Annotated in this window: 47 protein-coding genes and 1 pseudogene; 20 read left to right on the plus strand and 28 right to left on the minus strand. The window is 62.4% G+C overall.

Annotation, left to right across the window (positions count from 1 at the left end):
• Positions 1–259: pseudogene (locus PZE19_RS32125) on the plus strand (SAM-dependent DNA methyltransferase); the annotation flags it as partial.
• Positions 256–1,728 carry a restriction endonuclease subunit S gene (locus PZE19_RS32130; protein WP_277864757.1) on the plus strand — a complete coding sequence of 491 codons (1,473 nt, stop codon included), beginning with the start codon at positions 256–258 and terminating at the stop codon, positions 1,726–1,728. The pseudogene PZE19_RS32125 and the gene PZE19_RS32130, both read left to right, overlap by 4 nt.
• A gap of 73 nt (positions 1,729–1,801) precedes the next feature.
• On the opposite strand, the gene PZE19_RS32135 is transcribed toward PZE19_RS32130, so the two are convergent.
• The 7 genes from PZE19_RS32135 to PZE19_RS32165 all read right to left on the minus strand — a co-directional run bounded on the left by PZE19_RS32135 (position 1,802) and on the right by PZE19_RS32165 (position 7,110).
• Positions 1,802–2,401 carry a hypothetical protein gene (locus PZE19_RS32135; RefSeq protein WP_277864758.1) on the minus strand — a complete coding sequence of 200 codons (600 nt, stop codon included), beginning with the start codon at positions 2,399–2,401 and terminating at the stop codon, positions 1,802–1,804.
• The gene (locus PZE19_RS32140; protein WP_277864759.1) at positions 2,394–2,651 is read right to left on the minus strand and encodes a hypothetical protein; all 258 of its coding nucleotides are present in this window, start codon (positions 2,649–2,651) and stop codon (positions 2,394–2,396) included. Before PZE19_RS32140 ends, PZE19_RS32135 begins: the two co-directional genes overlap by 8 nt.
• Before the next feature lie 209 nt (positions 2,652–2,860).
• Complete coding sequence (locus PZE19_RS32145; protein ID WP_277864760.1) at positions 2,861–3,679, minus strand: TIGR04255 family protein; 819 nt, start codon at positions 3,677–3,679, stop codon at positions 2,861–2,863.
• 294 nt (positions 3,680–3,973) lie between these two features.
• The gene (locus PZE19_RS32150; RefSeq protein ID WP_277864761.1) at positions 3,974–4,954 is read right to left on the minus strand and encodes a tyrosine-type recombinase/integrase; all 981 of its coding nucleotides are present in this window, start codon (positions 4,952–4,954) and stop codon (positions 3,974–3,976) included.
• Entirely contained in the window at positions 4,954–5,580 is a 627-nt protein-coding gene (locus tag PZE19_RS32155) for a PIN domain-containing protein (protein WP_277864762.1), read from the minus strand. The genes PZE19_RS32150 and PZE19_RS32155 overlap by 1 nt, the downstream gene beginning before the upstream one ends.
• On the minus strand, positions 5,577–5,840 hold the full coding sequence (locus PZE19_RS32160) for a UPF0175 family protein (protein ID WP_277864763.1): 264 nt from the start codon (positions 5,838–5,840) through the stop codon (positions 5,577–5,579). The genes PZE19_RS32155 and PZE19_RS32160 overlap by 4 nt, the downstream gene beginning before the upstream one ends.
• Before the next feature lie 103 nt (positions 5,841–5,943).
• Entirely contained in the window at positions 5,944–7,110 is a 1,167-nt protein-coding gene (locus tag PZE19_RS32165; protein WP_277862715.1) for an ISAs1 family transposase, read from the minus strand.
• 502 nt (positions 7,111–7,612) lie between these two features.
• On the opposite strand from PZE19_RS32165, the gene PZE19_RS32170 reads away from it, so the two are divergent.
• The 5 genes from PZE19_RS32170 to PZE19_RS32190 all read left to right on the plus strand — a co-directional run bounded on the left by PZE19_RS32170 (position 7,613) and on the right by PZE19_RS32190 (position 10,395).
• A complete protein-coding gene (locus PZE19_RS32170; protein ID WP_277864764.1) occupies positions 7,613–8,113 on the plus strand; it encodes a twin-arginine translocation signal domain-containing protein in 501 nt (166 codons plus the stop codon).
• 68 nt (positions 8,114–8,181) lie between these two features.
• Complete coding sequence (locus PZE19_RS32175) at positions 8,182–8,538, plus strand: hypothetical protein (RefSeq protein WP_277864765.1); 357 nt, start codon at positions 8,182–8,184, stop codon at positions 8,536–8,538.
• A gap of 265 nt (positions 8,539–8,803) precedes the next feature.
• Positions 8,804–9,160, plus strand: coding sequence for a hypothetical protein (locus PZE19_RS32180; RefSeq protein WP_277864766.1), 357 nt, complete (start codon positions 8,804–8,806; stop codon positions 9,158–9,160).
• 102 nt (positions 9,161–9,262) lie between these two features.
• On the plus strand, positions 9,263–9,814 hold the full coding sequence (locus PZE19_RS32185; protein WP_277864767.1) for a C39 family peptidase: 552 nt from the start codon (positions 9,263–9,265) through the stop codon (positions 9,812–9,814).
• A complete protein-coding gene (locus PZE19_RS32190) occupies positions 9,781–10,395 on the plus strand; it encodes a hypothetical protein (RefSeq protein ID WP_277864768.1) in 615 nt (204 codons plus the stop codon). Before PZE19_RS32185 ends, PZE19_RS32190 begins: the two co-directional genes overlap by 34 nt.
• 276 nt (positions 10,396–10,671) lie before the next feature.
• Here the strand turns inward: PZE19_RS32190 and PZE19_RS32195 are convergent, their stop codons facing one another.
• The 6 genes from PZE19_RS32195 to PZE19_RS32220 all read right to left on the minus strand — a co-directional run bounded on the left by PZE19_RS32195 (position 10,672) and on the right by PZE19_RS32220 (position 13,509).
• Positions 10,672–11,631, minus strand: a complete 960-nt coding sequence (locus PZE19_RS32195; protein ID WP_277864769.1) for a tyrosine-type recombinase/integrase — start codon at positions 11,629–11,631, stop codon at positions 10,672–10,674.
• Entirely contained in the window at positions 11,628–11,957 is a 330-nt protein-coding gene (locus PZE19_RS32200; protein ID WP_277864770.1) for a hypothetical protein, read from the minus strand. Before PZE19_RS32200 ends, PZE19_RS32195 begins: the two co-directional genes overlap by 4 nt.
• 55 nt (positions 11,958–12,012) lie before the next feature.
• Positions 12,013–12,303 (minus strand): type II toxin-antitoxin system Phd/YefM family antitoxin, encoded by a 291-nt coding sequence (locus PZE19_RS32205; RefSeq protein ID WP_277864771.1) that lies wholly within the window; start codon positions 12,301–12,303, stop codon positions 12,013–12,015.
• A complete protein-coding gene (locus PZE19_RS32210; RefSeq protein ID WP_277864772.1) occupies positions 12,294–12,581 on the minus strand; it encodes a hypothetical protein in 288 nt (95 codons plus the stop codon). The genes PZE19_RS32205 and PZE19_RS32210 overlap by 10 nt, the downstream gene beginning before the upstream one ends.
• 47 nt (positions 12,582–12,628) lie before the next feature.
• Positions 12,629–12,964, minus strand: a complete 336-nt coding sequence (locus tag PZE19_RS32215) for a hypothetical protein (RefSeq protein ID WP_277864773.1) — start codon at positions 12,962–12,964, stop codon at positions 12,629–12,631.
• A gap of 62 nt (positions 12,965–13,026) precedes the next feature.
• Positions 13,027–13,509, minus strand: coding sequence for a hypothetical protein (locus tag PZE19_RS32220; RefSeq protein ID WP_277864774.1), 483 nt, complete (start codon positions 13,507–13,509; stop codon positions 13,027–13,029).
• Between the two features lie 64 nt (positions 13,510–13,573).
• On the opposite strand from PZE19_RS32220, the gene PZE19_RS32225 reads away from it, so the two are divergent.
• The 3 genes from PZE19_RS32225 to PZE19_RS32230 all read left to right on the plus strand — a co-directional run bounded on the left by PZE19_RS32225 (position 13,574) and on the right by PZE19_RS32230 (position 16,053).
• The gene (locus tag PZE19_RS32225) at positions 13,574–13,861 is read left to right on the plus strand and encodes a GNAT family N-acetyltransferase (RefSeq protein WP_277864775.1); all 288 of its coding nucleotides are present in this window, start codon (positions 13,574–13,576) and stop codon (positions 13,859–13,861) included.
• Positions 13,862–14,340: 479 nt separating this feature from the next.
• Complete coding sequence (locus PZE19_RS33335) at positions 14,341–14,904, plus strand: RNA polymerase sigma factor (protein ID WP_368411436.1); 564 nt, start codon at positions 14,341–14,343, stop codon at positions 14,902–14,904.
• A 33-nt stretch (positions 14,905–14,937) separates the two neighbouring features.
• Positions 14,938–16,053, plus strand: a complete 1,116-nt coding sequence (locus PZE19_RS32230; protein WP_277864776.1) for a hypothetical protein — start codon at positions 14,938–14,940, stop codon at positions 16,051–16,053.
• Here PZE19_RS32230 and PZE19_RS32235 read toward each other — a convergent pair.
• The 12 genes from PZE19_RS32235 to PZE19_RS32290 all read right to left on the minus strand — a co-directional run bounded on the left by PZE19_RS32235 (position 16,043) and on the right by PZE19_RS32290 (position 29,518).
• Complete coding sequence (locus tag PZE19_RS32235) at positions 16,043–17,062, minus strand: metallophosphoesterase family protein (RefSeq protein WP_277864777.1); 1,020 nt, start codon at positions 17,060–17,062, stop codon at positions 16,043–16,045. The genes PZE19_RS32230 and PZE19_RS32235 overlap by 11 nt on opposite strands.
• 206 nt (positions 17,063–17,268) lie before the next feature.
• Positions 17,269–18,171: a DNA N-6-adenine-methyltransferase gene (locus PZE19_RS32240; RefSeq protein WP_368411434.1), complete on the minus strand. Its 903-nt coding sequence runs from the start codon at positions 18,169–18,171 to the stop codon at positions 17,269–17,271.
• Positions 18,172–18,276: 105 nt separating this feature from the next.
• Positions 18,277–20,715, minus strand: a complete 2,439-nt coding sequence (locus tag PZE19_RS32245) for a hypothetical protein (RefSeq protein WP_277864778.1) — start codon at positions 20,713–20,715, stop codon at positions 18,277–18,279.
• A gap of 13 nt (positions 20,716–20,728) precedes the next feature.
• Positions 20,729–21,370 carry a hypothetical protein gene (locus PZE19_RS32250; RefSeq protein ID WP_277864779.1) on the minus strand — a complete coding sequence of 214 codons (642 nt, stop codon included), beginning with the start codon at positions 21,368–21,370 and terminating at the stop codon, positions 20,729–20,731.
• A gap of 32 nt (positions 21,371–21,402) precedes the next feature.
• The gene (locus PZE19_RS32255; RefSeq protein WP_277864780.1) at positions 21,403–22,884 is read right to left on the minus strand and encodes a type IV secretion system DNA-binding domain-containing protein; all 1,482 of its coding nucleotides are present in this window, start codon (positions 22,882–22,884) and stop codon (positions 21,403–21,405) included.
• Between the two features lie 363 nt (positions 22,885–23,247).
• Positions 23,248–23,757 (minus strand): hypothetical protein, encoded by a 510-nt coding sequence (locus tag PZE19_RS32260; protein WP_277864781.1) that lies wholly within the window; start codon positions 23,755–23,757, stop codon positions 23,248–23,250.
• 24 nt (positions 23,758–23,781) lie between these two features.
• The gene (locus tag PZE19_RS32265) at positions 23,782–24,759 is read right to left on the minus strand and encodes a hypothetical protein (RefSeq protein ID WP_277864782.1); all 978 of its coding nucleotides are present in this window, start codon (positions 24,757–24,759) and stop codon (positions 23,782–23,784) included.
• Between the two features lie 3 nt (positions 24,760–24,762).
• Positions 24,763–25,254 carry a hypothetical protein gene (locus PZE19_RS32270; protein WP_277864783.1) on the minus strand — a complete coding sequence of 164 codons (492 nt, stop codon included), beginning with the start codon at positions 25,252–25,254 and terminating at the stop codon, positions 24,763–24,765.
• A gap of 23 nt (positions 25,255–25,277) precedes the next feature.
• Positions 25,278–25,778, minus strand: a complete 501-nt coding sequence (locus PZE19_RS32275) for a hypothetical protein (protein ID WP_277864784.1) — start codon at positions 25,776–25,778, stop codon at positions 25,278–25,280.
• 10 nt (positions 25,779–25,788) lie between these two features.
• Complete coding sequence (locus tag PZE19_RS32280; RefSeq protein WP_277864785.1) at positions 25,789–26,589, minus strand: hypothetical protein; 801 nt, start codon at positions 26,587–26,589, stop codon at positions 25,789–25,791.
• Positions 26,590–27,195: 606 nt separating this feature from the next.
• Complete coding sequence (locus PZE19_RS32285) at positions 27,196–28,518, minus strand: hypothetical protein (RefSeq protein ID WP_277864786.1); 1,323 nt, start codon at positions 28,516–28,518, stop codon at positions 27,196–27,198.
• 1 nt (position 28,519) lies between these two features.
• Entirely contained in the window at positions 28,520–29,518 is a 999-nt protein-coding gene (locus PZE19_RS32290; RefSeq protein WP_277864787.1) for a hypothetical protein, read from the minus strand.
• Positions 29,519–29,762: 244 nt separating this feature from the next.
• On the opposite strand from PZE19_RS32290, the gene PZE19_RS32295 reads away from it, so the two are divergent.
• From PZE19_RS32295 to PZE19_RS32305, 3 genes are all read left to right on the plus strand, one after another.
• Positions 29,763–30,359: a ParA family protein gene (locus PZE19_RS32295; RefSeq protein WP_277864788.1), complete on the plus strand. Its 597-nt coding sequence runs from the start codon at positions 29,763–29,765 to the stop codon at positions 30,357–30,359.
• Positions 30,356–30,691 (plus strand): hypothetical protein, encoded by a 336-nt coding sequence (locus tag PZE19_RS32300; protein ID WP_277864789.1) that lies wholly within the window; start codon positions 30,356–30,358, stop codon positions 30,689–30,691. Before PZE19_RS32295 ends, PZE19_RS32300 begins: the two co-directional genes overlap by 4 nt.
• A gap of 264 nt (positions 30,692–30,955) precedes the next feature.
• The gene (locus tag PZE19_RS32305; protein WP_277864790.1) at positions 30,956–31,210 is read left to right on the plus strand and encodes a hypothetical protein; all 255 of its coding nucleotides are present in this window, start codon (positions 30,956–30,958) and stop codon (positions 31,208–31,210) included.
• Positions 31,211–31,501: 291 nt separating this feature from the next.
• Here the strand turns inward: PZE19_RS32305 and PZE19_RS32310 are convergent, their stop codons facing one another.
• Both PZE19_RS32310 and mobF read right to left on the minus strand, forming a co-directional pair.
• Positions 31,502–32,965, minus strand: coding sequence for a replication initiator protein A (locus PZE19_RS32310; protein WP_277864791.1), 1,464 nt, complete (start codon positions 32,963–32,965; stop codon positions 31,502–31,504).
• A gap of 1,696 nt (positions 32,966–34,661) precedes the next feature.
• Positions 34,662–37,235, minus strand: coding sequence for a MobF family relaxase (gene mobF / locus PZE19_RS32315; protein ID WP_277864792.1), 2,574 nt, complete (start codon positions 37,233–37,235; stop codon positions 34,662–34,664).
• A gap of 131 nt (positions 37,236–37,366) precedes the next feature.
• Between mobF and PZE19_RS32320 the strand changes: the two genes are divergently transcribed.
• From PZE19_RS32320 to PZE19_RS32340, 5 genes are all read left to right on the plus strand, one after another.
• Positions 37,367–37,828, plus strand: coding sequence for a hypothetical protein (locus tag PZE19_RS32320; RefSeq protein WP_277864793.1), 462 nt, complete (start codon positions 37,367–37,369; stop codon positions 37,826–37,828).
• A 61-nt stretch (positions 37,829–37,889) separates the two neighbouring features.
• Entirely contained in the window at positions 37,890–38,135 is a 246-nt protein-coding gene (locus tag PZE19_RS32325; protein ID WP_277864794.1) for a hypothetical protein, read from the plus strand.
• Positions 38,135–38,638 carry a CRISPR-associated protein Cas4 gene (locus tag PZE19_RS32330; RefSeq protein ID WP_277864795.1) on the plus strand — a complete coding sequence of 168 codons (504 nt, stop codon included), beginning with the start codon at positions 38,135–38,137 and terminating at the stop codon, positions 38,636–38,638. The genes PZE19_RS32325 and PZE19_RS32330 overlap by 1 nt, the downstream gene beginning before the upstream one ends.
• A 195-nt stretch (positions 38,639–38,833) precedes the next feature.
• Positions 38,834–39,286, plus strand: coding sequence for an excisionase family DNA-binding protein (locus tag PZE19_RS32335; RefSeq protein WP_277864796.1), 453 nt, complete (start codon positions 38,834–38,836; stop codon positions 39,284–39,286).
• Between the two features lie 4 nt (positions 39,287–39,290).
• Positions 39,291–39,857 (plus strand): PIN domain-containing protein, encoded by a 567-nt coding sequence (locus tag PZE19_RS32340; RefSeq protein WP_277864797.1) that lies wholly within the window; start codon positions 39,291–39,293, stop codon positions 39,855–39,857.
• 31 nt (positions 39,858–39,888) lie between these two features.
• Here PZE19_RS32340 and PZE19_RS32345 read toward each other — a convergent pair whose 3' ends face one another.
• A complete protein-coding gene (locus PZE19_RS32345; RefSeq protein ID WP_277864798.1) occupies positions 39,889–45,153 on the minus strand; it encodes a helicase-like domain-containing protein in 5,265 nt (1,754 codons plus the stop codon).
• A 300-nt stretch (positions 45,154–45,453) separates the two neighbouring features.
• Between PZE19_RS32345 and PZE19_RS32350 the strand changes: the two genes are divergently transcribed.
• Both PZE19_RS32350 and PZE19_RS32355 read left to right on the plus strand, forming a co-directional pair.
• Positions 45,454–48,153, plus strand: coding sequence for a type I restriction endonuclease subunit R (locus tag PZE19_RS32350; RefSeq protein ID WP_277864799.1), 2,700 nt, complete (start codon positions 45,454–45,456; stop codon positions 48,151–48,153).
• A partial coding sequence (locus tag PZE19_RS32355) for a type I restriction-modification system subunit M (RefSeq protein ID WP_277864800.1) occupies positions 48,150–49,309 on the plus strand: 1,160 nt, incomplete at its 3' end. The genes PZE19_RS32350 and PZE19_RS32355, both read left to right, overlap by 4 nt.

The following is a 49,309-nucleotide window of genomic DNA, read 5'->3' on the forward strand; positions in this document are numbered from 1 at the left end:
CAAGGACCCGAATGGCCGGGCTAACCGGAAACCATCCGATTCAAAGGAGGACCGTTGGCGAAGCTTTTCGATTCAGGAAGTTCGTGAGCGAGACTTCAAGCTCGACGGGTTCAAGTGGCTCAAGGAGGAGTCGTCGGACGATTTAGATGAGCTTCCGGAGCCGGAGGAACTTACCACTGACGCGATGGCGGAAATGCAGGCGGCTCTTATCGACCTTGAGCAAGTTCTCAAATTGCTAGAACAGGAGGCGAAAGCGTGATTTCGCCCAACTACGAAGAGCTGCCGGAAGGATGGGCGTCCGCGAGTCTGCAGGCCATCACCACCAATTTCGACGGGCGAAGGGTCCCACTTAGAGCGGCTGATAGAAAACTCCGTCAGGGTGCATATCCATACTATGGTGCGTCGGGAATTATCGACTATATAGACAAACCCCTTTTCAACGGGGACTTTCTACTTGTCGCGGAAGATGGGGCCAATCTGCTCTCTAGGAGCACTCCAATCGCATTTCAGGCCCAAGGAGAGTTTTGGGTCAACAATCACGCTCATGTCCTCCAGACTCGAGGCGACCTACTTCTTAGTTACCTAGAACAATTTTTGAATCATCTCGACCTTCAAAATTTCGTCACTGGTACTGCTCAACCAAAGCTCACTCAAGCAGCTCTTAACCGCATCCAAGTTATGGTTCCTCCGTTAGAGGAACAGCATCGCATCCTGGCTATGCTTGAGAGGATTCTTGAAAAGGCCGATTCGGCCCGCAACAAGCTCGAGCGGGTGCCAAGAACGATGAAGCGATTTCGGCAAGCGGTGCTCGCTGCGGCCTGCACGGGACGATTAACAGCCGACTGGCGAGCGAAGAATCCGAGTGCGGAGAATGTCGATGCCGTTCTTCGCTCACTCGGGGTCGAGCCACTTTCCGGTGGTGGACCTGATGAGGAGATTCCCGAGGGTTGGCGATGGGTGCGGTTCGGAGATGTCCTTGCCGAGTTGAAAAACGGCCTTTCGACGAAGCCGAACCAGACGCCACCCGGAACGCCGATTCTTCGCATTAACGCGGTTCGACCTTGCGAGGTGTTTTTCAGCGACCTTCGATATCTTGAGTGTTCCGAGGCACAACGGACCGAATTCGCTCTTCGGGACGGGGACCTTCTGTTCACGCGATATAATGGCAGTATCGACCTTCTTGGCGTCTGTGGGATAGTGCGTGGCATTGGTGGACGTGCATTGGTCTACCCTGACAAGCTGATGAGGGTTCGGTTCCCTTCGTCGGTGGTTCTTCCCGATTACTGCGAGCAATACTTTAGTAGTCCGGCCGCACGCGACCGGATGATTGCAAAATCGAAGTCATCGGCGGGGCAGAATGGGGTATCAGGGTCTGACGTCAAGGCTCAGCCCCTCGCACTCCCACCCGTTGAAGAACAACGCGAAATCGTAAGCCGTGTATCGGCGTTCCTCACCCTAGCCGACTCCATCGAGCAACGGGCGAAATCGGCTCTGCAACGTGTCGAGACGCTCACTCAGTCTGTCCTCGCCAAGGCATTCCGCGGGGAGCTGGTTCCCACGGAGGCCGAACTCGCTCGGAGGGAAGGCCGGGGCTACGAACACGCGAGTGAACTCCTTGCTCGGCTCAAATCCTTGGCGAAGGGCGAAACGAAGCGAGCCCGCGGGCGGAGGTCGAGCCCGCGTGCATCGACGCCAGAGGGCGACATGCTCGACTTCATGGAAGGCTAGGAGGCAGCCTCCGGCGAAGTGCCGCGTGTGCGGCCAGCGTGGGAATTGCGGGCAGGCATGCTAAGCGGCAAGCCTACCAAACCGGTTTGATGTTCTGAGGCAAGCCCACACGCATGAAGTAACGAGCAAACGATTGTGAAAGGTGCTCGCGGTACGGTGGGAGGAGCGAAAGCCTCTTCGCACCTCGCTCAACGAGAAGGGTTTCGATGAACGTCCTCGGAACCGTAAAAATGGCGTGAAAATCGACGATTCGATGCTCGGTGGTTATCTCGCTCTCGGGGAGAGAATCCATCATAAATAGGTTCCACATGTAGCCATCTTTAATGTCGTCGCACAGCCGCTTCCAAGCCTTCGGCGAAGGAACCTGATTCCGTGATTTCTCGCTGTCTTCCCAGCGAACTTTGAATTTCGAGAGCGGTAGGCACGGACAAAGGACGACGTTCGAGACCTTGCTTTGTGCTAGGTCGCACGCCTGAGTCATCACGACGACGTCGGCCTTCCTGGCCTCCGCCATTCTCGACAACCGGTCGACCGAATCCACGGGAGTCGGTCCCAAAGCTTCGCCTGCGTCGGCCTTCGGAGTTTCCCAAGTCAGAAGCGGGCACTCGGTGATGATGTCACCCTGCGTCAGCTTCGCTTGCGGTTCTCGGATTGAATACCACGTATCAGTCATCGTCTTCGTCGAATCGTCGCTCGATGATTGGGTCGGGCTCCCACTCCCGAAGCGTACTGGCCGTGATGTCGATTCGCTTCGTGAAAAGAACCTTGTCACCATGCTCGATAGCGTAGACACCACGCCACGGCCGCTCTTCCGCATCGGTGATGGTCTCCCGAACCGCCTCGGAAGGCTTCGGCAAAGGTCGGGGCAAGGCACTCGTGATTGACTCGGCAGAGGCGAGGGCCTCATCGGACGGTTGGAGCATGACTAAGCCCGCAGACAGGAGAACGCTCCTGGTGATTGGGCCGCTGGTAATCCTCTCCGACCGAGGTCGTGGGACCGGCTTCCGAGGTCGGTAAGCGGCAGACGTCGTGAATCCAGTCTCTGCCCAAGCTGCCAAATCCTCATCAACGTGGACGTTCGTAGCAGTCGCGTAGGGCGTCATTCGGGGGCGGTGGGTCGCGTGCATCGTGCTCATTTCTTCTGCCTCCACACCGCTTCTTGCATGTCCCGAGTCGTGAGTTCGACAAAGGCCCTGACAATCGAGTCGTGGGCGTCGCGAAACCAAGTGTCGATGCCTTTCTGGGTTCGGTCGTCGCCGATACCTCTCGCCGTCAGGTCGAACAGGATAATCGGTTTGCTGTCAGAAATCCTCATGGCACTCCTGACGTTCACATGAAGCCTGCCCTGCCCATTCGGGAAGCGGAATGCCAACCGCCAGTTTGCGGATTCCGGCTCTAGCCTGCCCTCGTGTCTTTTCCAAGAGAAGTCCGAGAAGACCTTGCCCATATCGATGACCGAATCCAGACCTAATGAAAAATCGATGTGGTTTACATATGTAAGTTCAAGCTGCTTCGGAGTCAGTTCCTCCGGCCGTAACTCTCTGAGAAAGTCGCGAAACGCATCTAGCTTCTCTTTGAAGAGGGCAAAAACGCTCTCAAAATGCGGGTATTCGTCGTCGTCGGACTTTCGACGCCAGTTGTAGTGGAAGCGTTCTCTCTGGACTTGAATGAGCCCGTTGCCTTCTGTCTCCTCGAACCAAATTCGGGGCAGGGGTGGTAGGTCGAGAATCTGAAACTCCGGCTCGCCACCCGTTCCGGTGGCTGTCTCAAACACGGTCGGAAGCGGTGGCAGCTCCTGGCAGGTCGAGAAGGCTGGTTTGTATCTCTCCCACAAGAGCCCAAGATACGGAGCCAAGAGTTCTTTGACCGGGTCAAACGAGAGGCCGCATACCACCTCGTTGATGGGTGGTGCCTCGAAGTGCAAATCCTCGAAAGCTGCGGCGGTCGTCATCTGGTAGTCCTCTTAGCTCCTATTATCCGGGGTTGATGTTGCATTCAATCACGAAAACGCGACACAAACCCTTTCAGACAATGGCTTTGATGCCGTTGTCAGACAACCCGCCTCTGAGTGAGGGGCGAGACTAGCCCTCAATTCTACCACTCGGACCATCCTGAACGCCCGGCAGGTTCCCTAAAATCACCAGACAACCTATCTTACGATGCCATAGTGGCTTCTGTTGAGGAATTTCGGACCGGGAGCCCGCCGTATTTCCACGAGTCTCGAGCCTGGTTAGGTCTTGGTGCTCTACGAATAGAGCTTGTCCATCGCCTCTTCGTAGTCCGAATCGGCGGGCTGGACGTACCGCTCGATGTGCTGCATCCCGACGTTCCCGCTCTTCCGCTGGGCGAACGCCCGGCCGAACTTCTGCTCGGCCTGCTTGAGAGCGGTGTGCCGCATGAGATGGGCGTGTAGGTTGACCTTCTCGTCCTCGGGCACGTTCGCGTTCGCCATCCCCTGAATCTGCTTCAGGAAGCGGTCGGCGTCCTTCCTGAGCATCGGCGTCCCTTCTCGGCTCTGGAAGACGGTGCCTTTCCCTCTGCCTCGCTCGTGCTCGAAGTAGTCGGCCAGGGCTTCTCTCGCCTCGGGGGAGAGGTAGACGTCGTCTCGACGTTTCCCCTTCCGCTTCACGTTGCGGAAGTTCTTCCCGTCGAACTGCTCCATCTCGACGCCGAGCGTCTCCGAGATTCGCATCCCGGTCTCGAGGAGGACGACGAGCAAGGCCCGCTTCCGTCTCGGCTGCTGATTGGCCTGCGTTTGGAGGGCACAGAGCTTGTCGGCCGCTGCGAGGACTCGACTCCTCTGGAGCTTCGAGAGCCCCTTGGCCGGGGGGACGGTGGTGACCAAATCCGTGACTCTCTCGAAGGGATTCCCCGCGAGGAACGGCCGCTTCGCTTCCATCCATCGGACGGCACGCCTGAGCGTGGCCGTCGTCCGATTGACCGAGGTGGGGGCGTAGCCGCGGCCGTCGTTCGCGTCGTTCTCAAGCCACCGGACGAATCCGAGGGAGACGCTCCGGGTCCAGTCGTCGATGGAATCGGAGCCCATCGTCCTCGTGAAGTAGCCGAGGAAGAGTTCGAAGTCCCGCTTCTTCGCCTGGAGCGTCGTCTTCGGGGCTCCGGCCACCTCGGCGTGGCAGTAGGCGACGAGCCATTTCACCAGGCTCCGACCGGCCTCGGCCGTCGCAACCTGCGAGGGTCGTTCGGAGAGGGCCAACTCGAATTCCATCACCTCTCCCTCCCGAATCCACGCCGAATCTTCTGCTCGGGCGGCGACGGGGAAGGAATCTCCGGCGTCCCGGTCGAGCGGTCCTGCTCGTGTTTCCGCTTTCGAGCGAGGTCTTTCCGGAGCATCTCCTCGATGACCTTCCTCGCCTTTTCCCCGACATAGAAAGGGGTCTGACGCTCCAAGGCCGCAAGCCGTTCGGCAAGGTCTTGGATGAGACCTCGGTCCGCCGCCTCGTCGAGGACCTCCAGAGTCCAGAGCGGGTCAATCTCCCGTGCGTGGGCCCTGCTCTTCAGAACGAGTTGCTTTCTCGCCTTGACGTCGTCCATGAGCACGAAATCCGCATGCTCCTCGACGGCCAGCGATATGACGGCCCTGTCTCCGTCTCCTCGCTCTCCCGCCCTCCCGAGCGACGGGATGTCCATCAGGTGTTTCGGGTCGCGGACTTCGAGCCAAGGAGGGGGGGCGGCGGCCCAGCGTCGAACGGCTTCGGGAGTCTCCTGGTCGTTCATCTCCTTGTCGACGACGACTCTCGCGGTGAGCACGCGGTCGAACAGGGCCGGGAGCACATGGTCGCAGCCGATGAGGACGAGGTAGTGGAGGGGCCCCATGTCGCAGACGACCATCATTGGGGCCGGGCCTTCCTCAGCCGGTCTCGCCCCGTCGAACTCCCGGCCAGGTCGACGTCCTGGCCCAACCCCCGTCGTTTGAGGATTTCCTCGGTCTCCTGGAAGCTCAACCCGAGGGCGTCCTGGAGCTGGCGATGCGAGAGCTTGGCCCGGCGGAACTGCTCCATCAAGTAGACCTCCTTCGCGTCGCGGTTGAGGTCTCCCGCCCCGGAGCGGAGCTCCCGCTCGATGTCCTGGGGGATTTCAAAGCTGATGGTCATCGGTCGTCTCCTCGTCGTCTAAAATCTTATGTCCCCAAAGGTTCTCACGTTTCGGGGCCCGAATCAAGCCTCCAAAGGCCTCCCGAGGCAGGGCCAGCGCTCACTAACATGTCGATCCTCTAACGACTTCCATCAAGTAGTCGTCGCTCCATCCGCATCCGCGTCGCTTCATGGCGACGCTGTCCCGCCCGGGGTGCCGCTTGAGCAGGGACAGGCAGAAGCGATTCAGCCAGGCCATGTTCTGGCGCAGGTGCTCCTCTCGGATTCGCGACTCGTCCTCGCGGAAGGTCACGTCGAGGGTCCAGTGGCAGCCGTTCTCGATCCCCCAGCGCGAGCGGACCGCGTGGGCGAACGCCTTAGCGTCGGGCTCGACCGGCAGGCTGCTGATGTAGTAGCGGACGTCCTCCGCCGTCTTTCCCTCGCGGACGACCTCGGAGATCGCCACGCCGATCGACCTCAGCCCCCGCCACGCCTCGAAGCCGGGGAGGTCCTTCGGGGCCTCGAGCTGGATGTACGTCCGCGACTCGCGACGGCCGTGGGCCGCCTCATCGACCTGGAGGCGGCCGACCGGCTCCCCCGCGAACCCTTCGTCCCAACGCCCCAGGACGTGGGCGACGGCCGCCCGATGCAGCGTCCCCTGGTTCCCCTTCAGCGCCAGCACGTAGTCGCCGCCGGCGGCGACGACCGCCCCGGCGACCTCCCTCTGGCAGCCCATCGCGTCGATCGTCACGACGCCGCCGGAGACGTCGATCAGCTTCAGCAACTCGGGGATCGCAGCGATCTCGTTCGACTTCTCATCGCAAGCGACCTGGCCCAGCGACAGGCCGTACTCGCTCGCCCAGGCGGTCACCGAGTGCAACGCCCCCAGGCCGTTCTTGCGGTCGTGGCTGCGACGCAGGGTCTTGCCGTCGATCGCCAGCGTGGGCCGCTCGACGCCCGTCTCGGCCGCGGCCTCGTCGCGCAGCGACCGCAGCCAGGCGGCGAAGCACGGCTGGAACGCCTCGGGCCGCAGGGCCATCAACACGCGCCGGAAGACGTCCTTGCACGGCACCCCGTTCGGCAGCGGCAGGATCGACTCGAGCAGACCCCGCTTGAACGCCGCCCACCGCGCGATCGCCGTCGGCCCGGAGGCCCCCGCCAGGACCGCGACCAGGGCGATCACCACCACCGAGGCCAGCGGATGCTTGCGATTGATCTCCGACCGCGGGTCATCCAGGTCCTGGAAGAACGCCGCCACCTCGTCCATACCGAACCGGCTCGCATCCGCCATCGACCGACCCCCGTCCCCCGCGCCGTGACGCCGCCTGGAGATGGTCTAACCGATGACTCGATCCGGCGCAAGCCGCCAGACTCCGCCGAATCTACCTATAAGTGCGCGCTGGCCCTGCCTCCCGAGGCCGACCTTCGGGGTCATAAGGTACATTATGTCCCCATAGCACGTAATCATGGTCGCGTGCAACTAAGTCTGACAGTATAAAGGGAGGCTTTCTCCAACAAAAACGTTCCTTGGGGGTCGATTTTGAGTAGGTTCAGGCAACATCATCCCTAGTGTGGGCCCCGGGTTAGACTTGTCGGTCTAACGGAGCTGTTCCGGTCCAGCAACACATCGTGGGAATTATTAATGGTTGGTCACCTAGAACAAAGAAACGATTTTCCTTTAGGTCAAAAGTTTTTCTTTGATTTACGTTCTCGGTTCTAGTTGAATTAAAAATTATCGGAGCCTAGCCGAGTTCAGGTGGCTTTGACTCACATTTCCTAAGGAGGTTCTGGAGATGGAAGATATCACCAGACGAGATGCTGTGAAGCTGGTAGCGGCCGGGACGGCTGCAGCTGGAGGATTTACCTTCGCTGGCGTTTCCAATGCCGAAGCTCAAGAGTACAAAAAGGATGGTCAGAAGAAAGCTGAGGGACTTGGTGGTGGCTCCGCGAACACGGTGCCCGGCATCAAGCTTCCGGACAATCTCGGTGCGGCCCTGGGTGGGAGCCCCGAGGACGCTGCGAAGACGTTCATGAGGTTGGCCACGCAGGGGATGGCCCAGGTGATGGCTGACGCGGTCGCCGGGGCCATCACCCAGGCGGTCGGCGGGAACCTCGGTGCGGGCACCCCCGACTGGGTCAAGCTCGTCAAAGGACTCATCGTCAACCTGAACTGGGAGACTCCCGGCAACACCACCATCAGCACCGTCGCGGCCTTCGCCAAACCTGGTTCAACGGGTGGCGGGCCGGCCCTCGGTGGTGGCGGGTTCGATATCGCTATTCATGGCACGTTTTAAGACGTGTTTCGCCGGATGGCAGACCTCACTGACCAAGTGCCACGCATGACGACAAAAGGGGATCTTTAATGCCCGAACAGAACACGGTGCCCGGCATCAAGCTTCCGGACAATCTCGGTGCGGCCCTGGGTGGGAGCCCCGAGGACGCTGCGAAGGCGTTCATGAGGTTGGCCACGCAGGGGATGGCCCAGGTGATGGCTGACGCGGTCGCCGGGGCCATCACCCAGGCGGTCGGCGGGAACCTCGGTGCGGGCACCCCCGACTGGGTCAAGCTCGTCAAAGGACTCATCGTCAACCTGAACTGGGAGACTCCCGGCAACACCACCATCAGCACCGTCGCGGCCTTCGCCGAGCCTGGCTCAACGGGTGGCGGGCCGGCCCTCGGCGGTGTTGGTTTTAGCATCGGTATTCATGGCTCGTTCTGAAACGAGAGTTCGCCGGACGGCAGGCCTCACTGTCCATTCTTGGGATGGAACCCTTGCCGTCCAGGCGACTACTCCCAGTACGTCGAATCCGTAGAGATTCGAAGCCGGGTAGTGCGAGCGAGCTTTAAGGCGAGAGCGGGCGTCGGACGGTCCTAATTCCGATATTCACTCGGTCGGGCTCTTAGCCAACTACCAAACCCACCGGCTCCCAACCGGTGGTCGTTCAGTCACCAAGAGACACGCATATCGACGGAAAGGATTCTTGATGGTCGAACAGAACACGGTGCCCGGCATCAAGCTTGCGGACAATCTCGGTGCGGCCCTGGGTGGGAGCCCCGAGGACGCTGCGAAGACGTTCATGAGGTTGGTCACGCAGGGGATGGCCCAGGTGATGGCTGACGCGGTCGCCGGGGCCATCACCCAGGCGGTCGGCGGGAACCTCGGTGCGAGCACCCCCGACTGGGTCAAGCTCGTCAAAGGGCCTACTTTTGAGTTTTTCTGGGAAACCCCAGGGGACACCCCTCTTCGCAAGACTGTAGCTATCGCTAGGAGCGGTGAAGGAGTTGGTGGTCCGGCCCTCGGCGGAATTGATATTAGAACGGGTGGTTGCGGCGGGTTCTAAGAAGCTAGTCGATTTCAAGCACCCGCAGGCGAAACTCAGGTTTTCACTTCCCATACTGCTCCAGTTGAGGCGAAATCATCCTTCTGTAGTTCGAGGGAACAGATGGCTTTGCAAATCGTTGAAGGAATATCAATTACTCTGGAGTCTACCACACTGGGTGGTAAAGACTTGAGTATTGAACCTAAGCTACAAGAGCAATCAGAATGGTGCTGGGCGGCGTGTCTAGACATGGTACTTGAAGCAAACGCAGACTTTAGCAAAAATCAATGCGATTTTGCGAATGCCGCGTATGAATTGACTGGTTGCTGCCTTGCTCCGTCTAGCTCGCTTTGCAATCAACCTATTCCTGTCATCCAATTCCGACAAGAGTATGAGCGATATGGGTTTGCAGCTCAATTTTATAACGGCTCCATCTCATTCAACGCCGTCAAGCTAGAGGTCGATGCCGACCGGCCCGTTCAAGTTGGAGTTTCTTGGACAGGTGGCGGTGGCCACGCGATGCTCATCACGGGTTGGGACCAAGAGGGCACTGAACAATTTGTGTTCGTGACAAACTCGTTGGACAGAACAAAAACTCGCGTGCGATATAGTGACTTTTTGACTGTTTCGAATCAGGGGACGTGGAACTGGTCCTGGACTGGTATCAAGAGGTAAATCCCATGGCAGACGCAGAGACTCTCCCTCCTAATGTCTTGAACGCCATTGCCTCTAAGCTTGGAGGTGAAATCCCCAAAGCCTTAGGAGCCAATCTTGGGCTCCTCGGCGGTGGGCCAGCGTCGTTAAAAGAAACCTTCCCAGTCTGGATGCTAGAAGCAGCAAGCATTCTTGAGCCGACCGACAACCTTTCGCTTCTGGCCAAGAATACGGGACATTGGCACCATCAGTTAGCATCGGCAGCAGGCCCACTCGCTTACGCACGGTCAATGCCTCTGGGGGCCGACCCACAAAGTTGGTCTATTAGACAGGTTTCTACTTCAGACCTTACAACCAAGGTAAACGATTGCATTATCTGGGTTGATGCCAACATCCCGGGCAACTGGACCACACGACTTTTGACTATCCCTGCCTATCACGTTCACGCATTCTGGTTCATCGACCCCCTCAATCCGGCGAACCAGGAGGTCGTGGTCATCTCGTCTCCTCAAAACCACGCCCTGGTCACCAATAAAATTTATACGCCAACAGAATTGTTAAATGAATTGAGACGAAGTTCGCATATTAAAGGTCTGGCCTAAATAGCAATTTGTCACAATATTTATTAGTGGTGGCTTATACGAAGTTTGTTCTAGTGAACGCTTCTACAAACAAGCCGTACAACCGATGCAATCTTTACCAGTAGAACATTAAGGGCCGGTCATTCGATGATGCCCTTGACCGTCTCAGTGGAACCACCCAATGGAAGGCGAAACAATATGATTTATATTAATATGTATACATGAGCGAACGATGTTGCCATTATCGGACGTGAGATTTGAGTCCTTCTTGACCTCGTCTTTTCCCCGACTCAGCTGTCAAATCGCTATCCGCTCAATTTCATCGAGCGTGATTTCGTCATCGGTCCGGTCGTAGAGTTGGGTCGTCTTCGTTGAGGCGTGCCCAGCGATTTTCCGGGCCTTGTCGATGTTGCCTCCAGCCGCCATGAACGCGGTGATTCCCGTCGCCCGGAACGAGTGGTTGCAGAGCTTGTGCGTGAGCCCGGCCTCGGCCGCCCTCCGCTTCACCATCGCCCAGGCGTCGCCCCGCCGAAGCGGCGTCGCTTTCAACTCGCCGCTCCTGCGGTTGCTCGCACGGAAGAGCGGCCCTCGCTTGTCGCCCTCGATTCTCGCGGATTGGATGTAGGCGTCGAGGTACTCCTCGGCCTTGTGGTGCACCGGCACCTCCAGACGTTTCCCGCCCTTCTCGTGAAGCCTGAGCCGCCATTTCTTCCCGTTCGCGTAGTAGTCGTCCACAGTCATCGAGAGCACCGCCGTGATTCGTGCGAACGAGTAGGTCATCACGGCGATGAGGGCCCTGTCCCTGAGTCCCAAGAGCGTTGAAGGCTCGATGCTGGTGAGAAGCGTTCGAGCGTCCTCGGCCGAGAGGTACGGCGTGAGCCCCTTCGAGACGACGTGCTTCGGGCCTCGCACGGAAGCTGCGGGGTTCACCGGGATGATTTGCCCGGTCACCATCCAGTCGAGGAGCATCTTGATGGCGGCCAGGTGCTGCTTGACGGTGGACTTCGACCTGGTGACGCCCAGCTCCTCGACGTAGGCGGCGACGGCGATGGGCTCCAGGGTTTGCAGCGTGAGCTTGCGGTCCTCGCACCACAGAAGGAACTGAGCGACGGCCTGGGCGTAGGCCGCTCGCGTGTTGGCGTTCCGAATCTGGGCGGTGAAGAACTCGACGAAGCGTCGCCCGGCCCGGTCGCCCTCGTTGACGATGAGGGCAGGGAGGGTGAATCGCGAATCCCGCCGCTGAATCTCGCCGCTCATCGGCTGCCTCCTCGTAACGCGACCTTGAAGCCCCGGGCGTAGAAGCGGAACGGGTGGAAGACGGCCTGGTGGTCGTCCATGAGCACGCGGAATCCTTCGACGTAATCACGCATCCGGCGAAACTGCGTCCCCCAGGAGACGGCCTCGGGGTCGGTGGGTTCGATGTGCCTGCTCAGCTCGTCGAACGCATGGCGGGCGTCGAGAGCCTCGCAAACCCCGTCGATATCGGCCTCGGGCCAACCTTGCTCGCGGGCCTTCCTGCGGAAAGCACCAATCAGCTGACACGCGTCGTCAGGGTCGAGGCGGCGAAAGCCTTCGAGACTCATTCCGACTCTCTGCGTCACGCTCCTCCTAAGGGATGTTCTATGGTTCGACTCATCGTTAATCCCGCTCCTCCGTGAGGAAAGCTCGGAGCGAGCCCGCGGGGTCTTTGACCCTCGGTCCTTTGAGGAAGTCCTCGGGCAGCTCTTCCGTGTGCGGGGTCACCTGGCCGCTCAAGACGAGGTCCTTCATCGGGTCATCCTTCAAATCCCAGGACACCGGCGTGATGGATGCCACTCCGATTTCGCGGTCGGTGACGACGAGCGTCGTTCCGGCTTTCACCTCGGCGAGGTAGGCCGAGAGCGAGTTCTTGAGTCGGGTGATGGAGACTCGTTCCATGCTCATGGCCACCACGGCTCCTTGGCCCAGGCCAGGAACGGCTCCCGATGCGACTCGGGCCAGACGTTCAACGCCTCCATCAGCTCGAAGCGGCCGCATCCCCATTCGGTCGAGGAGTCCCACACCGCCAGGACGAAGCTCGCGGCGGCCCGCTCGCCGTGCGAGACGCCGCTGACGGCCCAGCGGTCCAGCTCGGTCGGTTCCCAGGGGGAGACGCCGGTGGCGTCCCGAAGGCAGGGGAAGCTCTTCGCCAGCTCGGTCATTCGGTCGCGTCGTCGTTCCTCGTTCATGCTCCTCCTAGTTCATGCTCCTCCTATGGCATCCGCTCGGCATTCACTCAGTGACTCGTGGGGTTCGTGCCGTAGGCCGCCTTGAATCCCCGGGGGTCCGCGGTGTCCAGATTCAAGCTGAATTGAAGACGCTCCCACAGCCATTTTGCCGCAGCGTCACTCTTCAAGGGCTCGACCCACCGCTCGTCATTGCTCGTGGGCAGATGAGGACCCGTCCACAGCCCGCGTCGCTCGTCCCAGATTTGGACTTCGAGCCTCTTTGGGCCAGGCTCTTGCCCGACGGCGTCGATTGCCGGATTTAAGCCCCACCTGAGGGTCGGTCCATCATGTGCCTCGAACTCGGCGAGCACTCTGCCGCATTTGTCGGTCAGCTGTAGTTTCATGTCCCTCCCTGGCTTTGAATGCACGCATGTTCTAGCACGGTTTTTACCGGACATAAAGGGCGTTATGTCCGGTAATCGGCACGAGGGCAGTGCCCGGAAGAGAGATAGCCTTTAGTTGAGCGGAAGCCTCGCGGACAGTTCGAGCTGAGCCGCTCGGCTCGTCCCGCAAGCCACTCCGTATTCCACGTAACGGCCTGCTCGACGGCGTATTGGGCACTTAGTCCCCAACTGCACGCCTTGTTGTAGTGGACGACGAGGTGTTCGCCGAGTTGCTGGAAGTCGCCGATGTGGAGAAGAGACATCTCGATGGCCTGGTTGGCGGCATTTAAACACTCATTCCACTGCTCGAGAGAACGAATCTTGAGCATGGCCTCGCGACGGTGCCCGACGGCGATATCAAGCCAGCAAAACCCTTCCTTGGATTCGGCCAGACGTCGGAACCCCCGGGAAGTCCCAGTGTCCTCGGATAGCCGAGCATACGCCTCGAGCGCCCATTCCCTCGGATAAAGGTTGAAAGCGTGATCTGCCCACACTATGAGGTCCATCGTTGCCCCCCGCCGCTCGCAAGCGAGTTTACCCCGCCGCTCAAAATCTCCTTGCGTGGGCTAGGTGAGCCTCGGAAATGCCCGGGTCTCGCTGAAGCTCACTGTGGCGGACTATCTCAAGGCCATCCAGTGCGGCGGTCAAGGCTGGGTCGCGGAGATCGACGAAGGAGTCGTCGGCTTCGCCGACGTCGTAAACATCCGGGTGTTGTTTGGCCTTCCCGCTCATGAGGGACACAGCAAACGGCTTCACGAGGCGATGGTGGAGTGGCTGTGGGCCAGGGACCTCGAGCGACTCCGGGTGACGACCGGTCCGGACACTCAAGCCGAGAGGTTTTACGGAGCGGAGGGATAACTGGTCGTCGGACGGACCGACGGCGGAGGACGCTCGAGGCCCGCATGAAACGCCAGGGGGCGAGTCACGTTCGCGGCTCTGTGACATCCTGTTCCGCGAGGATCGGTAGCTCCTGCACCGCTCTTGAGGCGGTCATGAACTCCAAAAGTCCGTTAGTCCATCCCTGTTCATGGGTGTTCCGGGCGGAGCAACCGACGAAGTCTTACGCGAGAGGTTCGGGTGCGGCAGCCCGAAGTCCTTCATCCTCGCCATTTAGCATCGCCAGGACGGAAGATAAAGGGCGGCAGGAGCGGCAGTCGGCCCGCGGGATGGGGCTTACTTGTAACACCTCAGCGTATAAACTTGTAAGAAGCAGGGAGTTTAGCTGGCACGCTCCCTCGGCACTGTTCCAAAATGAGGCCACGATGGGTCTTAACGCGACTTAACGTATTGTGGCGTGATGGGTTGTGGTTCTCGTTGCCATGCTTGCGGTGAGCAAAATGGTAAGCGAACCCGCTGGAATAGGGAACGACGAGCAGGTAGCGATCGAACGCATCTTGCGTGATGAGGGACCAAAGGTTCTGCGGACTCTCAGGCACAAGTTCGGATTGGCTTTTAACGTCCAGGATTACGAGGACATTCTCGCTCAATCTCTCTATCTACTCTGGAAATACTGGGACCGGTACGAACCTAGTAAGGGTCCATTGAGTCACTGGTTTTTCGGGATCGCCCAACGAGTAGCGATAGATCTCTTGAGAGCAACTGCATCCAATCGAGCATCCAGTCTCACGTTCATCGACCAGCCGATTCAGAAAGCTCCGGTCGAACCGAGAGCTCCCAATTCTATCGAAGAGGCTCTACACGCCGTCTTGGAATCACTCTCGGAAACCGATCGGACGATTATTCTACGCTCTGCTTCTGCTGATGAGCAGGAATCATGGGCCGCAAAACTGGCCCCAGAGTTGTCCATGTCCGCAGGTGCAATTCGTGTTCGACGAATACGAATTCAGGAAAAAATTCGTACGGCAATGGCGGAACGGGGTTACATGACCAAAGTCATGTAGATCGACATATCGAGCGCGAAGGAGAAGTGAACGATGCTCCACATTGAAAACCGACAGTTGCTGTTGGCTCGTCTTGATGCTTTTGTCCAACAGGTCACAGAATTCACTTCTGACGAAACCTCACACAACACTGCGGAGAATTCTTCCGAGCGACTAGAGGTAGATCTCGGTGCAGTCATGCGTCAAATGCTAGAACATGCAAAACTGGATGGGGCTCTCGTGGATCCTGCACGACGGAGCTTTTTGGAGGCTACTTGGCACCGGCTCAATAGAGTAAAATTACTAGAGGCTTCCTCGGATCATAGGCCTAGGCAGGCGGTTGAAATGCTCCACGAAAAGCTTAGGCGGAATCATCTCATCGGAGTGACAGCAACGAACCTGCCGCCAGAGCGGACGGCTGAGATGCTTGAATGGGCATTAACTGCCATCGCGCAAGCTATTCATGGGCAAATGCCTCGCAGCCTGATGCGAACTGGTGGTGGGCAATTTCGAATTGACTGGACTGACTCCGATGGGACAGGCTACTGGGAGGACGAGATTCCTTCGACCTCGTTTTCAATTCGTCGAGTAGCTCAAAGGTGTTTCATGTCACCCGGTGGCTTTACCCCGACCATCGCAGATTATCTAAGCACCGTATTTATAGGTGCCTTGCGGGGAGGTTCGAATTCTAAGATGAGGCTCGAGGGCCTAGATCAATCAGGAGCAACCCCTGATGGAAAGACCACATGGTTGCGATGGATGGCCCCGGAGGTCGATGTGTTCCTCACGGATCAATTTGAAAAGGCCTTGGCTCAACTCCATAACGAGCAAAATAGCCGGGTGGCACAGGAAATCGAAGAGGTTGCAGATGTTGACGAATCACGAGATGATTCGTGGCTTTGGAATGTCGATACCGACCTTGCATTCCGGTTCGAGGCTGCTTTCAGAGTAGCCCTCTTCTGCGACGATGCTCACGTGAACATGCAACCTTCGCAACTCGACCAGTTGAGCGAAGTTGTCGAAAGCCATGTTGCGGAGTCCAAGAACGAAGACGCCAGGAGGTTAGCCGCCTTAATGCGTCGGCGTGAGGCAAAAGCCAAGGCCGGATTAATGAGAGTGGAACGCAGCGTGGCAACACGTAAGCTCGCGGATTCATTCATCAAAATCTGAAGTGGGCTGTGGTACCAGAGGTCACGATAAATCGCCCCTGGTACCACAGATACGACCAAACCTTCCAGTCCACCATCGTCGGCGACTCGGTAAGCTGGATTTGGTGCACCAAGAAGCCCTGTTTGTGGTTCTCCGGCTTTCCCTGAGTTGCCGACGGCGCTCGTATTTCGATAAGTGATGACGACTTTAGGCCCTTTGCTAAACGAAAGGGCGACAAGAAGAAGTCGTGGTAGTGGCCTGTTAGGACCACGTCAATCCCTCGACGGAATGCGAGCCTTTGCAAAAGACCTTGTGAGGTCGGGTCCAGAGGTAGGGCATCTCTATACCATTGGAAGTTACGGTTAGAGATCAGGCCATGGTGGCTGACCAGAACGCGGATGCGTCGCCGAACGCCGTCCGGCAAACCTTCAGCGTCGCTCCGATTCAGACATCGGATTAATCCTCGTAGCTCACCTCGGGCATAACTTCCGCCCGCGCGTAGATTGCCCGCATTGTCCTGGAGTCCGGAGTTGGAATCGATGCCGAAGATCTCCAACATTAAGCCTCCCTGGCGGATCTCTTGGCGCCAAGGCGTTTCAGGCAAATTACCGGGGACGAGCGTTGAATTATGAGCGGGAGGACGAATATTCCATGGCGTGATCTTTCTTCGTTTCCATCCGTTCCAATGATCATGATTTCCGGGAACCATAAATATATGTTTTGACGGTATTTCGAGACCAGCGACTTGTAGGCCTTCTGGATCAGACACCCATTTCGATTGGAGCAACGTATGAGCGACGTGAAATTCCGAGGTGCTGCCTCGCTGCGTTAGATCGCCACTCACGACAACCCAAAGTGGTTGATCATCGGTTAGAGAAGTTTTTACAATGGCATGCTCGAATCCGAGTTTCAGTCCCGTCGCTAGTATACGATGATGTCCCCAGTATCCTTCGTTTCCTGAAAAATCAGTATTGTCCAGAACATTGGACATATGAATATCAGAAACATGAAAGAGAACGATTTGATCCACGAATACCCTCGACTTTCGACGTCGTATTGCCCAGCGGTTTAGGACTCGGCTCCGGGTTCTTGGGGGAAACCCCAACCAATATACAGACCATCTGAGAGAATTCATCGTCTTCGTAGCACAACATGCCGGTTTTTCATTGAAGCCGGAACGAACACTGCCCTGCGGTCGAAGTTTCCTTAGAATCTCGCCTTGTCCGATCCTCTTGTTCACGTCGCCCTCCAGCCGACGGCCGAACGATCGAGTCGCTCTTTCTCTTCGGAGGTTGCACCGAAGACGACCAAAGCCGAGGGGAACGGGGCCGATTGCTTGCCGCCCCCGAATTTGAGCCGCCCTTCGATGAACCAGACGCTCGCCTTGCCCGCGACGTGCCGGTGCCAGTAGCTCGTCTCGGTCCTCGCCGGGATGAGCAGCACGACGAGCCCGGCGTCACCGGATTCGAACTCGCTTCGGGCTTTGCAAACCCACTCCCCGAGGCCGCGGCCGTAAGGAGGATTCACGAACACCCGACCCTTCCAGGGAAGCTCGAGCCCGTCGTCCTCGGCGGTGAATCTTACCCGTGCTTTCACGGGGCCCTTCTTGCTCGGCGAGCACGGGTCGAGGTCGAACCTCCCGAAGACCGAATACAGCACCTCGAGCAGCTGGCTCGGGGTCTCCCACGCCTGGCCGATCGACGAATTGCCGGTGGTGGTGTAAAAGGACTTCGTCCTTCCTTCGGGGGTTAGATGGGCACCGGCCCCTAGGGCGACCAGGACTCGCTCCAACGGCGCGAGACGTCCCATGCCGCCTCGCTCGAGCGTGCCTACGGTCGGTTGGCTGACCCCGGCGACGCGTGCCAATTCTCGTTGCGAGAGCCCTCTCCGCGTGCGGAGGGTGCGAATCACCTCGGCCATCGGGACGGACGCCGCATTTCGACAGCTGACGACGACGTTCAACGCCGCGAGGGATCGTTGGAATGCGGCGACGCCGCCCCCGCCTCCTTCCAACCCTCGCACCGTCCGCTCGGCGATCCCGGCCCGTTCGGCGAGCTCGACCTGCGTCCAACCGCGAGCCTTTCGAGCCTCGCGGAGGCCCTTCGCGAGCGGTCCTCGACCGGCAGGGTTTTTCGCCATGGACGGCCTCGTGGCGGCAGATATTCGGAAGGGTTTTTAGTCGTCCGGGAGCCCGCCGCCTCCGCCCGCTTCCGGCCCACTCGTCACGTGCTCGGCAAGCTCGGCCTACATCGGCATCCCCATGTCGCGCGGCCGTTCCATCGGCTTCGGCGGCTCGAATTTCGGCGTGGCGAGGTTCGCCTCGATCGCGGCCTTCGACACTCCGACCGCAGGGCGGACGTTCATCGGCCCGTCCCGGCCTTGCACCTTTCCGAGGTCTCGGCGTTCGAATTCGCCCTGCTGCCGGAGTGCGTAGTCCAGGTCCTTCGCCGCACCGTGGATCTGCAACACCCCCCCGCCCACGATCCTCCCGAGGATGTATTGCGGCCGTCCCTGCGGCTCGACCGGCCGCGCCCCCAATTCGGCGGGAATCATCATCCGCTCCGTCGCATGCTCCTTCCCCCGGGCGAAGACCGCGAAATCGCCCTTCACGGGCGGCTCCCCGCCGTGCCACACCCCGACCGTCCAGAACCGATCCTTGTCGTGGGTAACAGGAGCCAGAGGTTCCGGGCTGGTCCCGGGCGGCTCGACCATCGGCCCGGCCGTCCTGGGCGTCGCGAAGATCGCTTCCAGATCCGCATTCGTGACGCCGACCGCGGGGCGGTCGTCCTTCGGACGCTCGCGGCTTTGCTCCTTCGCGAAGTCCCGGCGTTCGAAGGCGCCCTGCTGCCGCAGCGCGTGGTCCAGGTCTTTCGCCGAATCGTGGATCTCGATCACCCCCTTGGCGATGATCCTGCCGAGGACGTATTGGGTCGCGCCCGTCGGGTCGACGGGCAGGGATCCCAGCGCGGCCGGGAGGATCATCCGTTCGGTCGCCTGCTCCTTCCCCCGGGTGAAGACGGCGAGGTTGCCCTTCACGGGCGGCTCCCCGCCGTGCCACACCCCGACCGTCCAGAAACGGTCCTTCTCACGGGCGTCCCCGGCCAGCGGCTCGAGGCTCACGGTCGGCGGCTCGAGCCCGATCGGCTTCGGTTCCTCCCGTGCAACCTCGTTTTCACGCCCCAGCGTCGCGGGCGTGGGCCCCCGCCCGGGCCTCTCATCCGGCTTGAGGGCCGCCGGAGGATGGGACGCTCGATCATGAGACGGCTCCTGCGAGCGCTCGGGATCTCCTCGGACGAGCTCGCTCTGGAACTTCGCCGGGCGGGGGGCCGGGTCGGGATGTTCCTGCGGCTCGATGGGCGCCGGAGAGGGCGACGGTCGATCGTGGGCCGGTTCCTGCGACCGCCCCGGCTCTTTGGGGACGAGGACGTCCCGGCGGAAGGCCATGAGTTCGTCGAGCCCGAAGACGGCCCCGGCCGACCGCGGCTTCCCCTCCGCGTCGCGGTACTCGTGGGTGATGACGACCGCGAGGCGGGGCTCGCCGTCCTCGCCCGCCTGCCGGACGACGTCGGCCCGGAAGTCCCCCTTGATGTGCGTGCTGATCTTCACGCCCGCGTCGGACGTCGGCCGATCCGCCCGCCCCGGCTTGACCAGGTCCGACAACGTCTCGGCGAGCTCGGCGGGCCGGATCCGGGGCGACTTCATCTCCCGGTCGGCCATCGCCCGCAGGCCGCCGCCCACCTCGAGCGTCCGCCACTGCTCCTCCTGGAGGACCATTTCGCGGAACGCCTTGTCCGATTCGAACTCCTTCTTCACCTTCTTGGCCTCGGCCATGTTCGGGGGCAGGTCGACGACCCGCCCGACCCCCGGCATCCGGGACGACATCTCGAAGACGACGAGCTGCGGATTCTCGGGCTTCCCCGGGTCGCGATCCCGGAGCGGCGTCACGCGCCGGTCGTCGGGCAGGCCGCGGTAGTCGAGCCCGCTCGAGAAACGCACGAGCTGGCCGAGGCGGGGCTCCTCGCTCCGCTCGTTCCAATGGCCGATGTTGTAATACTTCCCCTGCTCGGCCTTCCAGCGGAGGACCTCGAGCTGGCGGGAGAAGTCCCGGCCCTCCCCCCTCTTCTGGAGGGCTTTCAGCTCGCGTCCCGTGATTTCGACCGGCGTCCCCTTCTGGGGCCTCTCCGCGAACGGCTGCGGATGCAGGGCCAGCTGTCGGTTCGCGTCCCGGTAGTTCCTGGCCTTCTCGAGGTCGTCGAAGCTGACGACCACGCCGCCTTTCCCGCCCGTCGCGGTCAACTCGTTCAGGCGGACCACGGCGTACCAGGGCCCGCCCTTCTTCGAGTCCGGCTCGGCCGGCCTCGCCTCCCGACGCTCCGGCAGAAAGCCTTTGGCCTTCTCGATCAGCGTCTCGAACGGGGCCTTCACGATCGACCACAACGACCTTCGGGCCTTGTCGTCGCGGTCCTGCTCGCGGCCCCGCCCGGCCTTCTCGAAGACGTTGGATATCGACTCGATCTCGTCCCGACGCCCGATGCCCAGCTGGACGGGGCCCTTCGGCGTCTCGCGGACGAGCCGCCAGTAGTCGCCGCCCTTGAACTCGAGGACCTGGAGCGTGACGGCCCCGGCCCGGTGCTTCGCGACGAGGCGATGCTCGTCCTCCCGCCGTTCGTCGTCTCGGGTCATGGCCGGCTCCGTTTCAGCGACCTCGCGATTCCATGTCATCGAGGAACGTCCTCGGCTTCTCTGCGGCCCGCTCGACGATCACGGCCGTCGGCGAGGAGACCGCCCGGAATCCCGCCACGATCACGAAGATCAGGGCGATGAACCCGAGGAACAGGGCGAACCACGAGAAGGGGCCCGGATCCCCGTGGTCCCTCGACCGCTCGCGGGCGGGTGCAACGTAGAGGGGGTACAGTTCGGCCCGCTCGCGGGCGGGGGCTGGGGCGGGTGCGAGGACGACGCAGACGGGTCGCGAGTCGGCCTGCTCGCGAGGTCGGTGGTCGGGTCTTACGTCCAAATGCGTCCGCTCGACGTGGCGGTCCTCGATATCGATGTACTGCGTCACGGGGGCGTTAAATACATACACATCCTGCACAATATTCACGTCGACGGTGCCCGCCGATATGCCCTGCACATTGATGTCCGTAACGCCGAAGCCGGTCCGGTTGGCGAGGCCCGAGCCGTCGGCCTTCTTCCGGGCCGGCTTCGTCTCCAGGACGTCCTCGGCACGCCGCCCGAGATGGGTCGCCTCACGCCTCGCGAGGTCCAAGGGGGGGGTGGCGGATTTCCGGACGATCTCCGGGGACGACGCCTTCGCGGGCAGGTTCCTCTCGCTCATGATTCACCCTCGAGTTGCTTGGAGGTTCGGGGTCACGGGGCCAAGGGGTCGGGGCGGAATTCCAGGCCGATCTCCTCGACCTCGGCCCGGCTCAATCGCTTCAGACGCTGCTGACGGCCGGGGCGGCGGCGGGACTCGTAGGAGGCGACGCGTTCATCGCCCCGCACGGCGTGCTCGGCCAGCCACCCCGGCGTGAGGTGGAACTTCCAGCGGTCCACGCCGGATGGGCCCGGCAGGATCCCATAGCCGTGGATCCCCGTCTCGAAGCTGGCCAGCGGCAGGGACCGGATCTCGTCGGGATGCACGATCGGCCGGTCCGCGTAGGTCTCGGACCCGCCCAGGCTCCAGTTGCTGGAGCTCTCCTTGCCCCTCGTCGCCCCGACGCTGGCGTTCGCGGTCCACTCGTATTCGTGGATCTGCCCCAGCATCTTCGAGCACCATTCGGAGCCCGCGACGTCGGCCATCTTCAGCAGGATCTTGTTCTGGCACTGGCCGAGGATCACCTCCGTCTTGTGCGGGCCGTAGAGGTCGACCAGCTGCTCCGGCGTATGGACGGCGACGGCGATGCGGACGCCCCTCGACCGACCGCGGACGAAGAAGTCGAGGACCTCGTCGGCGGGCCGATTGTTATTCAGGGCGGCGAATTCATCAATGAAGATGTAATGACGCCTCCTATCGCTCTTTTCTTGGCCGATGAGCTTGTTCTTCAACACCGTGAGGAAGAGGTTGTTCATCGGCGCGACGATGTGCGAGAACTGGAAATCCCCCCCGGCGATCGCCACGACGTCGCTCCGGATCAGCTCGCCGACCGAGAACCTCCTCCTCGCGTGCTCCGCGAGCGCGGCGTAGGTCTCGAGGTTCGAGAGCTTGGTCAGGAGCGACGAGGAGATGTTCGCCTTCGTGCTCCCCTGGTCGGCGTCGAAGAGCCGCAGCGTCTGCCGCACGCCGGGGTCGTCCGACTTGCCGATCAGCTGCCTCGCGTACGCGTCGTCCATCGCGATCAGGTAGGCGAGCCTGAGCGACCAGGGCATGCCGCGGTTCACCAGCTCGCGGAGCACCGCCGCGAAGATGTGGCGTGGGGCCTCCGAGTAGAACTTGTTGTCGTTCGAAGACGGGTCGTCCGGGAGGGCCGCGTGGGCGAACTGCCAGGCGCCAGCGGGATCGCGGACGTCGCGCCACATGTCCCAGGCCCAGCCGCGGCCGTCCATGACGTTGATTTGTATGGTCTTCATGGGCAAATTCATCCCCATGATCGACCTGTAGAAGTCGTTCTGCGGGTCGAATACGAAGGCGTTGAAGACGTCGAGCTCGTGGGGAGGATGGGCGAGGATGCTCTCCATGAGGATCTCCAGGAGCGTCGACTTCCCGCTCCCCGTCGCCCCCGCGAGCAGGAAGTGCCCCCTGTCCTTCTCCCGCAGCGTCTTCACGTCGGCGAACTGCATCAGCATTTCGGCGGGCAACGCGGGACGAGGCCCGTACCGCCGCAAGATCGACCTCCAGTAATCGAATTTCATCGCCCGACTCCCCTCGCTCGTTCGAAGACGTGTCGTCCGGGAAGGCCGCGTGGGCGAACTGCCAGGCGCCAGCGGGATCGCGGACGTCGCGCCACATGTCCCAGGTCCAGCCGCGGTCGTCCATGGAGTTGATTTGTATGGTCTTCATGGGCAAGTCCATGCCCGTGATCGACCTGTAGAAGTCGTTTTGGGGGTCGAAAATCACCGCCTGGAAGACGTCGAGCTCCTTGGGCGGATTGCCCAGGATGCTCTCCATGAGGATCTCCAGGAGCGTCTTCACGTCGGCGAGCTGCATCGACATTTCGGCGGGCAACGCGGGACGAGGTTCGTACCGCCGGAAGATCGACCTCCAATAATCGAAATTCATCGCCCGACTCCCCTCGTTCGACGGCCCCTCTCGGCGGCCTCCATCTCGGCGACGTTGTAGGCAGCGTGGCGGGGGATTTCCTTGGCCTCTCGGCCGGGGACGGTCGGCATATACGGCCCCTCGATGGTCTCGCGGATCCTGTCGGCGAGCGCCTCGATGAAACCGACGGCGACCATCACGTAGATCAAGATCACGAACAGCTTGAGGCTCGTCCGTATGACGTCCGCATCGTTCGCGACCGAGCCGACGACGAACATCAGGCCGATGGCGACCGTCCCGAGCAGGCCCACGACCCCGCAGAGGCACCCCGAGAGGCCGCCGTAGAATCGGCACATCAAGACGATAGGATCTTTGTCGACCCGGGCCCTGGGGATCCGCATCAGCATGCCCACGCCGAGGAAGAACAGGACGCCCCGCAGGTGGAGGGCCGCCGCCGAGAGGAGCATGCCGTGCCATACGGCGACCTGCGCGGCGATCAAACCCCTCGATATCGCCCGTCGCAACATCGCCCCGCTCCTCCGGAATCGGGCTCATTCCGGCTCGTCGCCCTCGGGACGGAGGTCCTTGACGAGGGTTTCCGTCCATGAAGCGAGGACTTCCTCGACCGTGGTGAAGGATCGGAGGAACGTCGTCAACTCCTCGCCCTGACCGGCCTGGTCTTTGAACATGTCCTCATCCTTCTTCACGAAACTCAGCAGGTCTTCGGCCGCCTCCACCATGTCTTTGACCTCGGCCATCTGATCTTGGAAATTGGTCGGCACGGACATCTTGCCGCGGATCTCGCAACGAGCGGCCCTCGCCCCGTACCAGGCCTCGGCCTTCGCATAGAGTTTCCGGGCATGCCCATCCGGAGGGGCGGACGCCGCCCTGTCGTGGAAATGCTTCTCGGCCTTGCGGAAGACGGGGGCCGCCTCGACGCTCGCCTTCGCCCACCCCATGAACGCCGCGACGAGCTCGTCCTCGGCGGCCAACGCCGTGCGTCCCAGCTTGACGACTTCTTCGAGCAACTGTCTGAAGAGCTTCAGGCGGTCCGCCTCGGCCGGGACTTCGAACTCCGGGGCCTGCTCGTGCCTCTGGACCAAATCCCGTATCGCTCCGGCCAGCCGGGGGATGCTCCTGCCGAGCTCTTCGGCCTCGTCGGCGATCCGGCCGCTCGCCGCACCGGCATGCTCCTGGATGGACTTCGCAGGCGGAGGGGCCGCCGGAGGGATCGTCGCCGCCGGGACGACCGGCGAAACGGGCGGCGCCGCTTCCGGGGACGGCGGACGGACTTCGTCGCGTCGGCCGACGAGCATCGCGACCCGACGTTCTCGGTCTCGATTGATCGCATCGACGATGTCCGCCTGCTCGGCCGGGCTGAAGCTCGAGTAGCTGCCGTAGTAGACGGCCCCGCTGGCGCCCGGGTATTGCTGCTGCGTCTGGGCTTCCGACGTCGCCGATCGCGTCGCGAGGATCGCCAGCATGCAGGCGGTCCTCGTCAGGCCGGGCTTCCGATTCGCTCGCTTCATGATTCATCCCCCCCAGTTGAAGAGCCTTCCGATCGCACCGAACACGTCGTCGACGAACTCGAACAGCCGATTCCGCCGACTCGGCCCCGTCCGCCCCCTCGGGACCACCTTCCAGTTGCTGAACCTGCCGCCGGGGAGGCCGGCCGCGGCCTTGTCGAGCCCGCCGCTTCGCTCCGACCAGGCGAGGAACGTCTCGCGAGGGACCTCCTCTCGGGCGACTTCGGCCTCCGCCGACCCGCCGACGAACGCATACGCCAGCAGGAGGATCAGGGAGAGGATGAAGGCGCCCGCCGCGACGAACCTCGTCCGGGGTCGGGCCTTCTCCTCGACGGGGGCGGGTCGCTCGCGGCGGAACCGCGGCTCCGTCCGGCCGTCCGGCTCCTCCTCGGGCTCGGATCCGGGCCGATTGAGGCGCTCGTCGAGCTCCTCGAGCTCCTCGTCGCCCCCCTGCCCGCGGTCCCTCTCCTCTTCGAGTCGGCCTCTGGAAGGTTCCATCGCCCTGCCCTCCGCGCCCCCGATCACTCGCCCTCGCGGCCCATCGTTTCGACCCGGGGTTTCGCCTTCGAGCCCTTCGGCCGGCCGCGTTTCCGCTTCGCCGGGACCTCCGGCCCCCGGTCGGGCTCGCTCGCCTGCTCGACGTCGCCGGGCCGCGTCGAGGAGTCGCTCGAGCCGTTCGTAGGGCGTTCCAACGCCCTCCTCCGTTCGTCCGGATCCCGCGGCCCCCCGGTCTCCATGAGCTGCTGAACGATCTTGGTCTGGGCCAAGACGCCTTCGACGAAGATTTCAAGGACGGCCGCCTCGTCCGCGTCTCCGGGCGTGACGGATCGTTTCGCATCCCGCATCGCCTCGAGCGACTTCGACATGGCCCTGCCGGTCGAGTCCAACGCGTCCCCGTGGACGGCGGCGGCCTCCGCGTTCAGGGCGGCGTTCATCTTGAACATCAGGAAGAATGCGACGAGGTCGTTGAGCCGTTCTCGGAGACGGGCCAGGGACCAGGGCGGGCGTTCAATCTCGCTCATCGTCTATCTCCTAGATGTGGAACTCAGACGGCGTTAAGTGGGATGTATCAAGGAACTCCGACGGCAACAGTGCGTTCTTCTGACATGCGTACGGCCGGTTCCTGGCCGGAACGTCTCGCCCTCGGACATGTCGCCCGAAGTTGATCCACGAGTTCTGGCCGCGGGTCTCGGCCGACATGGATGGGAGAGCCCGAGGGCAGAACATCGCGGCGTGCACTCTCCAGGCAAGGTCCTCGCCTCTCGGCCCAAATCCGTTGCCATACAATGCATGGCCGAAGATGTCGTGGACGCCTCGGAACAAGTCGTTGAATGACAGCTCGAGGCCGTCGCAGTGAACCCCCGACGGAGCCTTCATGAGGTGGCCTTCCGGGAAATCGCCGCCGCGGAATATGAAGAGGTGTCCTCCCCGAGCATCGGCGACCATCTCGGCACTGTCGGCATAGGGCTGACCGCCCTTCAACCAAGGCTCGACCACCCACCCCGAGGCATGCAGATGAAGCCACTGGCTCAGAATCTGAATCTTGAATGCTGCGTAAGAGCGGGCCACGTCCGAGTCATGCGGTGCGTGTTGCAGGTCTTCATAGCAGTCGGCTATGCGAGCGGCAAACAACTCGTCAACTAGTGAGTAGGGCGTTACTTCCGGGTGCGGAGCGAACCCACGAGAGGACTGGTAGCCGTTGGCGAGGACGAGGAGTTCACGACACGCCTGCTTGCCGGGGTGACGTTTGTCGAAGCTCGACGGATGGCCGCGAGTCGGCCAGGGTGGCTTAGGAACACGGCCTGGCTCGTGGAACGGCGTCGCTTCAGCCATCGGGATGGCTCCTCAACTGGTGCGTACGCGACCATGCCGGAAGCACCGTATGCACCCGGTTCAGTTCATGGAGGACATCGAGGGGCGAAGATCGACTACCGCTCGGGGGTAGGCTCGAAGGAATGTAGCAGTCCAGATTTCAGTAATTCTTCGAGCAATGATTTGAGCCTCCAAGTCCTTGCTTGGGCCCGCGAGGCTTTCTCGGCTGAAGTCTACCTTCGGTGGGTATCTCGCTCGCGGGCCTTCGTCCGGAGCCTTGTCGTCTTGATTCGCCACGGCCGCAGAAGACGTAGTCTAGCCGCCCTCTGTCGATGGACCCGACCTACCACTCGTCGTCCTCTGGGACATGGCGGAGGCGAAAGCCTCGTTCATTCACCCCCTATTTGAGGCGTCCAGACGAGCGTATCAGGCGGAATGAACTAGCCGCTGTCCCATCCTTCGACGGACCTAGGTACGGAGCGACAAGAGATGGAAGGGGCCAACCACTAATTCAAGTCATACCCTCACAGGACATCAGGGATATTAACCAATCCCTAGCGTCGTTCCAATAGACTACTTTTGATTTCTGGAATTTTCGCCGATGGGTGGAGCGAAATGCTGGTGGGTTCAGTCGAGTTGCAGACCCGAGTTCGAGGGTTTGGGGGCTCGGGCCAGGCGAGCCGAGGGCATCAACTCGATGGGATCCGGAAGGTAGTTTCGACGAACTACCACTTGCTTGCTCGTCCTGCCGGTCTTGGGGTTTTCCTTGTCGGCGATGAAATCGAACCTTCCGATCTCGGCGTTTGCGCCGATGCCGGCCGACAACAGCCCGGGTATCTGGGTGCCTGGGCACTTGATCGCGAGTCCCAGGGCCCCGAGCTCTGCGTTGATCCACTTACAGAGCAGTTGTTTTTCTTTATATGTTTCTTGGGGCGTCGATTTCACGACGAGGTTGAAATGAGGCTGGAGGATTTGGGCCGCGATTTCACGGAAGGCTCGGCCGACCTCGTCGAGGCCTCGATGCGTCGTTCGATAGTCTCCCCCGATTAGCGCGACCGTCCGCTCGGCGATTAGATTGAGGTCCTCGAGCACCTCCCGCACCTCCCGGCCGAGAGGCGGCATCGCGAGGGCCGGAGCCTCCGATTCTTGACCTGTCCTGATGGCTCCTTGCCGACGTCCCATATCTGCACCGCTGCCGCCGACCCCTTCGTCGACGATCGCCTGGCTACCACTCGGTTCCCCGCTAGTCAAACCGCCGCCAGCGGCCGTGAGGCCGGGGGGCAGTAGTTCGACGAGCGGGGTGGCGGTCGCCTTCGCGAAGCTCGCCAGTTTGGCTAGGCCCGGATCAGGCGACTTGTGCACGAATTTCCAAGCGACGTTCGCCGGGTTTCGTGACGGAGAAGCCCCCATCATGACGCCGAGGTTCTCGTACGAGAGCCCCGACGACTCGACGGCCCGCTTCATCCGGGTCCGCAATTCCGCCAAGTCGGAGTCGCCGAGCATCACCCGATCTCGGTCGCGATCGGCCGAGCCCTCCGTCAAGGGGATGGCCTCGACGAGGAACGCCCCCGGCCGCCCGGCTCGTACTTCGACGTCTTCGTCCCCATCCGCCGCGACCAATCGTCGCAGGAGATCGCGACCGATTTCCTCCATGTCTCGGTAACCGACCGCACCAATCACATGGTCGACTTCCAGGGTCCAACCCACCATCGTACTGCCGCCAGCCCGCTTGGACGTCACGATGCGGGCGATGGCAGGCAAATACTCGTCGAGCGTGCTGGCTCCCTCGGTCCCTTCCATCACCGCCACGAAGAGGCCGACCTTCGAAGCGGCGATCAGCGGGCGACGTCGGTCGAGCGGCTTGAGGACGAGGTTGTACCGGAGAACCTCCCGACGCGGCTCAGCTTCGATTTTTTGTGCAGGTGTTTGAACGCGTTTCCCCGACCTCACGCTATCTCTCCATTCCGACGGCTGATGCGAAAAGCGACTTGAGCCCGGCGTACTGGCTCAAGGTCTGTGCGAAGGTGCGGCTGTGGAGGTTGAAATCGAGGTTCTTCATCGTGGTCGGGTGGAATCCGATGTTCATCTGGTTCACCCATGCATTCCCAGCATGAAAACCGTTCTGAAGCCGGGCGAACATCAGCAAGGTGATCCTGAGGAACGCCGTCTCTTGGTTCATGGGGTCGTGACGAAGCTCCTGAAGCAGCTGATGGTACTGGTATTTCGCCTTCTTCAAAGCGACCTCGCGTAACATCCGGCCGTCGTCGACGCTGTACGGGATCAAGGACGTGACGAAATCCGTGCTCCCCGGGAGGTGTCGATCTCGGGCGTCGGTGAAGGAACGCGTGCACGTCAGGTGCTGCAGGAGGGGGATCCTGGGACTGTTAGTCGGGGTGGCGAAATCGAACGCCGGAAGGCGAATCTTCACCGGCGGGCTCGCCTGCTCCATGTCGAACCACAGCGTATATCCGTCCTGCCGGAATGGGACGTCTCCCAGGGGTCGGAAGTCGAGCTGACGGTTGTAGCCCTTCCGCTGCTTGACGTGGGTTGACGTCGGGACGTAGATGTTCAGGCCATAAGCGATCGCCGGGGCCGAGGGATCCCATTCTCGGTGGGACCAGATCTGCTCCAGGATCGAATCGATCTCGCCATTGGTCTTCCTCGGGCACGACAGGCCCAGGAGGCCGCCTAGTCGTTCGAGCAGCGGGCGCCGCCGTAGGGCGAACTGCTCGCAACTTCCGACCGCGAGATAGGAGCGGCCGATCTCTCCACCGGGCAACGCGGTTTCTGCCTCCCAGAACTTGGGCAAAATTCGTAGCGAGTTCGTCGAAGCCAGCCGGAACGCGGCCTTGCAAAGGTCGATATCGGCCGGTTCCTTGGACTCTGGTCTCGGCCTGAGGAAGGTTGGTGTCGCAACAATCCCCGCCTTCAAGACGTCACGTCGATTCATGCGTGCCCCCATCGATCTCGTGCAACTCAGGCTACGTCTGATCGAAGCAGGGCGATTATACCTTAGGAGGATATGAAAATCGCGAGGACGATGGACGTGGTCCCTGAAGTTTGGCGACCGTCTCGGCGATCTCGTTCCATCCTCCAACAAACGATTAACGGCTTGCCCATCGCCACCACTCCTTTATACTGCGTACTCGGATGTTCGCAATTTTGAGTACGCAAAATTCCAGATAGGCGAAAACATGATAATCACGGTGGCCAGCTTCAAGGGAGGGGTGGCGAAGACGACGACCGCCATCCACCTGGCTGCCCTAGTCAATGAAGACAAGCCGACGCTCCTCATCGACGGCGACCCGAACCGCAGCGCCTCGGGCTGGAGCAGACGCGGCTCCCTCCCCTTCAAGATAGCGGATGAGCGTTTGGCCGCCCGGCTCGCGAGCGATTACCGAGACGGGCACCTCGTCTTCGACACCAAAGCGAGGCCCGAGAAGGACGACCTGGTCGCCCTGGCCGAGGGGTGCGACTTGCTCATCATCCCGACGACGCCGGACGCGATGGCACTCGAAGCCCTGACGCTCATGATGGACATGCTCTCCCAAATCAAGGTCGAGCATCGCGTCCTGATAACCAAGGTCCCCCCCCCTCCTCGTACCGTGGGACAGCAGGTCAGGGAGGCTCTCGTCGAGTCCGGATACCCGGTCTTCAAAACTCACATGCGACTCTACGCCGCATACGAGAAAGCCGCCGAGAAGGGGATTCTCGTGAACTCGGTCAAGGACCGGAACGCTAAAGAGGGGTGGTCGGATTGCCTCGCGTTGGCGAAGGAGGTTCTACGATGAGCAGCTTCAAGAACATCCTGAAGACCCACAAGGAAAGCCAGGAACATCCCGTCGAGGAACTGCCTCCCCCCTCCCCTGCCCCGACGTCGACGGCTCCGGTCGGCGAAGTAGTCAAGCTCAAGCGGCCCGCCGACAAACCGGCCGACGCGAAGAAGAAGCGTGGTAGACCGAGCGGCAAGCGTTCCGACTCCGAGTTCAATCAAGTCACGGCCTACATCCGGAAGGACACCCACATCGGCGTCCAGATGCTTCTCCTGAAAGAGGGCAAGGTCAGAGACTTCAGCGAGCTGGTGGAAGACTTGCTCGCCAAATGGGTTAAGTCGCGTACCTGAAATTGCGAATATCTGGACTTTCAGATTTTCGCGTACGCGAAAATTCATGCGGCTTCACGTCGAATCGCCTCAGCCACTTGGCGGCATCACGCAACCGGGCTAAAGCTCGAAGTCGTCACGACACGAAGTCGGCCTGACGTCTTGCCGTCAGAACGCTGGCCGTTAGTTCGCCAAGGGGCCGATACCAGTGGGGCAGGGGGGAGGCACCTCTTCTCAACCCGAGTCGAGGGCATTCCCGCACGTGTCAGCCATCGGGGAACCACGATGAGCACAGAGCCCCAGCCGAAGCCGCGTAAGCGTGCTGCCAGCAAGACGACAAGCCGTCAGGACGACCAGAAGGTAAAAATCACCCTGTATCTTGCCGCCGACCTCGCAAAACGCTTTGCCGTCCATGCGACTTATACCGACATGGACCGCTCGGAACTCTTCGCCGAGATGGTTCGCGAGCACTGTAAGCGGTTCGTCGTCAGCGACCGGTCGAAGACCCAGGAAGAGAACCCTGACGCGTCCGCGGCGTAGGGCAGGGGGGGCCAAGTTTTCACGTAGCCAGAATTTCAGAACGCCGGAATTTCGCGTACCCGAAATTTCGGATATCCAGCGTTTCAGAAACTCAAAATCTCGCCGCATTCCAAGTATTCAAACTTTCAGATTTTCAGATTTTCAGGTACGCAAAACCCTGGAATCGCTGTAGCACACCGAAACGACCTCAGACGCCCACAGAGGCTCTCTGATAGCATCGGGCCTCCAGCCCCTCCATACCCTAGCCTGGACCGAAATAGCTTCTCAGAACGCAAATCTGGCCGTTCTGAGCTATTCCGCAGAGTCTTCGTCCTGGTCGAGCTTTAAAAGCCCCCGGATGTAGACGTCTCGCTGATGCCTCCGGCTGAATTCGGTCGTGTAGTCTCGTGGGCGAATGGGCTCGGTCGAGATACCGGCTTCAAGCAGAAGTGCCATCTGCTGGTCGGGGGCGAGTGCTTCCCAGTAACTCTTGATGGCTTTCTCCTCAGCCGTCCTTCGCTCCTGCTCTTGCCTCTCTCGAGACTCTTCCTCGGCTTTTCGCCGATCGGCGTTCCGCTGAGCTTCCCGCCTTCGCTCAGCCTCTGCTGGGCTGACGAACCCCTTGGGTGCCGTGAGATACCGGTCTTTGATGGATTTCATGAGCCATCCGGATGGGCTTTCTTTGATGGTCTTCTGGTTTGGCTGGGCCATCACCCAATCGAAGACTTCGAGTCGGTAGCGGATGAACTCGGGCTCGTTGTCCTTCACCAGTTGGGAAGCCACCTCGGAAGCCAAGCCTCGCTCGACCAGGTCCTCAACCAAGCTGCTCGGTTCCACCGGCTCGGCGTCGGGCAGGGCGGTGAAGGTCTTCCTGCTGAGCACGATGAGCCACTCGCCCTTGGCGACCTTCCTGTACCTGGCCTCATGTTCCATAGGCTCCAGAAACGCCGCCCGTTCGGGCGTGCTCTGGCACAGTTCGTCGATAGCGGGCTGAAGCTTGCTCTTGATTTGAGCGACGTTGTACTTGCTGCTCAGGCCGATTCGGTTGAAGGCGAATTCCTTGAGGTCGAACTCCCAGCGTGGCTTAATCCAAAAACGCTTATCCAAGAATCGATACATGCGTTTGGCAACCGACGTCGCGTACGAAAAGTAGGCGTCGATGTCGAGTCGCTTGAGGGAGCCCACCTGGAAGCTCTGGAAGATGACCTCGTTCCAGCGAAACGAGGAAAGGGCGAGTTCATGCTGTCCCTTCGCCTTACGTACCCGTCGCGTGTCGGAATCGACGAAGGACGAGCGTTCGATGAAGTGGAAGTTCTCGCTAACCCAGTTGCCGGTCTCTCTGTCCTTCCACGCGTTGTCGTAGTAGAGCGTGACACCGGTCCAACGCCGAATCGATTCCTCGATGCGACGGTAGCTCCGACCGTCATCGGGCCAGTCGAGAAGCTTGAGAATCTCGTAACGCGAGAAGAAGACCGTGGGGTCCGTGAAATCGTTCTTGAGCTTGGTGAGCTGAATCAGGGCGAGGAGAATTTCGTCATCGACAGCGGTGGGCAGGCCGTACGCGTCACTACCCGTGATAGTCACCTTACGGGTGACGAGTTGACCCATCTGGGAGTCGCGGTGGTCAACCTCGAAGGTGATTGTCTTGCAGTCCTTCGGCACCCGGTCGCTTAGAAGGGTGATGGGGAACTCGGCAAGGTTCAGCTCGTCTCGTCCACCCGTCGGTTTGAGACGGTTCCTCGGGTCCTCGATGGGCTCTAGGGCTTTTTCTTCCATGTGCTTCCTAGAGAAACAACAACCCTGCCTTGTTGTTGTTTCTTCTTAATACAAGAGTTAATACAAGAGTAGCGGGTCGAAAAACTCTTTGATACCAACGACTTACGGCGAAAAATGTTCCCCGGTTCACGGTAGAACGGCGAAAAATGTTCCCCGGTTCACGGTAGAACGGCGAAAAATGTTCCCCGGTTCACGGTAAAAAGGTGCCTCGGTTCACGGTATCGGAGCCCATAATGTGCCCCGGTTCACGGTAGGTCAAGAGGCTGAATCAGCTGTGCTTACTGACTGATGGCCTCGAGCGGTCCAGTCGTACCGATTACGAAGCCTGGACGGCGACTTACGCCCTCCTAGTAGGTCGAAAAACGTTCCCCGATTCACGGAGAAGCCATGTGAGCCTCTCCAAAAAGGTTCCCCGGTTCTGGAACGAAGGCCTGACGAGGGCACCTCAGCATCTGAATCCGTCGTGATTAAGTCGTAAGTTGTTGATGATAAAGAGTTTGAGAAGGGATATAGAAAAATGTTCCCCGGTTCTGAATAGCCGGCCGTCCTGACCCAGAAGCGGCCTCTGAAAGCCCCGGCAGCTACGAACGCTCTGGCCGCACACCGAGAAACGAACTAGGGCATCGAAAAATGTTCCCCGGTTCTGGCAATACTCGACGCCGAAAAGGGCCCTGGATTTCAGCAGGGGACAGCGAGGGGTGGAAAGGTTCCCCGATTCACGGAAGCCTCGAAAGTGTGTTCCACGCTCAGTGCTCAAACCCCATCGGCGATGGGGTGGAGCTGTCCCACCGAAGGGGCAAGTCGCCGGAATCTCGAACGAATTTCCGGTGGGACATTTCCGAGGCAGGGGTATCTCGGGCAGGGTGTTCCACGACTGGAACTCTCTTGGGTGGCCCCACCCCAAAAACCTTCGCCGCTCTCGGCTCCCTTCATCCATCGCCCCCCTCGTAAGAGGGTGGGGGGACGATGGGTGGAGGGTGACGAGAGCCAAGGGATACGCTTCGCTTTCACGGCTGCCGTCGCCGCTCTTGGGTTAGCTGATTCCTGAGCCCCCAAATATCGGCGGCAGGAGCCGCCGCATTTCGTCCCGGAGGGACTCATCTTTGAGGTGACGGGTCATGCGATTTCCATGACCGACAGGATGTCGGGCGGGGTAATCGCTCCGTCGCCGGTCCGGGGATTGAGCCGGGCACGGATGCCATTTCGGGGATGCCTCTGGAAATTCCCAGGGGGTATTTCCGGCATTTCTCGAGGGCCGATTTAATCCCCGCGAGTTTCGGTTTGCGGCGGTGAAAACCGGCCGGAAACCCCATCCGCATTTTAATGGACAGGTGTGGAGATGGGAATGAGGGTTAAAGTCGTATCTGAGTGCTGGGAGGATGACGGCTAAGAGCTGCGAATTAGGGCACGAGTGGAGCGGCGAAAAGCTTCATAAGCATAGGGAGGAGCGGTCGTCTCGAAGAGGGCCGAAGGAAACGGTGAGTTGCGAGACGTGAGCGGCTGAGGTGCCGTGAGAGCGAGAGGGCCAGAAGGAGAAGAGCAGAGGAGGTAGCGGCCGTTAAGACGGTCGCATGAAGCGACCGAATGAAGGCGACGAGTAGAGATGCGGAGTGGAAGAGTAGCCAGTCGGAATGGTGCCGCAATCAGGATCCCCGAGAAATGGGGTCTGCTGATTCCACCCTTCGCTCCGAGCGGACTACCTCTCCATGGAAATCCCCGGCGGTCTCGGCTGGTTCCTATCGATGATTTCCTGAGCCAGAGTCTTCTGCCGCTCGTGGCTGAGCGTGCGAATCAAGTCCGCAAGCTCCGGCCCTCCTGCTGTGTGCTTGTCGCAGAAGAGATGCGAGCTGACGACGCTCCGAGAAATCTGGACGTACCCCATGTGCATGTCGCTGAGCGGTCCGCCGAGGAGCACGTGCACGTGTGGAATCGTCGAGCCTTGAGCTTTGTGCGTGGTCGACGCGTAGCCGAGCCGGATGTTCTCCGGTTTGAATCTCTTCAGGTCCACCGTCACCTCGCGACCACCGTCGTCGAGACGCACGGTGAATCGCATCCGCTCCGGGTCCACCCCGGTCACGATGCCGCAGTCGGCGTTCACGACGCCCAGCGGCTTCGACGGCTTCTGAAATTGGAGCCGGTCCCCCACGTGGAAATTCACACCGTTCGCGAAGAGCTTCTTCTCCGGGTCCACCTCCCCGGCGAGGATGCGAGCGGCCTGGGCCTTCAGATTCAGCTCTCTCGCCTCCACGTTGAGCGAGCAGAGCAGAAGGACGTTCTCCGGAGCCTTCACCCCGCCATCGGCCTTCCACTGCTCTACGAGCCGTCCCATAGCTTCTGGACGACTCTCCGCGAGATGGAACCGCTTGTTCTTGATGAACGCCTCGATGGCCTCTCGGACGTCCCCCTTCTCGATGGAAGAGACCGCTTCGCGTGCCCACTCGTCCTTCTGGCGTCGAATCACCTCCAGCCGGGCGTAGCCGAGGATGTCTTTTTGGGCGAGGTACTTGAAAGCTCCTCCGGCATCGATGGATTGCAGCTGTTTCGGGTCTCCAGCGAGCACCAGCCGACACCCGGGTGCGTTCTTCACGTGCTCGACGAGCTTGAGCAGCTGCCGAGTCCCCAGCATCGCCGCCTCATCGACGATGACGACGCTCTTCGAGTCGAGCTTGAGCTTGCCGACGTCCAAGAGCCAGAGCGTCTTCTGCAAGGTGTCGCACTCGATGCCTTCCCCGAATCCCTTCCTCATGTCCTTGACCACTTTGCTCGAGACGGCACAGCCCCAAATCAACCGCCCGGGGTCGTCTCGTCGCCATGCGTCGAGACACGTCTTCAAGGTCGTCGTCTTCCCGGTCCCGGCGATTCCGGTCATGAGCCTCACGCCCGGGCCGGACGTCAGATAGTGCACGGCCTTCGCCTGCTCGTCTTCGAGCTTGATGCCGCCCTTGAGCGTGGCCGCTATCGCCTCCTCGGCGAAGCGAGGAGCGATGTCGCTCCGCTTCCCCCGGACGACGCGTTCCACGTCCCCGATGAGGTCTTGCTCCATCTTCCGGATGGCGGGAGTCGAGAACCGCATCTCCTTCCTGTCGATGTACTGCTTCAAATTCTTGTTTCGATGCTCGGTCTGCATGTAGTCGAGGGGAATCAGGTCGGTGGACCGGAGCTTGTTCTCGACCAGCTCCCTGACGTCGCGTGCGGAGATTCTCCCGGCCGCTCGCTCGGCCAAGGCCTTCGTGAAATCGACCTCGTTGAAATGCGAGTGCTGCTCGGAAAGTGCCGTGACGGCTTCCCTGGCGATGGCTTCCTTTCGTTCGACTCGCTCCTCCGGCGTGAGCGTGCGATGCGGTGTGAGGAGATTCCTCAGGTAGGCCGCATCAATCCCATACGCTCGCCCGACGGCCTGCCACTCTTCGAGCAACTCCCCTCTCGCCTTCTCCGTGTCTTTCGTGCGTCGGGTTTCTTTCGCAATCAGCTCGGCGTACTTCGCCGATGCGGCGTCGAGGCTTCCTGCTCGTAGGTTGAGCTTCTCCTCAATCTCGGCCCGACGCTTCGAGAACTCTTCGACGAGTTCCTTCGGCATCCCGGAAATCTCGAAGCCGAGCGAAGCTCCAAGCTGACGCTGCTCGATATCGAATCCGAGCCTGGCCATATTTTCCGCCAAAGCAGCCCGGTACAGGGCTCCCGAAGCCATTTTGAAGTGATACATATATGTTGAATCAACCGCGGTCGTGCGTCCGTCGCCGTGCTTCGTGAGGTTGATGAGCAGGGCGTGCGTGTGCAGCTGCGGGTCGAGTGCTCGACTCGTCCCGTGCTCGAAGAGTGCAAAGAGCAGCGGACACTTCACGAGCACCTGGCCGTCGGTGCCGACCCTCGAAAATCCGGCTTTGTCTTCGAGGTAGGCGAGGGCCTGTTTGACCGCCGAGAGCTGGGCCCTCTCGATGGCCTTCCTCATCTCGTCGTCGCCCAGGCTCCACGCCAGGGAGACCGTCTTCGGGGCCGAGAAGGTCAAATCGTGCCCTGGATTTCGCTCACGCTTCGATTTTCCAGGTTCATTCGAAGCGTTCCTGACGAGTGCTCTCGTCCCGGCCTCGTGGTCGTACCCCGCACATAAGCGGTAAACGTGCTCCTTCTCGGCGACGCCGGAAAGCCCGAACTCTTTCGCTGCGGTGCCGGCCCAGAGCGGCGGCGGCTCCCCGCCCAGCGAGTAGTAGTTCAGGCTCGACAGTTCGAGGTAGTAACCGGGTCCTCCCTTCAGAGCGGCAATCGACAACACGGCTCGCCTCCGTGGCACAACTTAAAACGACTTGAAGTTGATACTCGCCCGCCGTTGGATGCGAAAGAGGCTGTGAAATCGGGTGCTGACGACGATTGTGCGAAGGGAGGATTCTTGCCATCGTCTCCGACATGGAAGAGCCAGGAAAGCCGCCGTTCAAAAGCAGGCCGAGTTTTCGCCGAAGAGCGTCGGAGCCGAGCCCGAGCGTACCGGGGGGGACGTACCCGGTCGGCGAGACGGTGTCCGCGAAACATCTGGGCTACCTCTTCGCCCACTGCCGGATGCCGATTCACGACATCATCGCCCGCTATCCGAACCGGCTGAACTTGTCACAGGTGTTCTACGGGCTCCACCTCTACGCCGAGAACAAAGAGGCGTTCGACGCGGAGCTGAAGCAGGAGGCGAAGTTCAACCTCGGCGACTCGCTGAGCGACTCATCGATGAGACTCCCGAGGGTGGGCCTGAGTTCGCTCGTCCATGTCGAGGAGATGTTTCAATCGAAGTGCGAAGCCGACCGCAGGAAGGCGAATCGAGACGCGGAAGCGAAACGCCTCCTCATCAAGCCTCGTCCCCCGGAAGAGCGACGGCCCTGAAAGGCTGGCGTTCCTACGACCTGGTGCTAGCCTTGTCTCCATGCGAAATCGCGACGACTACGTGAAGGCTTCCGAAATCGGCTCGTACGCCTACTGCCCCGAAGCGTGGCGGCTCGGCGATGGTTTGCGGTTACCCAGCAGCAACGCGGCGAACCTGCGACGCGGCGAGGAAAGCCACGTCGAGACGGCGAGGTTCGTGCTGTGGATTCGGTGGGCGAGTCGTGCGGGTTGGTCGCTGCTCGTCGTCGCTGGCTTCATCCTCCTGGCCCTCGCACTCGTCGCCTACCTTCTCGGGGCGAAGGGCTGATGCTGGAGCATCTCCTTCTCGTCGCACTGGTGCTCGCCTTCGTGGGGGCGTTGCTCCTCTGGTGGTCGGTCCGAGCACGAGAGGGGAGGGGGCTCGGAGCTGGCGAGACCATCGCACTCGACGACCGGGAGCTTGTCTCGGAACGGCTGAAGCTCCGGGGGCGTCCCGACCGCATTCTCAGGGAGGACGGCGTTCTGATTCCCGAGGAGTGGAAGCCGAACGCGAAACGGGTCTACCCGGGGCATCGTCTCCAGCTCGGTGCTTACCTCCTGTTGATGGAAGAGGAGTTCGGAGAGCGGCCCCCTTACGGGGTCGTCGTCATTCGAGACGGCGAGAGGGTCAAAATCCAGAACACCGAAGCTCTCCGCACTGAAGTGCTGGAGGTCGCCCAAAGGATTCGCAAGCACAAGCAACGACTCGACGACGAGATTCCCGTCGAGCAACCAGTCTGGAAGTGTCGGGCGTGCGGCCAGCGGGAGAACTGTCGGCGGGCGAGCTTGTGAGTCCACTCGTGCAAGAGCCGCTTGCACGAATGCCTCTTCCAATCCGAGTGAGTCGTCCCACAGCTTGTGGGACGAATAGCGGGAACCGCTCTACCTGAACCGGTGGCCGAGCATTCTTTCGGTTCAGCCGTTTCGTTTGTTGCGATTATAGGTTGCCTGTGCTAATCTGGCGAGGAGTCGAATAAGGAGGATTCCATGCAGCTGCTCAACGGCAACGAGGTGATAACACCGACCAAGGCCGATGCGGCACTCGCCGAGGAATCGGGGCGGCGGCTTGCGGCCCATCTGGACCACGACGCCGAGCTTCGCCTGGAAGTGAAGGGGACGAGCGAGGAGCTGAAGCTCCCGCTCTCGGCCTTGCGACTCCTCGTGCGTGTCCTGGCCGAGCTGGGGCGGGGGAACGCCGTCACGCTCACCCCGCTCCGTGCCGAGTTGACGACGCAGCAGGCGGCCGACCTGCTGAACGTCTCCCGGCCGCACCTGGTGAAGCTCCTCGACGGGGGGGCGATGCCCAGCAGCAAGGTGGGGAGCCATCGGCGGGTCCTGCTCACGGACCTCATGGCCTACCGGGAACAGTGGCACGCGAAGCGGCATGCCGCCCTCGACGAGCTGACGGCGTTGAGCCAAGACCTCGACATGGGCTACTGAGCCCATGGCCCCGACGGTCCTCTACGACGCGTGCGTGCTCTATCCGGCCCCGCTCCGCGACCTCCTCATGCGTCTCGCCATGGCGAAGCTGTTCCAAGCTCGCTGGACGGACGAAATTCATGACGAGTGGACGCGGAGCGTGGCGGCCGACCGCCCCGACCTCTCGACCGAGAGTCTGGCTCGCTGCCGTAGGCTGATGGACGAGCACGTCCCGGACAGCCTGGTGACGGGCTACGAGTCGCTCATCCCGGGCCTGAGCCTCCCCGACCCGGACGACAGGCACGTGCTCGCGGCGGCGATTCACGGCGGGGCGGGGCACATCGTGACATTCAACCTGAGCGACTTCCCGGCCTCGGTCCTCGGGGGCTATTCCATCGAAGCGATTCACCCAGACGAGTTCATCGTCAACCTTTGGGGCGAGTCCCCCGATGCGGTGCTCGATGCGGTGAGTCGCCAGCGGGCGAGCCTGAAGAACCCGCCGAGGTCGGCGGTCGAGCTGCTGGCCACGCTCGAACAGTGCGGCCTCGCCGAGACGGTCGCTCGGCTTCGTGCCCATGCGGGCGGGATTTGACGACCGGGCGGAATCCTCGCCGCCGGGGCGTTCAGAACAACCGTTTCTGCTTCAAGCGACCTCGGTCCCGCACCTCGAGCATGGCGGGCGCCCGGGCGGGAAGGGGGGAGGACGCCGCGGTGCCCGCAAGGACCGCCGCGACGGGGGACGGCTCGGTGGTCCCTCCCGATGCGACCGGCTCGACCCGAGCTTCCGCCTCGTCCTCCGTCCCTCCCGGGACGACCACCCCCCGCCGCCCTCGAATGCGGGCGGTGACGGGGCGTTCGCCGGTGGACGTCCTCGCACCCCGCGACGGCGGCGGGGTCGCGTCGAGGGATTGCGATTCCTTGAGGACTTGCACCCGCTCGGCGAGTTCCCCGGCCGTCGGGAGAGGCGCCGCGTCCGGGTCGGGCGGGGTCCCCGCGAGGGCGACCTTGAGGAGGTCGCGGAGCCCGGCCAATTCGGCGAAATAGGCGTCGTGCCGGAACGGCCTGCCGAGCCGGTCTTGATAGTCGCGTCGTTGTCCCTCCGCGAGGGCCAGCTCGCTTTGGGCCGACGCCCTCTGGCCCTCGGTGCCGGCCGCGAGGCGTTCCACGGCGTTCATCACGGCCCGCGGCCCGTGGGAGTCGCGGGAGAGGGAAGCATGCCGCACGGCGGCCCCTTCGAGGTAGACCTCGGGGCCGGACTCCGGGTGGACCACCATCCCGAACCGCAAGCCGCGGTAGACGCCGAGCGGGAAGCGGCGGGTCCGGGGGACGAGCTCGGGCGTCGAGTCGAGGCGACGGCCGAGCACGGCCTGGACTTCGTCGCGGCGGCACTGGCGGCCGTCGACGGTCACGGGGTCGTCCGCGTGCCTCGCCAGCGTGGCGAGGTCGGCCGTGAGGTCGGCCAGCCGCTTCGCATGCCGGGCGACGGTCTCGGGCAGGTCGCGGAGATTGCGGCGGGCCAAAAACTGCTCGTCGGCGTGGTGCTTCCGCAAGGTCGAGAGCCGCTGCAATTCCGCGTCCGCCTCGGCGAGCGTCAAGACGGCGGGGTTCCCCGAGGCGATGGCCTTCACCTCGGCGTACGACAACTCCTGCCCGCCGACGTCCTCGGCCCGGCGGCTGCCCGACTCGCCCGTGACGACCTGGGCGATGAACCGGGCCTTGGTCTCCAGGGCCTGCCACATATAGGCGTCGAACGAGCCCTCGGTCACGTACCGGAAGATTTGCACCTCCTCGTTCAGGTTGCCCTGCCGCAGAATCCGGCCCTCCCGCTGCTCGACCTCGGCGGGCTTCCACGGGGCGTCCAGGTGGTGCAACGCGACGAGCCTCCGCTGGACGTTGGTGCCGGTCCCCATCTTCTGCGTGCTGCCTATCAGGACCCGCACCGAGCCGTTCCTGACCTTCTCGAAGAGGACCTGGGTCTTGGCGTCGGTGTCCGCGTCGCCGACGGCGGCCATCTGGTCCCGCGGGACGCCGCAGGCGGCGAGCTTGGCGACGAGGTCGCCGTAGGCGGAATATCCCCACGGCGTCGGGTGGACGCCCATGTCGCAGAAGACGAGCTGCGTCCCGCGATTGTGTGCGGTGGCCCGCCAAATCGACTCGATGTTGGCGACCGCCGCGTTCACCTTCGAGGCCGGGAAATCCTGGGCCCGACTCGCGATGAGGCGGGCCTCCAAGGCGAGCTTCCGGCCGTCGGTCGTGATGGCCAGGGCGTTGTCCTCGCGGGGGTCGACCTTCTGCGAGCGAATCCGCTCGTAGCGGGCCACGAGGTGCTGCTGGACGCCCCGCTGCTCGTCGGACATCGGGCAGGCGACGATTTCGGCCTTGCCCCCCGCGAGCCGGGGGCGGGGGAGGTCGAGCATCTCGGCCGTCTGCACGTCCGAGAACGCCCGGAACATCTGCTGGAGTTCCGGCAGGTTGATGAACCGGGCGAACCGGCTGCGGGGCCTCAGGCTCGCCCCGTCCGGGGAAATCTCCATCACGTCGACGACCTCGCCGAACGTCGCGGCCCAGGCGTCGAAGTGCTCGATGCCCCGGCGTGAGAGCCCCTCGGGGTCGAGGAACCGCTGCATCGTGTACATCTCGACCATCGTGTTGCTGATGGGCGTGCCGGTGGCGAAGACGAGCCCGTGCCCGGGATGATTCTCGTGGAGGTATCGGCCCTTCATGAAGAGGTCGAACGCCCGCTCGCTGCCCCCCGTCTGGATGCCCGCGACCCTCTCCATCTTGGTGGGGGTTTCGAGGTTCTTGAAGTAATGGGCCTCGTCCACGAACAGGTGGTCGACGCCGAGCTCGTCGAAGACGAGCCCGTCGTCCTTCTTCTCCTCGGCGAGGAGTTCCTTGAGGCGGGCCTCGCGGCGGGCCTTCTGCTTTTCGATGGCCTTCGTCAAATTCCTGTGCACTCGCGAGGCGTCGCCGCGGGCCGAGTCGCGGAGGAGCTGGTCGTACTCGGCGATTTGCTCGCGGAGGAACCGGGCCTGGAAGCCGCGTGACATTCCGATGCGTTCGAATGAGCTGTGGGTGACGATGACGCCGTCCCACTCCCCGCTGGCCATCTTCGCGGTGAGCACCTTCCTCCGCTCGCGGGCGAGGTCGTCCTTCGCGGCGATGAGCAGCCGTGCGTTGGGATAGAGCTGCATGAACTCGCGGGCGAACTGCTCCAGCATGTGGTTCGGCACGACGTACATCGGCTTCTTCAAGAGGCCAGCGGCCCGCATCTTCATCCCGGTCGCGGCCATCGTGTAGGTCTTCCCGGCCCCGACGGCGTGGGCGAGCAGGGTGTTGCCGCCGCTCATCCCCCGCCAGACGGCGTCCTCCTGGTGGCGGTCCAGGGTGATGGTCCGATTCATGCCGGGGAAGTCGAGGTGCGAGCCGTCGAAGAGGCGAGGACGGAGGTTGTTGTAGGTGTCGTTGTAGATGCGGACGAGCCGCTCGGTCCGCTCCGGGTCGGCGAACGTCCAGGAGCGGAACCGCTCCTTGATTCGCTTCTGCTTCTCGCGGGCCGCGAGCGTCTCCTCCTGGTTGACCACGCGGGCCTCGCCGTCCGGGGTCTGGACGGTGTCCTGGACGAGGGGGGTCTTCAGGTTGAGGGCGAGTTCGAGCAGCAACGTCCCGTTGGCCCTCGCGGTGCCGAAGTCGGCGGTGGCGGCGACCGTCCGCTCGACCTGATAGTCGTAGTCGACGCTCCACACGGCGTCCTTCACGAGGTGGCCGACGCGGACGCATTTGGGCTCGACGCCGAAAAGGTGGGCGGCGAAGGCTTCGAGGTCCGACTCGGGAATCCACGGGGCCCCGAGGTTGGCGTCGATGTCGCCGGGAAGCACGTCCTCGGGCTGCACCGCACGCAACGACGCGACATTCCGAGCATACTCGGGGCCTGCAAGCTCCGCTCGTGCGAGCTTGGTGCGGACCTCGCCCGAGAGGTAGGCGTCGGCGGTCTCCCAGCCCAGCGTCGCCGGGTCCCTGTAGATGAGGTCGCCCAACTCCTCGACGGCCCGCTCCTGGGCGACCCCGTAGAGCTCGACGATGTAGGCGAGGTCGACCTTGCCCTTGTGGTCGAGGGAGACGAGGAGCCCCTCCTCGGCACTCCGCACGGCGGTGACGGGCGGGCGTTTCCCGACGACGTCCTTCTGCATGATGGCGGCGGGCGAAGCCGTGCCGCTGGCCTCGTCGTAGTGCTCGAGCGACATGACGAGCATGGCGTCCGGGTCTTCCCGGAACTTCGCGAGGTTCGGCATACGTCGCACGCTGACGCCGCCCGCCGTCTCGCCGAACGTGGTCTTGTTGATGGGGCCGTAGGCGGCCGCGAAGCGGTCGTAGGCCCGGTTGAGCTGGCGACGTGCCTCGTCCCGCTCGGGCTCGGGCCTTCCCTCGTTCTGCGATTTCAGGACGTTGCGGGCGTGGTCGCGAAGCTCGATGAGGGCGGCGAGCCTGCGGCCGACGAGCGTGCCGTCGGCCCGGAGCGTCGTGCCGCCGTAGCAGACGGCGACCCCTCGCCCGCCCGCCGACTGGCGGATGGAACGGTCGGGGCCGAGGAAGAAGCTCCCCTCGACGATGTGGTCGAGCGTCGGCGTCGGAGGGGCGGGGGGCGTGAACGTCGCGGCCCTGGGCTTGGCCGCAGGAATCGACGGCTCGAACCTCGGCAGTCGCTCGACGGCGAGCCTGAGCTGCTCGCCCAGGTCGCCGTTCGCGACGACGCTGTAGCCGTCGCCGCCGCCGTAGAGCCTATCCTTGCGGGACCAGTCGCCGAGCACCATCTCGGGATGATTGAGGAAGTAGCGGTTGACGCCGACCTCGGCCCCTTCGACTTCGAGCGTCCCGACTTCCAGCCAGGCCGGGTCGGCATGGTCGGGCGGCCCTTCAGGGGGTCTGCGGCGAAGGAAGACGATGTCCGTGACGACGCTCGTGCCCTCCTGCTTGAAGGCGTCCGATGGCAGGCGGACGGCCCCGAGGAAATCGGCCCTGGCGGCGAGGTGCTCGCGGGCCTCGGCGTTCCGCTTGTCGAGCGAGTAGTGGGTCGTGACGAGGGCGAGGACGCCGCCGGGCTTCAGGGCGTCGAGCGACTTCGCGAAGAAGTAATCGTGGAGCGAGAGCCGCATCTTGGCGTACTCGAACTTCACGTCGGCGAACGGCGGATTGCCGACGACGGCGTCGAGGCTCCCCTCGGGGAGCTTCGTGTCGCGGAAATTCTCGATGCGGATGTCATGGCCCGGATGGAGGGCCCTGGCGATGCGTCCCGAGACGCCGTCGAGCTCGACGCCGAGGAACCGCATCCCGGCGGGTGCGAGGCCCATGAAGCGGCCCGAGCCGCACCCCGGCTCCAGGACGGCGGCCCCCTTGGGGACGCCGAGTCGTTCGAGGGCGGCGAACATCGCGGCGACGACGACGGGGGACGTGTAGAAGGCGTTGAACGTGGTCCGCTTGGCACTCTCGTACTGCTCGGCGGTCAGGAGGGAGACGAGCTCCTCCCCGAGTGCCTCCCACGCGGGCGACTTGTAGGAACCGGTGACCGGGTCCGGGAAGAGGGAGAGGGCGACGGGGCCGAAGCCGCCGAAACGGGCGAGCGTCCGGCGTTCGACCTGGTCGGGGAGCCTCCGCTCCCGCTCGATTCGCCCGAGCGTGCGGACGGCCTCGAGGACGTCGAGGGCCTTGGCCTTCTCCCCGCCCGCGGGGCGGGCGGGGGGTGGGCCCGGCTCATGGTCCGCGGCCTCGTCCCCCGCGTCGACCGGCTTCGGTCGCGGGGGCGGGACGAGGTCGCCCAGGTTCGAGGGGGCGATTTCCTCGGGCGGGAGTGCGGGCCGCGGCGGTGCGACGGCGTCGAAGAACGCGAGCATCGGCTGGTCGGCCCGATTGCCGGAGCGTCCCCCGCCCGAGCGTGGTCGGGGGCCTGAGGGTGACGCTCCGGGACTCATGGCCCGGATTTAAGGCGATGCGTCGAGAAAGAACAAGGGTCCGAGATATGTGCGTTCGTATTCGAATCGATTTCCGGCTCGAAGGCTGTCGCCCATCGAATCCGGGCGACCCGAGAAGCACGTGCTCAGCCGAGACGGAGTCTTCCGACGGCCGGCTTATGTAGATACCGTGGATGCAGGCGAAATCGATATCGGGCCTTATGACAGAGCAGGTATGAAGCCATGTCGTCCGAGCTGGAGTGGCTGACCCGAAGGAACCGCATCGATACGCGACTCCGTGCCTGGGGCTGGGACGTCGTCCCTCACGGCCCGTCCTTCCAACCGGCCGAAGCCCATGCGAAGGCCGTCACCGAGTACCCGACCGCGAACGGCCCGGCCGACTACGCCCTCTTCGTGAACGGCCGAATCCTCGGGATTGTCGAGGCCAAGAAGGTCTCTCTCGGGCCGCAGAACGTGCTGGTCCAGGCCCAACGATACTCCGAGGGGGCGACGGACAACCCTCTTCAGTTCGGGTCCTATCGAGTCCCGTTCCTCTACTCGTCCAACGGCGAGGTCGTCTGGTTCCACGACGTCAGGAATCCGCTCGAACGCTCGCGGCGGGTCGCCGATTATCCGACGCCTTCGGGGCTCGAGGAGCGTCTCGCCCGCGATTTCGACGGCGACGTCCGGAAGCTGCTCGCCCTGCCGAACAACCACTCGCGGCTCCGTCCCTACCAAGTCGAGGCGAACGAAGCGGTCGAGAAGGCCGTCGCGGACCGCAAGCGGCAGATGCTCGTCGCGATGGCCACCGGCTGCGGCAAGACGTTCACGATGGTGAACCAGGCCTATCGGCTCATCAAGTCGGGGGTCGCCCGGCGGGTCCTGTTCCTCGTCGACAGGCGGGCCCTCGCCGCCCAGGCCGTGCGGGCGTTCGCAGGGTTCGAGCCCGAGCCCGGCTTGAAGTTCAACAAGATTTACGAGGTCTTCAGCCAGCGGTTCCGCAAGGAAGACTTCGAGGAGGACGGGAACGAGGAGAAGTTCGACCCGGAAGTCCTCCCGTCGTCCTATCTCCTCAGCCCTACGGGCGGGCATGCGTTCGTCTATGTATGCACAATCCAGCGGATGGCGATAAACCTCCTCGGCCGGGCCGCGGCGTTCGAGGAGGGGGACGAGGTGCGGGACGTCGAGGAGGCCGACAAGCTCGACATCCCGACCCACGCGTTCGATTGCATCATCGCCGATGAATGCCACCGTGGTTACACCTCCGCGGAACTCTCGACCTGGCGGACCGTGCTCGATTACTTCGACGCGGTGAAGGTCGGGCTCACGGCCACGCCCGCGGCCCACACCACGGCCTACTTCACCGACGTGGTCTATCGCTACGAATACCGGCGGGCGGTCGAGGAGGGCTACCTCGTCGATTACGACGCGGTCGCCGTCGACTCGGACATCCGCATGAAGGGGCTCTTCCTCAAGGAGGGCGAGCACGTCGGCCTGGTCGACACCGCCACGGGAGGCCAGCAGCTCGACTTCCTCGAGGACGAGCGGGCGTACGACGCGAGCGACATCGAGCGGAAGGCGACGGCCCCCGACTCGAACCGGAAGGTCGTCGAGGAGCTGAAGAAATACGCGTTGGAGCACGAGGCGAAGTACGGGCGTTTCCCGAAGACGCTCATCTTCGCGACCAACGACCTGCCCCACACCTCGCACGCCGACCAGCTCGTGAACCTCTGCCGCGAGGTCTTCGGGAGGGGAGAGGCGTTCGTCCAGAAAATCACGGGGAGCCCCACGGTCGACCGTCCGCTGAAACGCATCCGCGAGTTCAGGAACCGGCCGAACCCGGCCGTCGTCGTGACGGTCGACATGCTCTCGACCGGGGTCGACGTCCCGGACCTCGAATTCATCGTCTTCCTGCGGCCGGTGAAGTCCCGCATCCTCTTCGAGCAGATGCTCGGCCGCGGCACGCGGAAGGGCGAGCACCATCCCGACAAGTCGCACTTCACCGTGTTCGACTGCTTCGACGGGACGCTGCTCGCCTACTTCAAGCAGGCCTCGGCGTTCACGAGCGAGCCTCCGGCGAAGCCGACCCGGCCCATCAAGGAAATCATCGAGGACGTCTGGAACAACAAGGACCGGGCGTATAACGTGGGCTGCCTCGTCAAGCGGCTCCAGCGAATCGACAAGGAGATGTCGGGCGAGGCCAGGACGGACTTCGCGGCGTTCATCGCCGACGGCGACCTCGGCCGGTTCGCGAAGACCCTCAAGACGGCCGTCGCGAACGACTTCACCGGGACGATGAAGCTCCTCCGGAACGAATCCTTCCAGGACCTCCTTGCGAACTACAGGCGGCCTCAACGAGGCTTCGTCATCGCCCACGAGGCGAAGGACGTCGTCACGTCGCGGTGGCTCATCCGGGACGGCACGGGGAAGGAGCATCGGCCGGAGGACTACCTGAAGCTCTTCGCCGACTACGTCAGAGAGAACCCCGACCAGGTGGACGCCATCCGCATCCTCTTCGACCGGCCGAAGGAGTGGGGGACGGAGGCCCTGGGCGAGCTTCGGCGAAAGCTCGCGACGACCAAGCACCGATTCACAGAGGTGAATCTGCTGAAGGCCCACGAGGCCGCCTATCACAAGCCGCTCGTCGACATCATCTCGATGGTCAAGCACGCGGCCGACGAATCGGCGCCGCTCCTCACGGCCGAAGAGCGTGTGGACAAGGCCCTGGCGAAACTCAAGGCCGGCAAGACGTTCTCGGCCGATGAAGAGCGGTGGCTCGGCCGCATCCGCGAACACCTGGCGGCGAACCTGTCCATCGACCGGGACGACTTCGACGACGTCCCGGTCCTCTCGCGAGAGGGCGGCTGGGTCCAGGCGAACCGGGTTTTTCAGGGTAAGCTTGCGGGGCTCCTTCTCGAACTGAACGAGGCGATGGCGGCATGAGCGACATAGTCGGGAAACTCTGGGGCTTCTGCCACACGCTCCGGCACGACGGCGTCGATTACGGCGATTACATCGAGCAAATCACGTATCTGCTCTTCCTCAAGATGGCCTCCGAGCGTGTGCTCGAGGTCCCGAGCGGTTGCGAGTGGTCGAAGCTCCGAGACAAATCCGGGACCGACCTGACGGACCACTACATCGAAGTTTTGAGGACGCTCGGCAAGCAGCCGGGCATCCTGGGCGACATCTACGCGGGGGCTCAGTCGCGGTTCAGCGACCCGGTGAACCTCAGACGCCTCGTGAACCTCATCGACGAAACCGAGTGGACGGCCCTGGGCGTCGACGTGAAGGCCCACGCCTACGAAGGGCTCCTCGAGAAGGCGGCGAGCGAGGGCAAGAAGGGGGCGGGGCAGTACTTCACGCCCCGCGTCCTCATCCAGTCCATCGTCCGCTGCATGAAGCCCGACCCCCGGACGAGCCCGACCTTCACCATCGCCGACCCGGCCTGCGGGACCGGCGGGTTCCTGGTGGCGGCTTACGAGTGGCTCATGGAGCAGACGAAGGACGGAGCACTCGACCGGGAGACGTCCAAGCGGGTCAAGCGGAAGACCTACTTCGGGACCGAGCTGGTGGCCCGTCCGCGGCGACTGGCCCTGATGAACATGTTCCTCCACGGGGTCGAGCCGCACATTGAGCTTCAGGACGCGATTTACACCGCTCCAGGAAGTCAGAAGTTCGACGTGATTCTCGCGAATCCGCCCTTCGGGACCAAGGGGGCGAACCAGGCTCCCGACCGCGACGACTTCACGGTCGAGACGAGCAACAAGCAATTGAACTTCGTCCAGCACTTCCTCACCGTGCTCAACCCTGGCGGACGGGCGGCGGTCGTGCTCCCCGACAACTGCCTCTTCGCGGACCAGGCGGGTGAGGTCTTCAAGATTCTCACCGAAGACTGCAACCTCCACACGGTCATCCGGCTCCCGCGTGGGACGTTCACCCCCTACAGCCAAGGTGTGAAAGCGAACGTCGTCTTCTTCACAAAGGGGGAGCCGACGTCGAAGGTCTGGATTTACGACGGTCGGACGAACGTTCCTGGCATCACCAAGAAAGACCGCCCCCTTTCTCGTGTCCATTTCGCTGAGTTTGAGACGTGCTACGG

Origin of the sequence: Paludisphaera mucosa, assembly GCF_029589435.1 — a bacterium.
Classification (GTDB): Bacteria; Planctomycetota; Planctomycetia; order Isosphaerales; family Isosphaeraceae; genus Paludisphaera; species Paludisphaera mucosa.

What these genes read in the sequence shown, in the direction of transcription:
- PZE19_RS32135 (WP_277864758.1), bottom strand. Translation starts at nt 2,401, where the DNA reads ATGACTGATACGTGGTATTCAATCCGAGAACCGCAAGCGAAGCTGACG.
- PZE19_RS32140 (WP_277864759.1), bottom strand. Translation starts at nt 2,651, where the DNA reads ATGCTCCAACCGTCCGATGAGGCCCTCGCCTCTGCCGAGTCAATCACG.
- PZE19_RS32145 (WP_277864760.1), bottom strand. Translation starts at nt 3,679, where the DNA reads ATGACGACCGCCGCAGCTTTCGAGGATTTGCACTTCGAGGCACCACCC.
- PZE19_RS32150 (WP_277864761.1), bottom strand. Translation starts at nt 4,954, where the DNA reads ATGGAATTCGAGTTGGCCCTCTCCGAACGACCCTCGCAGGTTGCGACG.
- PZE19_RS32155 (WP_277864762.1), bottom strand. Translation starts at nt 5,580, where the DNA reads ATGATGGTCGTCTGCGACATGGGGCCCCTCCACTACCTCGTCCTCATC.
- PZE19_RS32160 (WP_277864763.1), bottom strand. Translation starts at nt 5,840, where the DNA reads ATGACCATCAGCTTTGAAATCCCCCAGGACATCGAGCGGGAGCTCCGC.
- PZE19_RS32165 (WP_277862715.1), bottom strand. Translation starts at nt 7,110, where the DNA reads ATGGCGGATGCGAGCCGGTTCGGTATGGACGAGGTGGCGGCGTTCTTC.
- PZE19_RS32170 (WP_277864764.1), top strand. Translation starts at nt 7,613, where the DNA reads ATGGAAGATATCACCAGACGAGATGCTGTGAAGCTGGTAGCGGCCGGG.
- PZE19_RS32175 (WP_277864765.1), top strand. Translation starts at nt 8,182, where the DNA reads ATGCCCGAACAGAACACGGTGCCCGGCATCAAGCTTCCGGACAATCTC.
- PZE19_RS32180 (WP_277864766.1), top strand. Translation starts at nt 8,804, where the DNA reads ATGGTCGAACAGAACACGGTGCCCGGCATCAAGCTTGCGGACAATCTC.
- PZE19_RS32185 (WP_277864767.1), top strand. Translation starts at nt 9,263, where the DNA reads ATGGCTTTGCAAATCGTTGAAGGAATATCAATTACTCTGGAGTCTACC.
- PZE19_RS32195 (WP_277864769.1), bottom strand. Translation starts at nt 11,631, where the DNA reads ATGAGCGGCGAGATTCAGCGGCGGGATTCGCGATTCACCCTCCCTGCC.
- PZE19_RS32200 (WP_277864770.1), bottom strand. Translation starts at nt 11,957, where the DNA reads ATGAGTCTCGAAGGCTTTCGCCGCCTCGACCCTGACGACGCGTGTCAG.
- PZE19_RS32210 (WP_277864772.1), bottom strand. Translation starts at nt 12,581, where the DNA reads ATGAACGAGGAACGACGACGCGACCGAATGACCGAGCTGGCGAAGAGC.
- PZE19_RS32215 (WP_277864773.1), bottom strand. Translation starts at nt 12,964, where the DNA reads ATGAAACTACAGCTGACCGACAAATGCGGCAGAGTGCTCGCCGAGTTC.
- PZE19_RS32220 (WP_277864774.1), bottom strand. Translation starts at nt 13,509, where the DNA reads ATGGACCTCATAGTGTGGGCAGATCACGCTTTCAACCTTTATCCGAGG.
- PZE19_RS33335 (WP_368411436.1), top strand. Translation starts at nt 14,341, where the DNA reads ATGGTAAGCGAACCCGCTGGAATAGGGAACGACGAGCAGGTAGCGATC.
- PZE19_RS32230 (WP_277864776.1), top strand. Translation starts at nt 14,938, where the DNA reads ATGCTCCACATTGAAAACCGACAGTTGCTGTTGGCTCGTCTTGATGCT.
- PZE19_RS32240 (WP_368411434.1), bottom strand. Translation starts at nt 18,171, where the DNA reads ATGGCGAAAAACCCTGCCGGTCGAGGACCGCTCGCGAAGGGCCTCCGC.
- PZE19_RS32245 (WP_277864778.1), bottom strand. Translation starts at nt 20,715, where the DNA reads ATGACCCGAGACGACGAACGGCGGGAGGACGAGCATCGCCTCGTCGCG.
- PZE19_RS32250 (WP_277864779.1), bottom strand. Translation starts at nt 21,370, where the DNA reads ATGAGCGAGAGGAACCTGCCCGCGAAGGCGTCGTCCCCGGAGATCGTC.
- PZE19_RS32255 (WP_277864780.1), bottom strand. Translation starts at nt 22,884, where the DNA reads ATGAAATTCGATTACTGGAGGTCGATCTTGCGGCGGTACGGGCCTCGT.
- PZE19_RS32260 (WP_277864781.1), bottom strand. Translation starts at nt 23,757, where the DNA reads ATGTTGCGACGGGCGATATCGAGGGGTTTGATCGCCGCGCAGGTCGCC.
- PZE19_RS32265 (WP_277864782.1), bottom strand. Translation starts at nt 24,759, where the DNA reads ATGAAGCGAGCGAATCGGAAGCCCGGCCTGACGAGGACCGCCTGCATG.
- PZE19_RS32270 (WP_277864783.1), bottom strand. Translation starts at nt 25,254, where the DNA reads ATGGAACCTTCCAGAGGCCGACTCGAAGAGGAGAGGGACCGCGGGCAG.
- PZE19_RS32275 (WP_277864784.1), bottom strand. Translation starts at nt 25,778, where the DNA reads ATGAGCGAGATTGAACGCCCGCCCTGGTCCCTGGCCCGTCTCCGAGAA.
- PZE19_RS32280 (WP_277864785.1), bottom strand. Translation starts at nt 26,589, where the DNA reads ATGGCTGAAGCGACGCCGTTCCACGAGCCAGGCCGTGTTCCTAAGCCA.
- PZE19_RS32290 (WP_277864787.1), bottom strand. Translation starts at nt 29,518, where the DNA reads ATGAATCGACGTGACGTCTTGAAGGCGGGGATTGTTGCGACACCAACC.
- PZE19_RS32295 (WP_277864788.1), top strand. Translation starts at nt 29,763, where the DNA reads ATGATAATCACGGTGGCCAGCTTCAAGGGAGGGGTGGCGAAGACGACG.
- PZE19_RS32300 (WP_277864789.1), top strand. Translation starts at nt 30,356, where the DNA reads ATGAGCAGCTTCAAGAACATCCTGAAGACCCACAAGGAAAGCCAGGAA.
- PZE19_RS32305 (WP_277864790.1), top strand. Translation starts at nt 30,956, where the DNA reads ATGAGCACAGAGCCCCAGCCGAAGCCGCGTAAGCGTGCTGCCAGCAAG.
- PZE19_RS32310 (WP_277864791.1), bottom strand. Translation starts at nt 32,965, where the DNA reads ATGGAAGAAAAAGCCCTAGAGCCCATCGAGGACCCGAGGAACCGTCTC.
- PZE19_RS32320 (WP_277864793.1), top strand. Translation starts at nt 37,367, where the DNA reads ATGGAAGAGCCAGGAAAGCCGCCGTTCAAAAGCAGGCCGAGTTTTCGC.
- PZE19_RS32330 (WP_277864795.1), top strand. Translation starts at nt 38,135, where the DNA reads ATGCTGGAGCATCTCCTTCTCGTCGCACTGGTGCTCGCCTTCGTGGGG.
- PZE19_RS32335 (WP_277864796.1), top strand. Translation starts at nt 38,834, where the DNA reads ATGCAGCTGCTCAACGGCAACGAGGTGATAACACCGACCAAGGCCGAT.
- PZE19_RS32340 (WP_277864797.1), top strand. Translation starts at nt 39,291, where the DNA reads ATGGCCCCGACGGTCCTCTACGACGCGTGCGTGCTCTATCCGGCCCCG.
- PZE19_RS32345 (WP_277864798.1), bottom strand. Translation starts at nt 45,153, where the DNA reads ATGCTCGCGTTCTTCGACGCCGTCGCACCGCCGCGGCCCGCACTCCCG.
- PZE19_RS32350 (WP_277864799.1), top strand. Translation starts at nt 45,454, where the DNA reads ATGTCGTCCGAGCTGGAGTGGCTGACCCGAAGGAACCGCATCGATACG.